The sequence below is a fragment of the Sphingomonas sp. R-74633 genome, from assembly GCF_013416555.1.
Taxonomy (GTDB): Bacteria; Pseudomonadota; Alphaproteobacteria; order Sphingomonadales; family Sphingomonadaceae; genus Sphingomonas.
Window position 1 is genome coordinate 165537 of record NZ_JACCFG010000002.1, and the last position, 53697, is coordinate 219233.

The window sequence follows — 53697 nt, forward strand, 5'->3', positions numbered from 1 at the left end:
GCAGTCCGGTCATCGCTTGAGCCCCCTGGTTCCAGCCTCTTCCGCCAATAGACGCTGGCGGGGGGCGGCGCCATAAGACAGCGCATGGACCGACTGTTGCTTATCGATACAGCGATGCGGCTGATGGGGGTGGGACAGCTGGTGCTGATGGCGCTGGTCGTGGGCCGCAGCGGCGCGCCGGCGCGGATCCGCTGGACGACGATCCTGCTGCTGACGAGCGTGGCGGCCTATCTTTCGGTCGTCTCGCCGACGCTGCATCTGTGGCGCTCCGCGGCCTGGCCGGCGATCCTGATCCTCTCGCTCAATGCGCCGCTCGCGCTTTGGGTGTTCGCGCTCCTGATCTTCGAACGGCCGATCGACTGGCGCCTGTTCGGGCTGGCGCTCGGCGTAACGCTGATCGACTGGGCCTTTGCGCTCCACGCGCGCTATGTGACGCACGAGATGCCGCTGGTGGCGAGCGGGATGCAGCACGCGATCGCATTCCTGCTCGCAGCCCACGCCATCGCCATCGCCATCGCCAATCGCGGCGACGACCTGCTCGAAAAACGACGCGCGTTCCGGCTGGGCTTTGTCGTGGTGGTGGGCGTCGAGACGCTGGGCGTGGTGGTGGCGGAAAGCGCCTACGGCCTGATGCGCAGCGACATCTGGCTGATGCTGCTCCAGTCGAGCACCTCGCTGCTCGCGATCCTGGCGTTCGGCGCGGCGATGCTCTCGGCCAATGCCGAGCTGCTGTTCGATGCGGACGCCCGCCCGCCCGAACGCGCGCCGCTGTCGCCGGCCGAGCATGTGCTCAAGGGCAAGCTCGATGCGGCGATGGCGCGCCGTGTCTATCGCGAGAGCGGGCTGACGATCGGGGTGCTCGCGGACCGGCTGGGCACGCCCGAGCACCGGCTGCGCGCGCTGATCAACCAGCGGCTGGGCTATCGCAACTTCTCGGACTTCCTCAACTCGCACCGCATCGGCGATGCGCGCGCCTGGCTGGGCGACCCGGGCAAGGTCGACCTGCCGGTGCTCACCCTGGCGATGGACCTGGGCTATGACAGCCTCGCGCCGTTCAACCGCGCCTTCCGCGAGGCGACCGGCACCAACCCGAGCGACTATCGCCGCAGCGCCATTCTCGAAAAAAGCTGATCGATTCCGGAAATGCGCGGGATTTTCCGGGCGCGGCGGGACCGGGTCGGCGTGCTTCGCTAGCCAGCCGGCATGCCGCACTGGATCGTACCGCTCGCCGCGCATGGCGCACACAGCTTCGCAATAGAACTCGGCCGCTACCTCGTCGCAGCGGGGATCATGTCGCTTATCCTCTGGGCGGGTGCCCGCTGGACCGCAGCACGACGCATCCAGAAGCGCAGCCCGGCCAAGGGCGACCGCGCCCGCGAGTTCGGCCATTCGATGCTGTCGGTCGGCATCTTCGCGCTGTGGAGCATCGCCACGCTGGCGATGAACCAGGCGGGGATCATCCATGTCGCCTTCACTGCGCCACTCTGGTGGCAGGTGGCGCTCGAGTTCGTCGCGATCGTCCTCGCGCACGACGCCTATTTCTACTGGATGCACCGCGGGCTGCACACCAAGGCGATGTTCCGCCGGGCGCATCTGACGCATCACAAGTCGCGCACGCCCACGCCCTGGGCCGCCTACAGCTTCGCGCCGATCGAAGGCGTGTTCGAGGGGCTGTTCCTGCCGCTGTTCCTGCTCTTCGTGCCGATGCACGGGATCGTGGTGCTCGCCTTCCTGCTCCACCAGATCGGCCGCAACGTGCTCGGCCATTCGGGGCACGAGCTGATGCCGCCGGGGTTCACGCGCTTCCCCCTCACCGCCTGGCTGACCACGGCGACGCATCATGACCTGCACCATAGCGGCGGCGGACATAATTTCGGGCTCTACTTCACCTGGTGGGATCGCTGGCTGGGCACCGAGCACCCGCGCTACCACGAAAGCTTCGAGGCAGCGGCGGTGCCGTGGTTCGGTGCCCGTCCCAGGCTCACCCCATCGTCGGAATGACGAAGGCGTTGCCGCCGTCGGGCGAGCCATCGGGCCAGCGCTGGGTGATCGTCTTGACCTTCGTCCAGAACTTCACGCCTTCCATGCCGTGCTGGTTGGTGTCGCCGAACGCCGAGCGCTTCCAGCCGCCAAAGGTGTGATAGGCGACCGGCACCGGGATCGGCACGTTGATGCCGACCATGCCGACATTGACGCGCGCGGCGAACTCGCGGGCGGCGTGGCCGTTGCGCGTGAAGATGGCGACGCCATTGCCATACTGGTGATCGCTCGGCAGGCGGACCGCGGTCTCGAAATCGGGTGCGCGGACGATCTGGAGGACCGGGCCGAAAATCTCTTCCTTATACGCCTGCATGTCGGGCGTGACCCGGTCGAACAGGCTGGGCCCGATGAAGAAGCCCTGCTCATGGCCCTGGAGCTGGAAGCCGCGGCCGTCGACCACCAGCTCGGCGCCTTCATCGACGCCGGTCTGGATCCAGTTCTCGACGCGCTGCTTGTGCGCGGCATTCACGACCGGGCCGTAATGCGCCTCGGCATCGGTGGAGACGCCGACCCGCAGCGCCTCGATCGCGGGGATCAGCTTTTCGCGCAGCGCATCGGCGGTCTTGTCGCCGACGGGGACGACGACCGGGAGCGCCATGCAGCGCTCACCCGCCGAGCCGAAGGCGGCACCGGAGAGATCGGCGACGACCTGGTCGAGATCGGCATCGGGCATGACGATGCCGTGGTTCTTGGCGCCGCCCATCGCCTGGACGCGCTTCCCCGCCTCTACGCCGCGGCGATAGACATAATGCGCGATGTCGGACGAGCCGACGAAGCTCACCGCGCTGATCGCCGGGTGATCGAGGATCGCGTCGACCATTTCCTTGTCGCCGTGGACGACCTGGAGAATGCCCGCGGGCGCGCCGGCCTCGAGCATCAGCTCGGCGAGGCGCACCGGCACGCTGGGATCGCGCTCGGAGGGCTTGAGGATGAAGGCATTGCCGCAGGCGATGGCGACGCCGAACATCCACATCGGGATCATCGCCGGGAAGTTGAACGGGGTGATGCCCGCGCCGATGCCGAGCGGCTGGCGCATCGAATAGACGTCGATGCCGGGGCCGGCGCCCTGGGTGTACTCGCCCTTCAGCACATGCGGGATGCCGCAGGCGAACTCGATGACTTCGAGGCCGCGCTGGATGTCGCCCTTGGCGTCGGCGATGACCTTGCCGTGCTCGGACGAGAGCAGATGCGCCAGCTCGTCCATGTTCTTCTCGATCAGCGCCTTGAACGCGAACATCACGCGGGCGCGGCGCTGCGGGTTGGTCGCGGCCCAGCCGGGCTGCGCGGCCTGGGCGGCGGCGATCGCCTTGTCGAGATCGGCCTGGGTGCCGAGCTGGACCCGGGCCTGGACCTGGCCGGTGTTCGGGTTGAACACTTCACCCACGCGGGCACCTGCGCCGCCCGCATGGCCGACAATGACATGGTCGATGTTACGCATCTTGCTCTCCTGCCGCAGGCTCTTGCGGCCCGACTCGCTGTGTAATTTAATTACGCACTGGCACAAGAAACGGTCGCTGTCACGTGGAGGGCGACGGGGCGTGTCAGCCCCTGGTGCGGCCGATCGGCACCGGGAGCAGCCGGCCGGTTTCGTCACCGATCACCATCACCTCGACGCCGAACGCATCACGCAGCGGCTGGTGGGCAAGCGCCTCGCTGGCGGACCCGAAGGCGACGACCTTGCCGTCGCGCAGCAGCAGCACATCGTCGGCGGCGCGGGCAGCCTGGATCAGGTCGTGGAGGACGATGACCACGCCCATCCCCTGCCCCGCCAGATCGCGCAGGCTGTCGAGCAGGCCGAGCTGGTGCGCGGGGTCGAGCGCAGCGAGCGGCTCGTCGGCGAGCAGCCACCCCGGCTTCCCGGCAAGCACGCGGGCGAGGAGGACGCGGGCGCGCTCGCCGCCGGAAAGCTCGCCGACCAGGCGTCCTGCGAAATCGGTGGTGTCGGTGGCGGCCATCGCCTCGGCGACCGCTGCCTCGTCTGCCGCAGACATGCCGGCGAAGGGCGAGCGGTGCGGCATGCGGCCGAGCGCGACGAGGCTCTCGACCGGGACGTTCCAGTGGACGCTGGCTTCCTGCGGGAGATAGCCGATCGCGCGGGCGCGCTCGCGCGGCTCAAGACGGCCGATCAGCTTGCCGCCGAGACGGACGAAGCCGGCATCGGCATCGACGAGCCCGGCAAGCGCGCGGACGAGGGTCGATTTGCCCGAGCCGTTGGGGCCGAGGATCGCAGTGACCTTGCCTGGGCGGAACACCGCATCGATGCCCTGCAGCACGCGGCGGTTGCCGAGGCTGACCGCGAGATTGTCGATGCTCAGATCCATGCCGACCGCCGGAGCTTGAGGAGCAGGCCGAAGAAGAAGGGCGTTCCGATCAGCGCCATCGCGACGCCGAGGCGGATTTCCGACGCGCCGGGGGCAAGCCGGACGAGGCTGTCGGCGGCCAATACCAGTGCCGCGCCGCCGAGCGCGCTGGGGAGAAGAAGCGCCGAAGGCTTCGCGCCGACGACCGGGCGGAGCAGATGCGGGACAATCAGGCCGACAAAGCCGACCACGCCGGTCACTGCGACGCTGGCGCCGACCGCCAGGCCCGCGCCAAGCACGACCAGCGCCTGGGTGCGCTCGAGCGGCAGGCCGAGCGAGCGCGCGGCTTCCTCGCCCAAGGTCAGCGCATCGAGGGCGCGGCCGGTGAAGAGCAGGAGGACGCTGCCGACCAGGATGAACGGCACCGCCAGCTGCACCTCGGCAAAGCTGCGATCGGTGAGCGAGCCCATGATCCAGTCGATGATCTCGGCGGTGGCGTAAGGATTGGGCGCGATCGAGATCAGGAAGGCGGTGAGCGCCCCGCCGAGGCTGGCGAGCACGGTGCCGGCGAGCACGAAGGTGACGGCGCTTTGCGCGCGCCAGGCCAGCGCGGCGAGCAGCAGCATCGATCCGCCGGCGGCAAGCATCGCGGCGCCGAAGATGACCAAAGGCGCGCTGGCGGCGAACAGCACGATCGCCGCGACCGCACCCAGTGCGGCGCTCGACGAGACGCCGAGCACCGAGGGATCGGCGAGCGGATTGCGCAGATAGCCCTGCAGCACCGCGCCGGTGAGCCCGAGCCCTGCGCCGATGACGAGGCCGAGGATTGCGCGGGGCAGCCGCAACTCGGCGACGATCCACCAGCGCGGGTCGTCGGTGAACCAGGCGGAGAAGGGCACGAACACCTTGCCCGCCGCCAGCGAGGCGACGAACAGCAGCGCGACGAGGATCGCGAGCCCGGCGAGGAGGGGAAAGCGCTTCACCGGCCCACCTGCCGGCGGATCTCGGCAAGGCGGGTCATCGCCGTGGCGATCACCGGGCCGCCGCAATTGACGAGGTTGCGCGGGAAAGTCGCCTCGGTCACCCGGCCCTGGCTATGCGCGAGCGCGCGGCGGCGCAGCTCGGCGGCGCGGCTGGCCGAATCGCGACCCTGCCCATCCGGCACCAGCATCACGCGCGGCGGATCGGCGACGATCCGCTCGGCGGGCAGCGTGCCGGTGAACTGGAGCCCATAATGCGCCGCCTGATTGGCAAAGCCGGCACGGCGCAGCATCTCGTCGAGCAGATTGCCCTCCCCCGAAACCATATTGCCGCCGATCCACACCAAAGCCGGCACCGGCGGGCCACCTTTTGCGGCTGCGGCGACGGCGCGGTCGATCGTTTCGTTCATTGCCTTGCCCTTTTCGGGCACGCCCAGCGCGGCGGCAAGCTCGGTCACCTGCGCCTTGCTCGCCTCGATCGTCACCGGCGAATCGAGATAGAGCGTCCGGAGCCCGGCGCGGGCATAGGCGGCACGCGTGGCGGGCGAAGTGAAGGCACTGGCGATCACCAGGTCGGGCTGCATCGCCACCACTTCCTCCGCCGTGCCGCGCGTGCCGCGGAAGCTGTTGGCGAGATCGAGCGGAATTGAAGTCGCGCCCGGGTCCTGCGAATAATGGCTGATCGCCGTGATCCGGTCGTGCGGGACCAGTTCGACCAGCATCGCGTCGGCGCACGGATTGGTCGAGACGATGCCCCCGCCGCCGCGCGGTGCGGGCGCGCAGCCGGCAAGCGCCGCACAGGCAAACAGGAATGCGCTTGAGCCCCGCATGTGTCGCCGGATACACCGCGCAGGCTGTTTTGCGCGAAGAATCGTCCGTAACCCGCGAAAAAATGCGCTTTGTCTCGGTACTGTAACGCTCGGCTAAGTGCGCATTTACCAACGCACCCCTATCCGACGGGCGATGCTTCTCGCCGCCCCCTCCCCCGCCCCAGGCGCCACCTGGCTCACCGAGCGCGAGCTCGATCCGCCGATGCTGACGCTCACCGACACAATGTGGCGGGCCGCCGAGCTGTTCGGTACCGATCCCGAGCTGCGGCTGGTGGCGATCGTCGATGACAAGCAGCGGCCGCTCGGCGCGATCTTCGAGAAGGATGTGCGGCGGCTGCTGCTCAACCCCTTCGGCCACGCGCTGATGCGCAACCCGAGCTACGGCGCGGCGGTGTCGCGCTACGTCCGCGCCTGCCCCACCGCCGAGATGACCGGCGATCTCGGCCTGCTGATGGAAGCCTATCGCGCCGCGGGCGGCAGTGAGGGCATGATCCTGACGCGCAACGGGCGGGTGCAGGCGACCGTGAATAACCGCCGGCTCGTCCACCTCGCCGCCGAGCGCGAAATCGCCTCGGCGCGCGCGCAGGTGGAGCGCGCCGCGCGGATCGAGGCGGCGAGCAGCCGGTTCGAGGCGCAGGTGGAAGCGCTGTCGCGCGACCTGGGCCAGCTTTCGAGCGAGCTGGAACATGGCGCGACGGCGACAGCGGACCGGGCGAGCGGCGTGGGCGACCGCGCCGTGGCGGTGGCTACCGCCGCCTCGCAGACCAGCGACAACATGGCCGAGATCGCAGCGCGCGGCCGCGAACTGGCAGGCGCGCTGGCGGGAATCGGCAACAACACAAGCGATGCGCGCCAGGCCGCCGGCGTGGTGCGCACGCTGGTCGAGGCCGGCAGCGAGCGCGCCCGTGAGCTGCTCCATTCGGCACACTCGATCGATTCGGTGATCGGCCTGATCGCCGACATCGCCCGCCAGGTGAATCTGCTCGCGCTCAACGCAACGATCGAAGCAGCACGCGCCGGCGAGGCGGGGCGCGGCTTCACCGTGGTGGCGAATGAAGTGAAGCAGCTCTCCACCCAGACCGGCATCGCCGCCGACCGGATCACCGCGCATGTCCGCGAGATCCGCAGCGGCATCGACGAAGTCGCCGCGGGCCATGGCCGGGTCGAGCAGGCGATCGGCGCGATGGCGACTTTGGCCGATGCGGTGGAAACCGCCGTCGCCGCGCAGGAGGAAGCGACGCGGATGATCGCGTGGAACGTCGACGAGGCGGTGCAGGCGAGCAACGGCATCCAGCGCGATGTCGAGCAGATCGGCGGCACGTCGCTCGATGCGTCGAACCAGGCGCAGGCGATGCAGCGGGTCGCGGTGCGGCTGCACAGCGGCGCCGATGCGCTGTCCGATCAGGTCCACGCCTTTCTGGGCGAATTGCGCCGCGCCTGAACTCGGCTAGGCTGGCCCCATGCTCCTATGTGGTACCCAAGTGGGCGGCGACCGGCCGCTGTTCCTGATCGCGGGCCCCTGCGCGCTCGAATCCGAATCGCTCTCGCTGCGCGTCGCCGAGGTGCTGGCCGGTATCGGGGAGCGCCTGGGGCTGCTGGTGATCTTCAAGGGGTCGTTCGACAAGGCCAACCGCACCTCGGGCACCGCATATCGCGGGCCGGGGATGGACGAGGGTCTGGCGATCCTCGCCAAGGTCCGCGCCGAGACCGGGCTGCCCGTGCTCACCGACGTGCATGAGGTGGCGCAGGTGCCCGCAGTGGCGCAGGTGGTGGACGTGCTGCAGACCCCCGCCTTTCTCGCCCGCCAGTCCGACCTGATTGCCGCGGCGGCAGCATCGGGAAAGCCGGTCAACATCAAGAAGGCGCAGTTCATGGCGCCCTGGGACATGGCGCATGTGCTGGCCAAGGCGCGCACCGCCGCACAGGACGCGGGCGTGGAGCCGGACAATTTCCTGCTGTGCGAGCGGGGCACCAGCTTTGGCTATAACGCGCTCATCACCGATCTGCGCAGCCTGGCGGTGATGGCGGAGACGGGCGCGCCGGTGGTATTCGACGCGACGCACTCGGTGCAGGCGCCGGGCGGGCTAGGCGCAAGTTCGGGCGGCGCGCGCGAGCATGTGCCGCTGCTGTGCCGGGGCGCGGTCGCAGCAGGCGTGGCCGGGCTGTTCCTCGAGACGCACCCCGATCCCGATCGCGCACTTTCCGACGGGCCGAACAGCTGGCCGCTCGATCAACTGGAGGCCCTGGTCGAGAAGCTGGTGCGGCTCGATGCCTTTGTGAAAGCCGGAATGCCCGCCTAGCCGGTGGCGGTGACGATCTCGACGCGCACCGGCATCCACACCTGCCCGTCACGGATATGGCTGGCGCAGCTCGCGGTGAGGCTGGCCCGGGCGGCGTCGCGAAGCGCGGGCGACGCGTCGGCGAGCGGCGCCGCGCTCGAGGACGAGGCCAGCAGGAAATCGGCTGCCGCTTGCGCCGAACCGCCGGGCACCGGCAGGTCGCCGCGCCAGGTGCGGCTGGCGGCACCGTGGAAACCGGCGGCGTCGAGCAGCGCGACCAACCTGGCCGAATCGCCATAGCGGCACGGGCCCGGCGCATCGGGATCGGCAGGCGGCAGGTGCATCACCGCGGCGAGCGCCGCGCGGATCTGCGCCATGAAGCCCACCTCCCCCGGCGGTCCCCACACGGCGAAGGCCAGCCGCCCGCCCGGCGCGAGCCAGTGGCGCAGATTGGCGAAGGCGGCGGCGGGATCGTCGAAGAACATCACGCCGAAGCGCGAGGCGAGCCGGTCAAAGGGGCGTTCGGGCCGCCAGGTGGAGGCATCCGCTTCGACGAAGCGCGCCACGTCGCCCGCGCGCGCAGTGGCCGCGGCGACCAGGTCGGGCGAGATGTCGAAGCCGGTGACCTCGCTGCCCGCGGGCGCCGCAGCGGCGATCGCGCGCGTGGTCCCGCCCCCGCCACATGCGATCTCCGCGATGCGATACGGCGCGTCGAGCGCCAGCGCCTCGATGAAGGGCACGTCGACGGGCGAGAGCATCGCCTCCATCCCGTCCAGCTGGTCCCGCCACTGGGCGCCGCGACCGCCCGCCCAATCATAGTCCGAAGCCTTGCTTTGCATGCCCGCCTCATGCGCCAATGCGCGGCGCGACGCCAGCGGCTGGTGCGGGCAGGCGGATCGGCTATCACAGGCGCCATGGCCAGGAAGAAGCGCTACCTCACCGCCACGCTGCCGGACGGCTATGTGAAGACGATCGGGCCGACCAATGCGCCCTTCACCCATTATTGGCGCATCGTCGCCGATCTGGGCGGCGGCAAGACCGAAGTCTTCTGGGGGCACGCCAAGTCGCTGCAGGAAGCCACCGGCAAGAAGGCCGCGCTCGCCGATGCGGCGAAGCAGCGCGGCTGGGACGGCTATCGCTTCGAAGTGGTGGAACTGACCGAGGGCCAGCCCGACTGATCGCGGGCAAGAAAAAAGCCGCCAAGTCAGGGACCTGGCGGCTTTTCAATATGGTGGGCGCGGCAAGGATTGAACTTGCGACCCCTGCGATGTCAACACAGTGCTCTACCACTGAGCTACGCGCCCGTTGGCCTCTCGGCCGAAACGGGAAGCGGGCCTTTAGCGGGGCTTTTCGAGCCGCGCAACACCCAACCTTCAATTAAATCCGGCGTTCTCCGCCTCGAACAGCCGATCGACCTCCAGCACCAGGTCGCGCAGGTGGAACGGCTTGGAGAGCACGCGGGCCTGGGGCACCTGCTTGCCGGCCTTGAGCGTGACCGCCGCGAAGCCGGTGATGAACATCACCCGCATCTCCGGCGCGATCTCGCTCGCCTTCTGGGCCAGCTCGATGCCGTCCATCTCGGGCATCACGATATCGGTGAGCAGCAGGTCGAACTGCTCGGTCTCGAGCAGCGGAATCGCCGCGGTGCCGCGATCGACGGCACTGACCGCATAGCCCGAACGCTCGAGCGCGCGGGTGAGATATTCCCGCATCACGCGGTCATCCTCGGCCAGCAAAATCCGGATCATGTTCCCCCACTCGAAATCGACAGACGTCATCCTATACATCAAGCCCTTAAGATTTTCCGCCCTTTTCCTTGGGTCACGGCATTGCGGCGTGCGGAATCGGGGCATAGGCAGGGGCTGTGAGCGAGGCTTCCTTCGTCCGTCATGGTCCTGCAGAGCCGCTGAGCCCGGTGGTGCTTTCGGTGCCGCATGCCGGGCGCGACTATCCGGCAGCGCTCGTCGCGGCGCTGCGCGTGCCGGTGGAGGCGCTCCGGGGGCTCGAGGATCGTCATGCCGATGCGATCGCCCTCGCCGCCCGACGCGACGAGACCTTGTTCGTGGCAACGCGGCCGCGCGCCTGGATCGACCTCAACCGCGCCGAGCATGACCGCGACCCCCGCCTCGACGACGGTGCCTGGACGCATGGCGCGCCGCTTTCCGCCAAGATCCGATCGGGGCTGGGACTGGTGCCGCGGCGGGTGGGCACGGTAGGCGACATCTGGCAGCGCCGGCTGAGCGCCGACGAAGTCCAGCAGCGCATCCTTGCCGATCATCGTCCCTGGCACGCGGCGATCGCGGCGGCACTCGCGGCAGCGCGAGCCCGGTTCGGGGTGGCGGTGCTGCTCGACGTGCATTCGATGCCGCCGCTCGGCAATCCGGCGACTGCCGCGCGACTCGTGCCGGGCGACCGGTTCGGCAAATCGGCGGCGGCGCGCTTCCTCGGGCGGATCGAAGGGGTGGCGCGCGGACACGGCGTGCGGACCGCCGCGAACACCCCCTATTCGGGCGGGCATATATTGGAGCGCCACGGCGAGCCCCGCCGCAGCGTGCACGCGATCCAGCTCGAGTTCGACCGGTCGCTCTATCTCGATTCGGCGCTCGATCAGCCGGGGCCCGGGCTGACGGCGGCCGTACGATTGCTGCGGGACGTGATCGATGCGGTGGCGGACGAGGCGCTGCCGGGAGCGATCGCGGCGGAGTGAGGGCGATCAGTCGCGCGCAGCTATCGCGCTTTCGAGCCAGTGGATGCGCTTGTGGAACAGCTTGGTCATTTTGGCCGAGGTCGGGATGGTCAGACGCAGGCGCGCACGCGCGAGTTCAGCCTGCAATTCCTCCAGACTGAGCGCAGCCAGTTCGTCGTCACGATGGGGAACCCCGGAACGCTTGCCCATGCCGGCAATCTGCCGCGCTGACCGCCCTCCGCAAAGCCCAATAAAAAACCACCTCGTGGTTACCCACGAGGTGGCCAAGGTTCAGGGAGGAGACACGCCCGAGGGCGTGCCGTACAGCCTCACGAAAGGGGGGACATGAAGCCGTACAAGACCAAATATAATTGGGAGGCGAATTAGTTCAAGAGGCTGCGGGCGGCCGTTCTTGTAGAAAGATCAACCGTTTCGGCGGAGCCCCGGCGCCATGCGCGCGAGCACATTATCGCGCAGCAGGAAATGGTGGCGCAGCGCCGCGGCGATATGGATCACCACCAGGGCGGCCATCAGATAGCCGAGCAGTTCATGCGCATCATGCGCGGTATGCGCGATGTCCGGGGTCGCCGGCAGGACGGGGATCTTGAACAGCCCGAACCAGTCGATCGGGCGCGGCTTTTCCGGATTGGAGGAAAGCAGCCAGCCGGTGAGCGGCATGATCAGCAGCAGCGCATAGAGGAGGAAGTGCACCGCCTTCGCAGCGGCCTTCTCCCAGCCCGGCATGCGATCGGGCAGATGCGGGGGCTTATGCGCCAGCCGCCAGCCGATTCGGCCGAGGGTGAGCAGCAGCACGGCCATGCCCACCGATTTGTGGATCGGCATCAGGCCCCACGAACGCGGTATCGAGTCGTGGAACAGGCCGACCAGGATATTGAAGAGAACGAGCGCGGCGATCACCCAGTGGAAGGCAATCGCCCCCCGGCTGTAGCTATCGCCGCGCTCGATCACGTTAGGCGGTCGGCTGGACGAGCTGCGGCTCGGGCATCTTGCCCTGGCGCACCTGGCGGCCGAAAATGTCGCGCATCAGGCCCAGCGAGAAGAGATGGGCGTAGATGAGCGGCAGCATGCCGTTCTGCACGATCTTGCGCAGCTGATCGCCGCGCATCTCGTTCAGCTTGTTCTCGTCGATCATCATGAAGCCGCGATAGACGAAGGGCTGGCCCGAGCCTTCCGGCTGGATCGTGACTTCGCCGTCGATCAGCAGGTCGAGATCCTTGAGCTCCTTCATGAACTGGGCGGTGCGGGCACCGGCCTGTTCGAACTGCTCATTGAACTGCAGGATGCTCTTGGTGGTCTCGCTCGGCTCGCCATTCTCGAACAGCGGCTGGCCGTCCTCGAACGCGCCGACCGTATCGGTCGTCGGATCGAAGCACAGCGACAGCTCGTCGCTGTCCGGGCGCAGGCGCGCCAGCAGGTACGGATAGCGGCGGATATAGGCCGGCACGTAGAAGTTGGTCTCGTTGAGCGAGCCATCTTCGTCGAAGAAGGTGTTGATGCCTTCGTTCAGGCCCATCAGCGCCAGCGGAACCGGCTCTTCGCCCTGCGAAAAGACGATCGGCATGAAACGCTGCACCAGCGGGAATTCCTCCACGGTGACAGGAACCGCATGCTGCTTGGCAAGAAACGGTGCCTTGTCGGCCGAGCGCACCTTGAAATCGGCGTGCTGCTGGCTCGAGAGCGGCTGGATATCGTTGTAGAACAGAGGCAGCGACTGCTGCGGCGCGGAAGCCATCCTAAATCTCCTGGGAACTAAAATGTAATGTCTGGAATCCCGGGGGGCGGGTCTATGGCGTGCCAGCCTCCGGCGCAAGGCTTACGAGTTTGCCGGGATTTAGGATTCCGCGTGGATCCAGTGCCATTTTGATCGCTTTCAGCGCTGCGATGCGTGACGGCGGGCTCAAACGCTCCAATTCGGCACGCTTCATCTGTCCGATTCCATGCTCAGCCGAAATCGATCCGCCCTCGGCCACGACCAGGTCATAGACCAGGCTGGAGATCGCCGGACCGTCTCCCGCATACCAGCTGTCACGGTCTGCCCCCTTGGGCGCGCGCACGTGGAAATGAACATTGCCATCCCCCAGATGGCCGAAAGCCGTGGCGGTGGTGCCGGGGAAGCGGCGCTCGGCCTCGGCGGCGGCCGAGAGCATGAAGCCCGGCATCTTGTCGACCGGCACCGAAATGTCGTGCTGCATCGCCGGACCCAAAGCGCGCTCGGCCTCCGAGATCGAATCGCGGATATGCCAGAAGGCCTCGACCTGCGATTCGCTGGTCGAGATCACGGCATCTTCGGCGAGCCCGGCTTCGAACACCGGCTCAAGCAGGCGGCCGAGCAGCTCGGCCGGAGCTTCGGCGCCGGCTTCGGTGGCGACCGATTCGATCAGCACATGCCAGGCATGCCCGCCGGCGAGCGGCGAGCGCGTGCCGGGGATGTGGTGGAGCACATGGCCGAGAATCTCGCCCGGGATGATCTCGAAGCTCTCGATCGTCGTCGTGCGCGTTTCCATCATCCGCAGGATCTTCAGCGCGTCCTGGGGGCTGGCGACGCCCACCCAGGCGGCGGCGCGCTCGAGAATCGCGGGATAGAGGCGCAGCGTCGCAGCGGTGACGATGCCGATCGTCCCCTCAGCGCCGATCAGCAGCTGGGTAAGATCATAGCCGCGATTGTCCTTCTTGAGCGGGGCAAGCGCTTCGTACATCGATCCGTCGGGCAGCACTGCCTCCACTCCGGCGACGAGGTGGCGCATATTGCCGAAGCGCAGCACCTGGGTGCCGCCGGCATTGGTCGAGACCAGCCCGCCGATCGTCGCGCTGCCCTTGGCGCCCAAAGTCAGCGGGAAGCGGCGGTCCTGCTCGAGCACGGCATTGTGGAAGTTCGTCAGGATGACGCCGGCCTCGACCACCGCGAGATTGCTCACCGGATCGATCGAGCGGATCTTGTTCATCCGCCGGGTGGAAAGGAGCAGCGCCGAGCCGTCGCCGGGCGGAGTCGCGCCGCCGACCATGCCGGTATTGCCGCCCTGGGGCACGATCTTCACGCCGAGTTCGCCGGCGAGCTTGAGGATCTCGGCCACTTCCGCGGCCGACCCCGGCGAGAGCAGGGCCGGCGCGCTGCCGTGGTAGCGGCCGCGCCAGTCCGACTCCCAGGGCTCGATCTCATGCGGATCGGTGGTGACTGCCTTGGGGCCGAAGCGCTCCAAAACGGCGGCGACGAGCTGCTGTTGTGCTGGTGTCATGGCATTTTTGGGCTAGCACGATGGCAGGCAGTTCATCCACTGTTCAAACCTAGGTCGTACATAACCAACGCGAAATGCCGAATCCGCTTATTGCAACCTCCAGCTTGCTGCTCCTCGCCGTCGCGCCCGCCGCGCTGCCGGTTGGCGCACCCGACTGGTATGCAGTGACGGCGCGCCTTCAACAGCAGCAGGCACCCCAGCAGCAGGAGCGCGTGACGATCACCGTTCCGCGCGTCACCATCACCAGCAGCGCCACGATCGTGGTGCGCACTCGCAACCCGCGCATCGTCGAGAAGAAGACCAAGGACTGCGTGAAGATCCAGGACATCTCCGGCTTTGCGGGAGTCAACACGCCGGACAGCGTCGACCTGGTGCTGCGCGACGGCACGCTGCTGCGCGCCAAGCTGGGCCGCAATTGCCAGGCGCTGGGCTTCTATTCGGGCTTCTATGTGAAGACCAACAAAGACCAGAAGATCTGTGCGGGGCGCGATGCCTTTCGAGTCCGCTCCGGCCGTTCGTGCGACGTAGAGGGCTTCCGCACGCTCGAACTGGCCCGCTGAAACACCTCAACGCTTGACTTTCCCCGGCAAATCCGCAAGCGCGTGAAGGCTTCGCACGTGGGTTTTACCACGTCGATTTTCCGGAAAATTGCATGAGCTTTGCCGATCTCGGCCTTTCAGACGAACTTCTGCGCGCAGTGACCGACGCGGGCTATACCGAGCCCACGCCCATTCAGCGCCAGTCGATCCCCCCGGTCCTCATGGGGAAGGACCTTGTCGGCATCGCCCAGACGGGCACGGGCAAGACCGCTGCCTTCGTGCTCCCGATGATCGACATTCTCGGCGAAGGGCGCACCCGTGCGCTGATGCCGCGCTCGCTCATCCTTGAGCCGACGCGCGAGCTTGCTGCCCAGGTGGCGGAGAATTTCGAGAAATACGGCACCCACCACAAGCTCTCCATGGCCCTGCTGATCGGCGGCGTGCAGATGGGCGACCAGGTGAAGGCGCTCGAAAAGGGCGTCGACGTGCTGATCGCCACGCCGGGCCGGCTGATGGACCTGTTCGGCCGCGGCAAGATCCTGCTCAACGGCTGCTCGCTGCTGGTGATCGACGAGGCGGACCGGATGCTCGACATGGGGTTCATCCCCGACATCGAGGAAATCTGCACCAAGCTGCCAAAGGAACGGCAGACGCTGCTCTTCTCGGCGACGATGCCGCCGGTGATCAAGAAGCTGGCCGACAAGTTCCTCAACGATCCCAAGCGCGTGGAAGTCGCCCGCCCGGCATCGACCAACACCAACATCACGCAGTTCCTCATCGAGACCACGACGATGAAGAAGCGCGAGGTGCTGCGTGCGCTGATCGAGGCCGAGAACGTCCAGACCGGCATCATTTTCTGCAACCGCAAGACCACAGTGCGCGAGCTCAACAAGAGCCTGCAGCGCCACGGCATCCGCTCGGCCGAGATCCATGGCGACATGGACCAGCCGGCGCGGATCGCTGAGCTCGAGCGGTTCAAGCGGGGCGACGTCAACATCCTCGTCGCCTCTGACGTCGCCGCCCGCGGGCTCGACATCAAGGGCGTCAGCCACGTCTATAATTTCGACGCACCCTGGCATCCGGACGATTATGTCCACCGCATCGGCCGCACCGGTCGCGCCGGCGCGAAGGGCATCGCCTATACGCTGGTGACCAAGGAAGACGCCGAGAACGTCGCGAACATCGAGAAGCTCACCGGTCACAAGATCAACCGGGTCAAGCTGAAGGGTGCCCCTGCCCCGTCTGCCGACGAGGAGCAGGAGGAAGCGCCGCGCGGCCGTGGCCGTGGTCGCAAGACCGAGGAAGACAAGGCGCCGCGCGCCCGTTCGCGCGGCAAGAAGGAAGAGCCGGGCAGCGAAGCGCCGCAGGCCGAGGAAGAAGTACGGCGCGAAGAGCCCCGTCGCGAGCCGGCACGGCGCGAGGAGTCGCGACGCGACGAACCGCGGCGCGAGCGGCGTCCCCGTGAGGACCGTCCGCGCGACGAACAGCCGCGCCGCGACAATCGCCGCCGCGACGAGCGCGACCCCAATCGCGACCTGGGACCGGACGAGGGCTGGAACGGCCCGATCCCCGACTTCCTGAACTACACGCTCGCCGCCGAATGATCCGCCGCGCAGGGCTGGTCCTTGCGCTGGCGGGGCTGGCGCTGCCCGGTGCGGCGCTGGCCCAGCCGGCCGCGCCGCGGCTGAAGGCGCGCTCGATCGCGGCGCTGCCGCTGCCCCTGCCCGCGCCCTATGACGACAGCCGGGATGCGCGAAAGGACGTCGACGCCGCGATCGCCCGGGCGAAGAAGTCGGGCAAGCCGGTCCTCATCGATTTCGGCGCCAATTGGTGCGTCGATTGCCGCGTGCTGGCAGGCATCTTCGAACTGCCCGACATGCAGGGCTGGATGACGCGCAACTTCGAGCTGGTCCAGGTCGATATCGGTGAGTTCGACCATAATCTCGACCTGCCCCGCCGCTTCGGCAGCACCCGGCTCGATGCCGTGCCGGCGATCCTGATCGTCGATCCGCGCACCGGCAAGCTGCGCAACCCGAAGGACGTGATGGGCCTGAGCGACGCGCGGATCATGCAGCCGCAAGCCGTAGCCGACTGGCTCGCGCGCTGGACGAAATGATCGAATATGTGCCGATCGTGGAGAGCCCCTGCGTCAGCATCTGCGTGATGGACGCGGGCACCGGCTGGTGCATCGGCTGCGGCCGCACGATCGACGAGATCGGCCGCTGGGGCGAGACCGACCAGGCAGACCGCGACGCGGTGATGGACCAGCTGCAGGCACGGATGGAGCAGCTCGAGCGCTAGACCCGTGGGGCGCGGCAGGTTCTAGATCGCGCTTCGCACCGACTCGGCAAATGCCCGAACCCCCTGTTTGGATCAGGCCGGCGTCTTCGCCGCTTCCAGCTCTGCCGCCAACGCATCGTCCTTGGCCGCGGCGCGCTGGAAGGCTTCGCGGCTGGTCAGCCGCTCAAAATAGGCCGTGAAGGCATCGCGCTTGGGGAGCGTGCCGAACATCGTGCCCCAACCCACTGCCGAACCGACATAGATATCTGCCGCGGTGAAGCGGTCGCCGGCGATGTACGGGTGCGCCGACACTGCCTTTTCGAGCACATCGACCGTGAGATCGTAATTGCCATAGCCGAACATGCGGCCCTGCTCGGGCTTGGGCACGAACTGGGCGGCGTGGTTGGTCACCGCCTGCTCGACCGGGCCGGCGGCGAAGAACAGCCAGCGATAATAATCGGCGCGCTCCCTGGCATTGGGGGCAATGCCCGCTTCCGGAAAGGCCTCGGCCAGATAGGCGCAGATCGCGGCGCATTCGGTGACGATATGGCCGTTATGGACGATCGCCGGCACCTTCCCCATCGGGTTGATGCCGAGATAATCCCCGCCCTTCATCGTCGTGCCATATTCGACGACCTGCGTCTCATAGGCGGCCCCCGCCTCCTCCAGCGCCCAGCGGGCAATGCGCCCGCGCGATTGGGGATGGGTGTAGAGGATCAGATCGTCGGCCATGGCTTCCTCCGATGTCAGTGATGGATCAGAGCGTCTTGAAGGTCTCGAGCAGACGATCCCACGCCCTGTTCGCCTGATCTGCATTGTAGACCTGGCTGTCCGGCGGGCACCAACCGTGCATCGTGCCCTTGTAGACTTCGATCTCGGCCGGCTGGTTGCTGGCGGCGAAGGCGGCCTTGAGCTTGTCCTTGTCGGTCGGCGACCGCGTATCGTCATTCTCGGCGATCGCGATCAGCCAGCGCGCCTTCATGCCGGGGACCAGCGCGATCAGCCCGTCGGCGGCGAGCCCGCCGCCATGGAAGGTCGCGCCGCCATGGACGCGCGCGGGTGCTGCCGCGGCAGTGTACATGACCATCGGGCCGCCCATGCAATAGCCGGTGCTGCCCACGCCGCGCTTCTTGTCGACTTCCTTCTGCCCGTCGACCCAGGCGACGAACGCCTTGGCATCGCGCATGGTGGCGTCGGGGGTGAGCAGCGTTCGCCACGGGCCGACCTGCGCCTTGAGCGCATCGTCAAAGCCCTGCCCTTCCTTGACGAAGGGGGTCCTGGTCGAGCGGTAGAACTGGTTGACGGTAAGCACCGCATAGCCCGACTGGGCGAGCCGGTCGGCCATCTGGCGGAAGGCGGGGCGCAGGCCGAAGATATCGGGCCAGACGATCACGGCAGGGTGCTTGCCGGTGGCGGGCGCGACAAAATAGGCGTCGCAGCTGCCATCGGGCGTGACGATGGTGACGTCGCGGCCCTTGATCTCGGCAGCGTTGGCCGGGATCGGCAGCAGCGCAACCATGCCCGCTGCGGCGGCGCCGGCGCTGAATTCACGGCGAGTCAGGAAGCGCTCGTTATCGGCGGCGGTCAGCTCGTCACACATGGGATCCCTCGCATTATCCTCGCGACCCGAGTCGCGGGGGCGAGGCTACACCGCCCGCCCGCCCCCGTCATGCCGCGAGGCGTTGGGCCCGGGCATGCGGCGCGAACGGGCTCAGCCCCAGCCAGCGCTGCATGTTCGCCGCAATGCCGGGGTCACCGGTAAGCAGCAGCGCCTCGCTATCGATTGCCGCGCGCACCGTTTCATAGCCCATCCAGATCGCCGTCATCGTCCTGAGGTCCGACGAGACGAACAGGTCGACGTCGAAGCCGGGATCGACCGTGCACAGATCGACTTCGCCATCAGGCTCGACCACCAGCCAGGCACGGCGCTTGGCCTCGGGCTGGTCGGTGAAGCACAGCAGGATGACGCAGCGCCGCGGCGGCAGCGGCGTGGGATCGAGGTGGCGGCGCATGTCCCATACCAGCAGCTGGGCATCGAGCTGCTCGAGCGACAGGTCGTGCGACACCCAGCGCTGGCCCCAGATGCCGAACGCCTCGACCACGGGAGTCAGCTCGCGCCCCGCCTCGGTCAGGTGATATTCCGCCCCGCCTTGCCCGCGCTCGACGATGCCGGCGCATTCGAGCTCCTTCAGCCGCTGCGAGAGCAGGGCCGGCGACATGCGCGGCACGCCGCGGCGCAGGTCGTTGAAGCGCGTCGATCCGGCAACCAGCTCGCGCAGCAGCACCACCGTCCAGCGCGTGCACAAGATCTCCGCCGCCATCGCGACCGGGCAGAATTGCTTGTAGCTCCCTTGCGTCATTCCCAATCCTTCACGAACGTGCAGTGAAACTAGTTCAGACTCTGTACCGGGCAAGTTCAGTTTCTGAACTGGAGCATGCCCGGAATGATAGGCGATCGGGGTGCCGACCAATCGACCAAAGAGGGAATGACGATGGAAAGCAAAGCAGGCGTGCGCGACTGGATCGCCGAGGCCAAGGTTATCGCAGCAGAGATCGAAGGCCATGCCGATCGTCACGATGCCGAGGAAAGCTTCGTGACCGAAGGCTATGCGCGACTGAAGGACGCAGGATTCTTCAAGGCGCTGGTGCCGGTGGAACTGGGCGGCGGCGGGGCGGACTTTGCCGAGATCTTCGGCGCGATCCGCGTGCTGGGTGCCGCATGCGGATCGACCGCGCTGGCCTTTTCGATGCACACGCATCTGGTCGCCGCCGCGGTATGGCGGCGCGAGCATCAGGCCGCACCGACCGAGGGGCTGTTGCGCCGCGTGGCGGGCGAAGACCTGATCCTCGTCTCGAGCGGCGGCTCCGACTGGCTGGACAGCGCCGGCACTGCAGAGAGGGTCGAAGGCGGCTTCCGGATCACCGCGCGCAAGGCGTTTTCCAGCGGATGCCAGATGGGCGATCTGCTGATGACCAGCGCCGTCTATGACGATCCCGAGGCCGGGCCGACGGTGCTCCATTTCGGCGTGCCGCTGAATGCCGAGGGCGTGACGATCGCGGATGCCTGGCACGTGCTCGGCATGCGCGGCACCGGCTCGCACGACCTGGTGCTCGACAAGGTGTTCGTCGCGGATGCCGCGGTGGCCGGACGGCGGGCGCAGGGCAAGTGGCACATGCTGTTCCATGTCATCAGCATGATCGCCTTCGGGTCGATCTATTCGGCCTATATGGGCGTGGCCGATGGCGCCCGGCGGCGCGCGCTCGAGATCGCCCGCACCCGCAAGCCCGATCCCTATCTGCTTGCCCGGGTGGGCGAGATGGAGAATGCGCATGTCGCAGCGGACCTGGCGCTGCGCGAGATGATCGACATCGCCTGTGCCGGCACGCCGAGCCAGGAGACGACCAATCGGCTGATGATCTGCCGCACGCTGCTTGGCGAGGCGGCGATCGATACGGTGACGCGCGCGATGGAGGTCGCCGGCGGCGCCGCCTTTTACCGCAAGGCCGGGCTGGAACGCGCCTTTCGCGACGTGCAGGGCGCGCGCTTCCACCCGCTGCAGCGCGAGCCGCAGCTGGCCTTGGCCGGGCGCGTGGCGCTGGGGCTCGACATCGACGGCTGAGCCCGCCATGCGCCGCTGTCAGGGGAGAGCGGCGCATGGATCTTCAGGCCTATTTCGCGCGGACCGGGGGCGAGCGCCCCACCGCGCCCGACCACGCCGCGCTGGCCGTGCTGATCCGCACGCATCTGGCGAGCTTCCCCTTCGAGAATCTCGACGTGCAGCTCGGCCGGCCGGTGTCGATCGACCCGGACGCGATCTTCGACAAGCTGGTGACGCGTGGGCGCGGCGGCTGGTGCTTCGAGCAGAACGGGCTGTTCGGCCGGGTGCTCGAAGCGCTGGGCTATGAGGTACGGCGCATTTCGGCAGGGGTGATGCGGCAGGTGCAGGGCGAGATGGCGATGGGCAACCATCTCGCGCTCCTGGTGACGCTGGAGGAACAGCCCTGGCTGGTCGATGTCGGCTTTGGCGGCATCCTGACCGGGCCGCTGCCGCTGGCGGTGGGCGACGAAGCGCATGCGCCCTATCGCTGCGGCTTGCGCGAAGTCGAAGGCTATTGGCGTTTCGAGGAGCGCTACGCCGACGGTGATCCGTTCAGCTACGACTTCACCACCGGCCCCGCCGACGAGGCGCTGTTCGCCCAGCGCTGCGGCGATCTGCAGACCCGGCCCGAATCGCCCTTCGTCCAGAATCTCGTCGTCCAGCAGCGCCGCGGCGATCGCCACATCAATTTGCGCGGGCGCGTGCTCGTCGAGCGCGGGCCCGAGGGCGAGACGCGTGAGCTGCTCCAGAACGCAGAAGCGCTGGTCGAGCGGCTCGACCAGCGCTTCGGTTTGGCGGTGCCGGAAGCAGCAGGCCTATGGGACGCGATCTGCGCCCGCCACGTCCTGCTGTTCCCCGACGCTTAGCCGTTATTGGTACGGAACAGCGTCTCGGCGGTGTGCTCGACCGGGGCCGCAGGAGCGTCCTCGCCAGTAGCATCGGCTTCGCGTGCCGCGGCGGTGCGCTCGGCGCGGAGCTGTTCGATCAGCGCCTCGCGGTCGCCTTCCAGGCGGGTGTCGGTCGGTGCCTCGATGCCGGCGGCCTTGGCGGCCTTGGCGACAAGCGCATCGAGCTCGCGCTGGCTGGTGAGGCCGAGCGTCACCGGATCCTTCGGCGTGATGTTCGCGATGTTCCAGTGGCTGCGGTCACGAATCGCGGCGATCGTGGTGCGGGTGGTGCCGATCAGCTTGCCGATCGCGCCGTCCGAAATCTCCGGATGGTTGCGCAGGATCCAGGCGATGCCGTCCGGCTTGTCCTGGCGCTTCGAGACCGGCGTGTAGCGCGGGCCCTTGGTGCGGCGGACCTGCTCCGGGCCCTTGAGCATCTTGAGGACGTAGTTCGAGTCCTTCTGGCCCTTCTCGATCTCGTCCATCGTCAGTTCGTGCGCGCGCACCGGATCGCGGCCGGTGAGCTTGGTCGCGGCGGTGTCGTCGGCGATCGCCTGGACCTCGAGGATGTGCAGACCACAGAACTCGGCGATCTGCTCGAAGGTGAGCGAAGTTTGCTCGACCAGCCAGGAAGCGGTCGCATGCGGCATCAGCGGCTGGGCCACTTACAGTCTCCAGAAATAGAAAGGGCCGCCCATCACGGGCGGCCTGTAACGGCGCTGACTTAATGCCAGAAAGCGGCGGGGGCAAGGAAGAAGCGCGCGTTATGCCGCAGCGCGATCTCCATATAGCGGATAGAGCGCGTTGAGGAACTGGCGCGCGCTGGCTTCCCAGGTGAAGGTGCGGCCATAAGCGGCGCAGGCGGCGCGGTCCCTGGTCAGCGCCATGCCGATGGCCTGGGTCAGGTCCTCGCTCATCGCGCCGGTCTCGGGCGTCAGCACGTCGATCGGGCCGGTGACCGGATAGCCCGCCACGGGCACGCCGCAGGCCAGCGCCTCGATCATCACCAGCCCGAACGTGTCGGTCTTGCTCGGGAAGACGAACACGTCCGCCGCAGCATAAGCGGAGGCGAGTTCGGCGCCGAACATCGGGCCGAGGAACTTCGCCTCAGGGAAGCGCGCCTGGAGCGACGTGCGCGCCGGACCGTCACCCACCACCACCTTGGTGCCCGGATGCGTCGTCTTGAGGAACGCCTCGATATTCTTCTCGACCGCAACACGGCCGACATAGAGCTGCACAGGGCCGGGCAGGTCCTTCATCGCGGGATGCGGCGCCAGGCCCGGGTGGAAATTGGCCAGGTCCACGCCGCGGCCCCAATGCTTCACATGGGCAAGCCCGTGGTCGGTCAGCGACTGGCGGATCGACGGGGTCGAAGCGAGGATCGCCTGGCTCGGCGCATGGAACCACTTGATGTACCGCCAGATCCACTCGGCCGGCACGCCCGAGCGCGCCGAGACATAGTCGGGGAACTGGGTGTGATAGGCAGTGGTGAAGGGCATTTCGTGCCGGATGCACCAGCGCCGCGCGGCGACACAGAGCGGCCCCTCGGTCGCCAGGTGGATCGCGGTCGGGTTGAACGCCTCGAGCATCGCGCCGACGCTGGCCACTCGGGCGAGCGCCAGGCGGATCTCCGGATAGGTCGGGCATGGCAGCGAATAGAAGAGATCGGGCGAGATCACGATGACCTTGTGCCCCTGCTTTTCCAGTACGTCGCGCACCGACTGCAGCGTGCGCACGACTCCGTTCACCTGGGGCTCCCAGGCGTCTGTCACTATGGCTATCCGCACGGGTCCGACCTCCGTTGCCGCCGTCACGCAGCCGCCAGTCTGACCCCGGACGCTGTGTCGCTTTCGCGCTTCGCCATCTCTTCGGCCCAATGGAGAATTTCCATCGTACCGTCGTAGTGCTCAACGAGCGCGGTGCAACCCTCCACCCAATCGCCGTCATTGTAATAGGCGATGCCTTCGATGTCCCGCATCTCGGCCGTGTGGATATGTCCGGCGATCACGCCGTCGACTCCCCGCGCACCGGCTTCGTGCGCGACGATCTCTTCGAACTTGGAGATGAACTCCACAGCATTCTTGACCTTGGCCTTGGCGTATTTGCTCAGCGACCAATAGGGCATGTCCATCCAGCGGCGGACCCGGTTCACCATGCGGTTGAGGCCCATCATCATCTCGTAGGCGGCGTCGCCCAGATGCGCGAGCCAGCGGTGCGACATGGTGATCGCGTCGAACTCGTCGCCGTGCAGCACCAGCAGGCGGCGGCCATCGGCGGTGGTGTGGATCGCCTGGCGGCGGATATGCACGCCGCCGAAGTTCAGGCCCGAGAACTGGCGGAACATCTCGTCGTGATTGCCCGGGATATAGATGATCTCGGTGCCGCGCTTGGCGCGCTTGAGGAAGCGCCAGACGATGTCGTTGTGCGAATCGGGCCAGTAGAAGCGCTTCTTGAGCGCCCAGCCGTCGAGGATGTCGCCGACCAGGTACATCAGGTCGCAATCGACATGGTCGAGAAAGTCGATCAGCATCTCGGCATTGCAGCCGCGCGTGCCGAGATGGACGTCGGAGATCCAGACGGTGCGGTAGCGCTTGCGCTCGGTGATCGCCTTTTCCGGAATCGACGGTGTCGATGCGTGAAAATCCGCGATGTGCTGCGCGTCAAACGGAAGCCTGGTGATCGTCGCCATGTTGCCCAGCCCTGCAACTGCCCTTGCCTGGGGGGCTAAATGGCTGGGAAATATGACATTTAGAATCGTTCGCAGTTCATGCAGATGTCACACGAATCTGCATAATGGGCAGCTTACCCCTGAGACTCACGCTGTGATCGGAATGTGCCGCGGCAGCGCCGCCACCCGGTCAAGCCAGGCGCGGACATTGGGATAGGGCTGGAGGTTAAACCCACCTTCCTCCGCGACATGGGTATAGGCGTAGAGCGCGATGTCGGCGAGCGTCAGGCGGTCGATCACGAACCAGTCGCGCTTCTCCAGATGCTCGTCCATCAACGCCAGCGCCGCCTCGCCCGCTGCCTGCTTGCCAGGCAGATTCGCGCGCTGGACGTCGTTCAGGTTGTCGAACCCGAACCAGCCCTTCCAGAAGCGCACGGTCGCGACATTGGGCTCGTGGTTATATTGCTCCCAGAACAGCCAGCGCAGCATGTCTGCGCGCTCGAACCGGTCGTGCGGGATCAGGTCGCTGCCGTCCGCCAGATAGAAGCAGGCGGCGTTGCTCTCGGGCAGGAAATCGTCCGGTCCGACCTGGAGCACCGGGATGCGGCCATTGGCGTTGACCTGGCCGAGAAACTCGGATGTCCGCGTCTCGCCCTTCACGATGTCATAGTCGCGCCGCGCGAGCGGAATGCCGAGATGCGCAGCGGTGAGCCGGATCTTGTAGCAATTGCCCGACGGGGCATATTCGTGAAGCACCAGCGCCGACATAATCCCTCCCTTTGAAGGGGTCCTTTCAGACCCGAAGGCGCGCTTCGTCAAACAAATAGCAGCAACGCATACATAAGCATGGCTTATGATTACAGAAGCTTAACCCTCAGGTTAGCGCCATGCAGTAACGCTTCGACCTATAAGAGAGTACGAAATATATGCGTTTTTGAAGGGAATGGGAGACGTGCAAGGCCTCGAGTTGATCCAACACGAGCATCGTGAGCTGGTGCGGCTTACCGATGCGGTGCTCGAGGTGGTGGGCGATCCGGCGTCAGCCATCGAGCAGATCGCCGCAGCACGCCACGCGCTGGGCCAGTCGGTCATCCGTCACGTCACCAACAAGCAGAAGATCATCACCGCGACGCTGCAGGCCAGTGCCGATCCCGCGCACCAGCAGCTCGCCTGGCGCTTCACCGAAGACCTGATGAAGCTGCGCCAGAGCACCAGCGAACATTATGGCGTTTGGACAATGTCGCGCATCGGCGAAGACCGGCAGGGCTTCGCTGTCGCGGTGCGCTACCAGCGCCGGCTGCTCCGCGCGCGGATCGCTTGGGAGGAAAGTTCGGTGTTCCCGATCGTCGCCGAGCTGCTTTCGCCCGCCGCGCAGACGCCGAGGCGCGCCGCCGGGATCAGATGATCCCGTTCTCCGCACGCCAGCGCACCACGCGGCGATGCCAGAGCCAGATCGCCAGCGCCAGCCCGGCAAGGAACAGCCATCCCCACAGATGCTGCCACCACGGGATCATGCTTGTCGCGCGCAGGTCGCGGCCATTGGCCTTGTTGAGCGCGGCATGGCCGATCTCGTTGAGCGGTGCCGCGACGACGCCCCAGTCCGAGCTGAAGAACAGCACATGGCCATATTCAGCCGAATACCAGAAGGGCATGCCGAGAAAGGTCGTCTCGCGCACTGAATAACCCAGCTTGGGATCGCTCATATGAGCATAGGAGGGCACGGGCTGCTCCAGCCCCAATTGGCTGCGCTTGATCGCGATATATTGCTCGACCTTGCTGGGCCGGCGCTGGATGTGCACGCCGTAATCGTCGATCGCCATGATCATGTCGCCCAGTTCGGGCGGCACTTTCACCGCGGCGAGCTCGTCGACGACCGGACGATCGGTCAGGAACCAGTAGCGATCCGATAACAACAGCGACCCGACCAGCACGATCGCTAGCAGGCCGACGACCAGCTTAAACGGCAGATCCTTTTTCAGATTCATCGAGACCCTCCCCCAAGGTGAGGACGATCTTACCGATATGCTCGCCCGATTCCATACGGGTGTGCGCCTCCGCGGCCCGGGCGAGCGGGAACACCGCGTCGATCACGGGCTTGAGCTTCCCCTCGGCGACGAACGGCCAGACATTGCGGTGGAGCTCGTCGGCGAGCAGCGTCTTGAACTCCACCGAGCGCGGGCGGAGCGTCGAGCCGGTAAGCGTCAGCCGCTTGCGCATGATCTCGAAGATCGGGATCGTCGCCTGCATCCCGCCCTGCACCGCGATCGAGACATGGCGGCCGTCCTCGGCCAGGCACTGAAGGTTGCGCGGCACATAGTCGCCGCCGACCATGTCGAGCACAATGTTGACGCCCTTGCCGCCGGTGATCTCCCTGACCCGGGCGACGAAATCCTCGCTCTTGTAGTTGATCGCGTGATCGGCGCCGATTTTCCGCGCGGCTTCGCACTTCGCGTCCGATCCGGCGGTGACGATGATCGTCAGCCCGAACAGATTGGCGAGATGGATTGCCATCGTGCCGATGCCGCTGGTACCGCCATGGACGAGGATCCAGTCGCCATCCACCGCCCAAGCGCGCTCGAACACATTGCTCCACACGGTGAACAGCGTCTCGGGGATCGCCGCCGCCTCGATCATCGTGATCGCGGGCGGCACCGGCAGGCACTGGCCATAGGGCGCCACAGCATATTCGGCATAGGCACCGCCGGCGATCAGCGCGCAGACCGGCTGGCCGAGCACCTCACGCGGGACGTCCGCACCGACCGCGACGATCCTGCCCGAAATCTCCATGCCCAGGATCGACGGCGCGCCGGGCGGCGGCGGGTACATCCCCTTGCGCTGCATCACCTCGGGCCGGTTCACCCCGGCAGCGGCGACCTTGACCAGCACTTCGCCCTGCCCCGGCGTCGGCACCGGACGCTCGACCGGCACCAGCACCTCGGGTCCGCCGGGCGCCTCGGGGTCGATTGCCAGCATCGTTTCCGGAAGACCCATCGGCTCGTCGCTTTCGCACACAGAAGAAACCCGGGGTCTTATTGACATCGCCCCTGCCCCGGTCAACGCTGCCCCGATGGACGCCGACGAAAATCTTCCGCGTCGTAAGGACGATCTTGTCGCCCAGCTGGGACGGCAGGACCTCGACCCCTATTCGGTTGAGGAACTTGAGGAGCGCATTGCTCTCCTCCAGGCCGAGATCGATCGATGTCGGAGCAAAATATCCTTCTCCATTAATCACCGCGCAAGCGCGGACGCTCTATTTAAGAAATGAGCGTGACGGCACCGGAGATGGGGCCCCAGCCCATAGAAAACTCCGGTGCGGGGCCGCTGCGCTTGATGCGAGGCCCAACGATCCCGACATTGGGGATCAACGGGTCGTGTATCCTTTCCGGCCCACAGGAGTTGTACCTGAATGCCTAGTTTCGCCTCCGCCCTGGAATCGACGCTGCACAAGGCACTGGAGGCTGCGTCCTCCCGTCGCCATGAATATGCCACCCTCGAACATCTGCTGCTCGCGCTCGTCGATGACGAGCACGCCAGCAAGGTAATGAGCGCGTGCGGCGTGGACCTGGGTGAACTCAAGAATACCGTAGCCCATTATCTCGACACCGAGCTCGAAGCGCTGAAGGTCGAGCAGGCGACCGATCCGTCGCCGACCAGCGGCTTCCAGCGCGTCGTTCAGCGCGCGATCCTCCACGTCCAGTCCTCGGGCCGTGACGAAGTGACCGGCGCGAACGTGCTCGTCGCCTTGTTCAGCGAGCGCGAGAGCTATGCCGTCTACTTCCTGCAGCAGCAGGACATGAGCCGCCTCGATGCCGTGAGCTTCATCTCGCACGGCGTCGGCAAGGGCGGCACCGGCAGCACCGAATCGACCACGCCGAAGGGCGCAGACGAGGACAAGGCCGCCAAGCAGGAAACCAAGCCCGGCGGCAAGGGCGAGAGCGCGCTCAAGCAGTTCACCGTCGATCTCAACGAGAAGGCGAAGGCCGGCAAGGTCGATCCGCTGATCGGCCGCGGCCCCGAAGTGGACCGCACGATCCAGATCCTGTGCCGCCGCTCGAAGAACAACCCGCTCTATGTGGGCGATCCGGGCGTGGGCAAGACCGCGATCGCGGAAGGCCTGGCGCGCAAGATCGTCGAGGGCGAAGTGCCCGACGTGCTCAAGGAAGCGGTGATCTACTCGCTCGACATGGGCGCGCTGCTCGCCGGCACGCGCTATCGCGGTGACTTCGAGGAGCGGCTGAAGCAGGTCGTCAACGAGCTCGAGAAGCTGCCGCATGCAGTGCTGTTCATCGACGAGATCCACACGGTGATCGGTGCCGGCGCGACCAGCGGCGGCGCGATGGACGCGTCTAACCTGCTCAAGCCGGCACTGTCGGGCGGCTCGATCCGGTGCATCGGCTCGACCACCTACAAGGAGTTCCGCAACCACTTCGAGAAGGACCGGGCGCTGCTCCGTCGCTTCCAGAAGATCGATGTCAACGAGCCGACGGTGGAGGACACGATCAAGATCCTCGCCGGCCTGCGTACGGCGTTCGAGGAGCACCACCACGTCAAATACACTCCCGACGCGATCAAGTCGGCGGTGGAGCTAAGCGCGCGCTACATCAACGACCGCAAGCTGCCGGACAAGGCGATCGACGTGATCGACGAAGTCGGCGCGATGCAGATGCTGGTGCCGCCGTCGAAGCGGAAGAAGACGATCACGCCCAAGGAGATCGAGCAGGTCATCGCGACCATGGCGCGCATCCCCGCCAAGAGCGTGTCGACCGACGATACCAAGACGCTGGCCAACCTCGAGCTCGACCTGAAGCGGGTGGTGTTCGGGCAGGACAAGGCGATCGAAGTGCTGGCCTCCGCGATCAAGCTCAGCCGTGCTGGCCTGCGCGATCCGGACAAGCCGATCGGCAACTATCTGTTCTCGGGCCCGACCGGTGTCGGCAAGACCGAGGTGGCGAAGCAGCTCGCCGAGCTGCTCGGCATCCCGCTCCAGCGCTTCGACATGTCGGAATATATGGAGCGCCACAGCGTCTCGCGCCTGATCGGTGCCCCTCCGGGCTATGTCGGCTATGATCAGGGCGGCCTGCTCACCGATGCGGTCGACCAGCAGCCCCATTCGGTGCTCCTGCTCGACGAGATCGAGAAGGCGCATCCGGACCTGTTCAACATCCTGTTGCAGGTCATGGATCACGGGCGCCTGACCGATCAGCACGGCAAGTCGGTCGACTTCCGCAACGTCATCCTGATCATGACCACCAATGCCGGCGCGTCGGACATGGCCAAGGAGTCGATCGGCTTCGGCGAGATGACTCGCGACGACGTGCAGGAAGAGGCGGTGAAGAAGCTCTTCACTCCCGAATTCCGCAACCGTCTCGATGCGATCGTGCCGTTCGATTATCTGCCGACGCAGGTGGTCAGCCGGGTGGTGGACAAGTTTATCCTCCAGCTCGAACTGCAGCTGGCGGATCGCGGCGTCCATATCCAGCTCGACGAGCCGGCCAAGGCGTGGCTCACCGAGAAGGGCTATGACAAGCTGTACGGCGCCCGCCCGATGGGCCGCCTGATCCAGGAGAAGATCAAGCAGCCGCTGGCCGAGGAGCTGCTGTTCGGCAAGCTCGTCCATGGCGGCGAAGTGAATGTGAAGCTGAAGGACAATGCCCTGAGCTTCGCGATCACGCCGGCGGCGCCGAAGCCCAAAAAGGCCAAGAAGACCGAGGCTGCCAAGGCGACCAAATAAGGTTCAGCCCAGAGTTGAGAGCGGGCCGGGAGGAAACTCCCGGCCCGTTTTCGTTGTCAGGCCTCGGCCGCTTTCGCGGCCATCGTCGCCTTGGCCCACCAGACCAGCTCGTCGAGCGCAGTCTTCGCCGAGGGCAGCAGGCTCGCCTCGACATCCTCGATCGGCTTGTTGCCGAACGCCGGATGCACCGCCATGAAATCGCCGCCGCCGATATGCACCGCGGCATGGGTCGACACCATCTGCAGCTCGACGCCGATCATCCGCAGATGCTCGACCGCGCGCACCGCGCCGGTGCCGCCATAGCCGATCGCGGTGAACGGCTTGCGGGTCCATTCCTTATAGGCCTGGTCGAGTGCGTTCTTCAGGACGCCGGTGATCGAGTGGTTATATTCGGCGACGACGAAGATATAGCCGTCGAACCCGGCGATCCGCTCCTGCCAGCGTACCGCTTCGGGGTTCTGGCTGGGCATCCAGAGATTGGACGCCATCTCGTCGAAGAACGGCAGCGGGTGATCGCGCAGATCGACCAGCTCCACCTCCATGTCGCCGCGCGCCTGCGCCTGCTTCAGCATCCATTGCGCCGGGGCGTCGGCATAGCGAGTGGGACGGGTCGAGCCGATGATGAGCGCGATGCGGGGTTTGGCGACCATGGTAACCTCATGTATGTTGGTTTCTTGGAGAAACCTGATTACAAAAGGTCGCCGTCAGCCAACAAGGAGGCACTTTGGCGTTACCAGATAACCATGCGGATACCGCCCGCTGCGAGCATATCAGCCGGCTGCTCGCGCGGATCAGCGACAAATGGTCGCTGCTGGTGGTGCGCGTGCTCGGCCGGGGGCCGCTGCGCTTCAACGCGCTGCGCCGCGAGGTGGGCGAGATCAGCCAGAAGGTGCTGGCATCGACGCTGCGCGACCTCGAGGAAAATGGCTTTGTCTCGCGCACGGTCACGCCGGTCACCCCGCCCCAAGTCGAATATGCGCTGACCGATCTGGGCCGCGACTTCCTCCAGCCGGTGCAGGGCTTCGCCGAATGGGTGCTCGCTAATTCGTCGCGCATGGACGCCGCGCGGGAGGAATATGCGGAGCGCCGGGCCCAGGACTGAGCGACGCGTGTATTACTAAACCACCACACATAGCCGCGAGGCATGGCCCGCGCCCGCGTTTATACTGTTCTGAACCGTTTCCGTCGCGTAATGCTCGCACCCATAAAGAGGGTCGCGCATGCCAATAACGCAGCGCGGAGCATTTCTAGATGAACAGCATGAAGCAGCGGCTCCTGGTAGCCGCCGGAACGATGGCGGCTCTGCTCGCCGGTACCGCGGTGATCGCACAGAGCGCCGATTCCTCACCCGAGGCCCGCTATGAAATGGATGTCGGCACCAGTGCCGGCATGATGGGCCAGAGCGACACGCGCGAGATGACCCTACGCCTCGGCTCACGCCTGGCCGCAACCGGCGGCGCGCCCAAGGCCGATCACTTCCTGCCCGACGGCATGCGCATGGGCGCGTCGGTGCCGCTCGCCTCGCCCGAGCCGGGCAAGCCTGAGGAAAAATACGAGAAGGAACAGCGCGAGAAGTTCCAGCGGCCCAAGGGCCGGCTGCTGATCTTCTGGGGCTGCGGCGCGCATGCCGGCCCCGGCCAGCCGGTGATCCTCGACTTCGCCAAGATGGCCGCGGGCCAGGTCCCGCCCGACCTGTTCAGCGCGAGCATTCCAAGCGAGATCGGCCCCCGCCCGAGCAACAGCCGCACCTATGGCGACTGGCCGAACGGCAAGTCGCGCGCGCAGGTGAGCCGGCAGTCCTCGCTGATCGGCCAGCACCGCATCGCCGGCAACTACAGCCCCGAGATCGCCTTCGCGCTCAACCAGGACTTCATGGCGCCGCCCAAGGTGAAATCGAGCTCGGCACCCGACGGCTCGACTCCGCTCAACTGGGGCGCGGTGCCTGCCGCGACCGGTTATTATGCCTGGGCGATGAGCGCCAAGGACAATGGCAAGGACTCGAGCGACATGGTCTGGTGGGCCTCCTCGGCCAGCCGCCAGTTCGGCGGCGACCTGTGGAGCTGGCTCTCGCCCGCCACCGTGAACAAGCTGATCGGGCAGAAGGTCGTGATGCCGCCCAGCCAGACGAGTTGCACCATCCCGGCCGAAGTAAAGGCCGCGGGCGGCGAGATGATGATGGGCTTCCTCAATGCCTTCGGCCCCGAGGCGAACTTCGCCTTCCCCGAGCGGCCCAAGGATCCCAAGATCGCCTGGCACCCGAAATGGACCGCCAAGGTGCGCTATCGCTCGACGGGCAACTTCATGCCCGGAATGCCGAGCGTGGGCGAGATGATGATGGGCCAGCGCGGCGACGACCAGGACGGCAAGAAGCCCGACGACAAGCCCAAGGCCTGCAAGCCCAAGCTGGGCAGCTTCCTGAAAAAGGCCGCCGGCCTGGGCAACGGCTGCTGATGCGGAACGGGGAGCGGGCGCGCACCGCTCCCCACCTCCGGCGGTAAGTGACTGGCGCGCCTCAACAAGACGTTCCGGTTCTTATGTATATTTACGGGTTGTTCGTCATGTCCGGGGTAGTGCCGGGGCATGTTGGTATTGCGTTTCCTGCGGCTCTTCGCGCTGATCGGCGCGAGCATTGCGCTTTGCGGCGCGATTGTGCCTGCACAGGCGCAGCCTAGCGCGGGTCGCGCGCTCACCACCTGCGTGCTGCGCGACAGTGGCGAGATGAACCCGGCAGAGCTGATCCGCCACCCTGAACGCTTCGACTGCAAGACTCCGCAATATAAGCTGGGCGCCGGCGACTTCTGGGCGATCACCGGTCCGCTCGACGCCGTGTCGACGATCGAAAAGCCGCTGCGGATCAACTTCGCAAGCCTGTGGCAGCGCCAGCTTTCCGCGCAGCTGCTCTATGCGGACGGCAGCATCCACACCTATCGCACCGATGCGCGGGGCATCACCCCGTTGATCCAGCTCGGCGCCCTCGCGGCGCTGCCGGCGCCGCCTTCCGACGCCAAGCTGGTCCGCGTCCTCTGGCATATCGAGGGGGCCGCCAATGTCCGCGGCATCCTGCTCGGGGCGGCATTGAGCGACGCGCCGCGCAACGACGCGACCAACCTCGCCATGGCCGTGCTCTATGCCGCGTTCGGCGGCATGTGCCTGGCGCTGATCGTCTATAATTTCGCGCTGTGGTGCGCGATGCGCTACCGCTTTCAGCTGCATTATTGCGTGCTGCTCGCGGTGCTGATCGGTTATGCGCTTTCCTCTTCGGGGGCGATGGCCTGGCTCTATCCCGATATCGTCAACAACGACCGGCTGCGCTTCAACTATCTGTTCCTCGGCCTGGCCGGCGGCGCCACGGCGCTGTTCACGCTCAGCTTCTTCGAAATGAAGATCCGCTCGCGCCGGCTCGATCTGTACACCCGAGTGATCGCGACGACGGTGCCGGTTTCCGGCCTGATCGTTTTCCTGTTCGGCGCGATCAACCTGCGCCTGGCCGACATGATCTACACGCTGGCGATCCTGGGGTTGATCTCGATCGTGGTCCCGACCCTGTGGCAGGCCTGGAAGCAGCGTTCGCACTTCCTGTGGCTGTTCAGTATCGCGTGGAGTGCCCCGATCGCACTCGCACTGATGCGCATTCTGGCCAATCTGCACGTGCTGCCGTGGAGCTTCTGGCTCGACAATTCCACCGTCATCTCGATGATGTTCGAGGCGCTCGTTTCCGCCCTCGCGGTTGCCTATCGCATCAAGTTCCTGCGCGAAGAGCGCGATGAGGCGATCACCCGCGAAGTGCTTGCGCGCCGCCTTGCCGATACCGATCCGCTCACCGGGTTGCTCAATCGCCGCGCCTTCCTCGCCCAGGCGCTGGGCCGTCCGGGCGAGCAGCAACTGCTCATCGCCGACATCGACCATTTCAAGCGCGTCAACGAAACGCTGGGGCATGATGGCGGCGACGAGGTGCTGCGCCTGTTCGCCCGCACGCTGCGCACCGCCGCGCCGGCGGACGCACTGGTGGCCCGGATCGGCGGCGAGGAATTCGCATTGCTCGCCAATGCTGCCGTGCCGATCGAACTCGACCCGTTGCTCAACAAGCTTCGGCAGACGCGGATGCCGTTCGACCTCAAGGTGACCGCGAGCATCGGCGCCTGCACCGGGCCGCTGGCCGATGACCGCGACTGGAAGGCGCTCTACCGCGCCGCCGACATCGCGCTGTTCGAAGCCAAGTCGGCCGGCCGCGACCGGGCCAGGGCGCGCCGCGAAGCAGCCTGATCGCTTGCCCGGCACGTCCTTGAGGCGTATGCCGTTCACCATGTCGGGTCGGGCCAGAAAGATCGCCTTCGGGGCGCTTGCCGCGCTCGCGCTGATCCCTCTCGCCGCTCCCGATCACCACGCCAATCTCCAGATCAGTCTGGAGCGCGCCGGCGATGTCGCGCCGCAACGGCTGGAGGCCGCGTTCCACCTTGGCCTCGTCGCGGTCTCGGTACTCGTCACCTGGAGCAAGCGACTTACGACTTGACCCCCAAAAAGGCTTGCTTACAGCAGTGTCAATGACTGACCCCGAACAGATCTGGCGTACCGCGTATAACCACCCCGGCGCCTGGGACATCGAGTTCCCGCCCCAGACCATGGTCGAACTGTTCGAGGACAGCGCCCGCGCGCATCCCCAGGCGCCGCTGCTCGATTTCATGGGCCGGCATTACAGCTATGGCGAGACGCTGGACGGTGCCAACCGCGTTGCCTGTGGTCTCAAGGCGCTGGGCTATGGCCAGGGCGACCGGATCGGGCTCTTCCTGCCCAACGTGCCGCATTATGTCGCCGCCTATTACGGCATCCTCAAACTGGGTGCGACGGTGGTCAATTTCTCGCCGCTCTATTCGGTCGAGGAGCTGAGCCACCAGGTCGAGGATTCGGGGACAAGGGCGCTCTTCACCATCTCGGCCTCGGCACTGCTGCCGACTGCGCTCAAGGTGCTGGACGGCAGCGGGCTCGAGCGGTTGGTGGTCGGTTCAGTGGCAGGCGCGCTGCCCGCGGCCAAGTCGCTCTTCTATCGGCTGTTTCGCGGTGCCGAAGTGGCGCAGCGCCCGCATGACGATCGCATCCTGTCCTTCTCGAAGCTGATCGCGAACGACGGCATCTGCGACGCGCCCAAGCTCGACCCCGAGAATGACGTGGCGCTGATCCAATATACCGGCGGCACCACCGGCACGCCCAAGGGTGCGGTGCTGACGCACCAGAATCTTTCCGCCAATGCCCGCCAGGTTGCCCGGCTCGATCCCGAAGTGGCGACGGCCAAGGACAAGGTGCTGGGCGTCCTCCCCTTCTTCCACGTCTTCGCCAATACCTGCGTGCTCAACCGCACCGTGGTGACCGGCGGCGAGATCGCGATGCTGCCGCGCTTCAACGCCAAGCAGGCGCTGGCCGAACTGCGCCGCACCCAGCCGCGCGCGCTGCCCGGCGTGCCGACCATGTACCAGGCGCTGCTCGACGCGCCCGGGATGAAGCCCACCGATTTCGCCTCGCTGCGCTTCTGCATCTCCGGCGGCGCGCCGCTGCCCGCCCAGCTCAAGGACGAGTGGGAGAAGGTGACCGGCGCGCGCGTGATCGAAGGCTATGGCTTGTCCGAAAGCTCGGGCGTGGTCTGCACCAACCCCTATGTCGGCCTGAACAAGCCCGGCACGATCGGCCAGCCGCTTGCCGGCACCCGCGTCCGCCTGGTCGACAAGGAAGACCCCACGCGCCCGCCGCCCGAAGGCGAGCCCGGCGAGATCGTCGTCCATGGCCCGCAGATCATGAAGGGCTATTGGAACCGGCCGGACGCCGATGCCGAAGTGTTCGTCGATGGCCATTGGCTGCGCACCGGCGATGTCGGGCTGATCGACGAGGACGGCTATATCAAGATCGTCGACCGGCTGAAGGACATGATCGCGGTCGGCGGCTTCAAGGTGTTTCCGAGCCAGATCGAGGCGGTGCTCTACCAGCATCCGGCCGTGAAGGAGGCGCTCGTGATTGGCCTGCCCGATGCCTATCATGGCGAGCTGCCCCACGCCTATGTCACGCTGGACGACGACGCCACCGCGACCGGTCCCGAGATCTGCGCCTGGCTCAACGGCAAGCTCGGCAAGCATGAGCGGGTGAGCGAAGTCGTGGTGCGCGAGAGCCTGCCCAAGACGATGATCGGCAAGCTGAGCCGCAAGGACCTGATCAACGAAGTGATGGCGGAGCGTAAGGCATGAAGGCGCTGCTGGCCCTCGCACTGCTCGCGGCGGCCCCGGCATCCGAGCAACGGATCGACGTTGCGCTTTCCAACTTCAAGTTCACGCCGAGCAGGATCGCGCTGGTCCATGGCCAGAGCTATGTGCTGCACCTGACCAGCAGCGGCGGACACAGCTTCGCGGCGAAGGAATTCTTCGCGGCGGCGGCGATGCCGGCGGCGGACCGGGCGAAGGTGAAGGACGGCAAGATCGAGCTCGACAGCGAGAGCGCGGTCGACCTGCACTTCACGGCGCCCAAGGCGGGGACCTACCCGATCAAATGCACCCATCTGCTCCATGCGAGCTTCGGGATGACGGGGAATTTCGTGGTTTCCTAGTTCCTCCCCGAGCTTGTCTCGGGGAGGGGGACCATTCGCGCAGCGATGGGGGAGGGGCCAGCGCGGGAGCGACGGCAAACCGCCGCGCCCCTCCACCACGCCCTGCGGGCGCGGTCCCCCTCTCCCAGCGAGCTGGGGGAGGAATTACTAGTCCCCCGCCTTCACATCCTTGCCGTACATCACGGCCTTCAGGTTCATGAACTCGTGCATTCCCCACGGCCCGAGCTCGCGGCCATGGCCGGACAGCTTGACGCCGCCGAACGGCGCCTCGGGCGTCGAGGCGAGCAGCGAATTGACTGCGGTCATGCCCGACTGGATGTCCTTGGCGAAGCGCTCGATCTCGGCTTCGTCCTGCGTCCACACCGCGGAGCCGAGGCCATAGGGCACGTCATTGGCAAGCGTGATCGCCGCGTCGATGTCCTTGACCTTGTAGACCGCCGCGACAGGCCCGAAGATCTCTTCCTTGGCGACGTCGCACTCCGGATCCATGTCGGTCAGCACGCCCGCCGTCATCCAGGCGCCATCCCTGTCGATCTTCTCCGCGCCGAAGCGCAGCGTCGCGCCTTCGGCCACGGCGCGCTTCACCTGCTCGAGCACCGTATCGCGCTGGCCGACGCTGGAGAGCGGACCCATGCCCGTGTCCTTCTCCATCGGGTCGCCGATCTTGAGCGCCTTCATGCCGACCTCGAACTTGTCGAGGAACGCGTCATAGACATCGGCATGGACGATCATCCGCTTGGCGCAGATGCAGCTCTGCCCGGCATTCTGAACGCGTGCGGTCACCGCGGTCTTGGCGGCGAGGTCGAGATCGGCCGAGGGCATCACGATCAGCGGATCGGAGCCGCCGAGCTCGAGCACCACCTTCTTGAGCGCCCGCCCGGCAGCCTGCGCCACCTGTGCGCCAGCGCCTTCGCTGCCGGTGAGCGTCACCGCCACCACGCGCTTGTCGGCGATGATCGCCGAGACCTTGTCGGACTTGATCGGAAGGTTCTGGAACAGCCCGTCGGGCGCGCCCGCCGCGCTCACCATCTGCTGGATCAGCGCCGCGCAGCCCTGGACGTTCGAGGCGTGCTTCAGCAGCCCGACATTGCCCGCCATGATCGTCGGCGCGAGGAAGCGGACGACCTGCCAATAGGGGAAGTTCCACGGCATCACCGCCAGCACCGGCCCCATCGGCAGCCAGCGCGCTACGGCATGGCCGCCGCCGGCGGTCTGTACGGTGGTCGGCTCCAGATAGGCCGGGCCGTTCTTGGCATAATGCCGGAAGCCGGTGATGCACTTCTCCACCTCGGCCACGGCAGAGGCGAGCGTCTTGCCCATCTCGCGCGTCGCGGTTTCGGCTAGGTGCTGCTTGTTGGCTTCCCAGGCATCGGCGATCTTGCCCAGCAGCTCGGTCCGCTGCTCCAGCGTCGAATCGCGCCACGAGCGAAAACAGGCATCGGCGCGCGCCAGCGCCATCTCGATCCCGTCGGCGTCGAGCTCGTGATAGGTCTCGACCGTTTCGCCGGTGGCGGGATTGATGCTGGTGAACATGCGCGCGTCTCCTGGGGACTGGTCAGCGATAACGCGGAGTTGGGGAGCAAGGTGCCCGGTTGCAATCGCAGGGCGCCCCGGCGCATAGCAAAACCATGGTAGAAGAAGCGGACGTCACTGCGCTCTCGTTCGAGGAAGCGCTCAAGGAACTGGAGCGCATCGTCGCCCGGCTGGAGAGCGGCGAGGCCCAGCTCCAGGAGGCGATCGACCTGTACGAGCGCGGCGACCAGCTGCGCCGGCAATGCGCCGCGCGGCTCGACGCCGCCCAGGCGCGCATCGAAGCGATCCGCACCGACGCCGAGGGTCGCGCGGCGGGCACCGCGCCCTTCAACGCCGGCTGAGCCAGCCCGTGGCGCATGCCTCCCTCGCGCTGCAGTCGGCGCTCAAGCAGGTCTCGGCGGAGATGGACCGCCAGTTCGACCTGTTGCTCGAGATTCCGTCCGATCCGCGCGAGGGCCTGTACCGGGCGATGCGCCATGCCGCGATCGGCGGCGGCAAGCGGCTGCGGCCGCTGCTCGTCTCCGCCACCGCCCAGCTGTTCGGGGTCGACAAGACCTGCATCGCCCGCACCGGCCTCGCGCTCGAATGCATCCATGTCTATTCGCTGATCCATGACGACCTGCCGGCGATGGACGATGACGACATGCGCCGCGGCAAGCCGACCGTGCACCGCGAATTCGACGAGGCGACCGCAATCTTGGCGGGCGACTGCCTCCACGCGCTCGCCTTCGAAGTGATCGCCGACGAGCGCACGCATCCCGATCCCTTTGTCCGCATCGAACTGTCGGGCACGCTCGCCATAGCCGCCGGCCCGGCGGGCATGGCGGGTGGGCAGATGATGGACCTGGAGGCCGAGAAATCGAGCTTCGACCTGGCCACCGTCACCCGCCTTCAGGCGATGAAGACCGGCGCGCTGATCAGCTGCGCGGTGGAGAGCGGCGCGATCCTCGGCCGCGCCCAGGCAGAGGCGCGCACGGGGCTGCGCGGCTATGCCCGCGACATCGGCCTCGCCTTCCAGATCGCCGACGACATCCTCGATGCCGAGGGCGACGAGGCGCTGGTGGGCAAGAAGCTCCACAAGGATGGCGAGGCGGGCAAGGAGACCTTCCTCTCGCTGCTCGGCATGGACCGCGCCAAGGAACAGGCCCGCATGCTCGTCGACCAGGCGATCGCGCATTTGAAGCCCTATGGCGCCGAAGCCGATCTGCTGCGCGACATCGCCCGCTACACGCTCGAACGCGACCGCTGACTTAATCTTGCCGTCATCCCGGGGGAGGAAGGCTTATGACTACGCGCACCGGCGTCTATCCCGGCACCTTCGATCCGATCACGCTCGGCCATATGGACATCATCCGCCGCGGCGCGAAGCTGTGCGACCGGCTGGTGATCGGCGTGACCACCAATCCTTCCAAGAACCCGATGTTCACCATCGAGGAACGCATGGAGATGGTGAAGCGCGAGGTCGCCGACATCGCGGGCGAGATCCATGTCGTCAGCTTCGATTCGCTGCTGATGGACTTTGCCGAGCGCGAGGGCGCCAGCATGATCGTCCGCGGCCTGCGCGCCGTCGCCGATTTCGAATATGAGTATCAGATGGCGGGGATGAACCAGCAGCTGAACAGCCGGATCGAGACGGTCTTCCTGATGGCCGATGTCTCGCTCCAGCCGATCGCCAGCCGCCTGGTCAAGGAGATCGCGCTCTATGGCGGCGATATCCGCAAGTTCGTGCCCTCTGCAGTCAACGCCGAAGTGGCGGCGCGCGTCGCCGCGATCGGTCGCAAAGGGAGTGGTTGAGCCCGCGCGATTGGGCTAGAGCCGCTGGTTGAGGGTGTATTCCGAGTGGGGAAATTGATGCGTTTGTTTGCCGCGATGGCCACTACGGCCGTGATGATGTTCGCCACGCCCGCCCTTGCCCAGGGCGGCGGAAAGGCGCCCAAGCCGGTCGCCGAGCCGCTCAAGGGCGTCAGCGCCGAGGATGTGAACAGCATCTATCCCGCCGTCGTGCCCGCCGATCCGGCCGAGACCTGGGTGCTCGACCTGTCGACCGGCGGCCGCGTGCTGATCCGCCTGCGCCCCGATGCCGCGCCCAAGATGGTCGAGCGCGTCAAGGAACTCACCCGCCGCCATTTCTATGACGGCCTGACCTTCCATCGCGTCGTCGACGATCCCTACAACATGGCGCAGGGCGGCGACCCCAAGGGCGACGGCACCGGCGATTCGGACCTGCCCAACGTGCCGGCCGAGTTCAACAACCTGCCGCACGTGCGCGGCACCGTCGCCGCCGCGCGCCGGGGTTCGCCGGACAACGCCACGCCCGAGCAGATCAAGGATGCCGAGAACAGCGCGAACAGCCAGTTCTACATCATGATGGCGCCGAAGCTGGCCTTCGATCACGACTATACCGTGTTCGGCCGCGTCGTCGCGGGCATGACCTGGGTCGACAAGATCGAGCGCGGCGAGCCGCCGGCGAACCCGACCAAGATCGTCCACGCCTATATCCAGTCGGACAACCCGCCGCCTTATTCGAACCTGCCGGCCGATGCGCCCAAGGCGCTGCCTGCAGGCGAAGTGAAGGCGACGCTGCCGCAATAACCTGCGCGCCAGCCGACGTACCGAAGTGAATGTAGACCTTTTCGATTTCGAGCTTCCGAACGACCGGATCGCGCTGCGCCCCGCGGCACCGCGCGATTCGGCGCGTCTGCTCGTGCTCGACGGCGCCGAGACGCGCGACCTTCACGTCAGTGACCTGCCCGGCCAGCTGCGCGCCGGCGATTGCCTGGTATTCAACGACACCCGCGTGATCCCCGCCCAGCTTGAGGGCATTCGCGGAGAGGCGAAGATCGGCGCGACGCTCCACAAGCGCGAAGGAACGCGCCGCTGGCGCGCCTTCATCCGCAACGCCAAGCGGCTGCGCGACGGTGACGTAGTGGATTTCGGCGCGGGCGTTCTCGCCACCGCCGGCGACCGCGCCGAAGACGGCAGCTTCGCGCTCGACTTCCATGGCGACGAGCCGGTCGAGCTGCTGCTCGAACGCTGCGGCCGCATGCCGCTGCCGCCGTACATCGCCTCCAAGCGCCCGACCGACGCGCGCGATGCCGACGACTATCAGACGATGTTCGCCTCCGAGCCCGGCGCCGTCGCCGCCCCCACCGCGGCGCTCCACTTCACCCCCGAGCTGCTCGCGGCGCTCGACGCGGCCGGCGTCGGCCACACGACACTGACCCTCCATGTCGGCGCCGGCACCTTCCTGCCGGTCAAGGCCGAGGACACCGAAGACCACAAGATGCACGCCGAATGGGGCCGCATCGACCAGGCGACGGCGGACCGCCTCAACGCCGTCCGCGCCGCCGGCGGCCGAGTGATCGCGGTCGGCACCACCAGCCTGCGCCTGATCGAAAGCGCCGCGGGCGACGACAACGTCATCCGCCCCTTCGAAGGGGACACCGCGATCTTCATCACCCCCGGCACGCGCTTCAAGGGTGTCGACGGGTTGGTCACCAACTTCCATCTGCCGCGCTCGACGCTGTTCATGCTGGTGTCGGCGATGATGGGGCTGGAGCGGATGCAGGGCGCCTATGCCCATGCCATCGCCAACGGGTACCGTTTCTACTCCTACGGGGATGCGTCGCTGCTGCTCCCCTGAGCCCGCGGCCCCATCTACGCCACAGATTGCGGCTTGGGTGCGTGCGCGGCACTGTCTGGTCTTCGCCGCGAATCGGGAAGGATTCTCATGCGTTTGTTGTTCGCCCTCGCGGCTCTGATCGCGACGCCCGCCTTTGCGCAGGACCGCGTCGCGATACCGGCGCCTCCGGCGAACGACGCCGTGGCGATCGGCACCAGCACGCGCGAGCAGCCCGCGTTCACCGTGATTGTCGAGCCGGTGGCGATGATGATCGCCGGCTTCGATGCGAATGGCGACGGCAAGGTGACGCGCGCCGAATTCGATGCCGGCCTCAAGCACGCCTTCGACGACGCCGACCCCCGCCACCAGGGCTGGCTCGGCTATATCGCCTATTCGGACTGGCAGGAGCGCTGGATGGGCGACCGCAACACCGTGCCCAGCCCCTTCGAGATGGACCGCGACGGCGACAACAAGATCAGCTTCGCCGAGATCGCCGAGCGCTTCGACCTACTCTTCTCCCGCTTCGATGCCGACAAGAACGGCGTGATCGAGCGCAAGGAGCTGGTGACGATCCGCCCGCAGCTCGGCCCCGGCCCGGGACGCGGCAAGAAGGGCGAGCGTCGCCCGAATTGATGCGATTCATGTCCTAGCATCTCATGCCGGGACGCGGCTAAGAATGGCGAACATGGCCGCGCATCACGACCACAATCACGCCCATCACGGTCATGGCCATCACGGCCATAGCCACGCGCCTGCGGACTTCGGGCGCGCCTTTGCCATTGGGACGGCGCTGAATCTCGCTTTTGTCGCGGTCGAAGGCGCGGCCGGGTTCCTCACCCATTCGATGGCGCTGCTGGCCGATGCCGGACACAATCTGTCCGACGTGCTCGGGCTGCTGATCGCCTGGGGCGGCGCCGAGCTTGCCAAGCGCCCGGCCTCGCGCCGCTTCACCTATGGGCTGCGCGGCTCCTCGATCCTCGCGGCGCTGACCAATGCGGTGCTGCTGTTCGTCGCCGTCGGCGCGATCCTGCTCGAGGCGATCCAGCGCCTTCAAGAGCCGCGCGACGTACCCGGGCTTACGGTGATGCTGGTCGCGGGGGTCGGCATCGTCATCAACCTCTCCACCGCATTGCTGTTCGCGCGCGGACGCGACGGCGACGTCAATATCCGCGGCGCCTATCTCCACATGGCGGCGGATGCGGCGGTCTCGGCAGGCGTGGTGATCGGCGGCGGGCTGATCCTGTTCACCGGCGCCGAATGGATCGACCCGGTGATCAGCCTGGCCATCGTCGCGGTGATCCTGTGGAGCAGCTGGGGGCTGTTCACCGAATCGCTGACCATGGCGCTGCAGGCGGTGCCCAAGGGGATCGACCCCGAGGCGGTGGAACGCGCGCTGGCCGCGCTGCCCGGCGTCGCGCGCGTCCATGATCTCCATATCTGGCCGATGAGCACCACCGAGGCGGCACTTACCGCGCATCTGGTGATGCCAGGCGGGCACCCGGGCGATGCTTTCCTCATCGCACTGCAACATCGGCTGGCGCACGACTTCAGGATCGATCATACGACGGTTCAGATCGAATTGGGGGACGGCGCGGAATGTCGGCTGCACGGGAATGGACACGCGCATGAGTGATGCCGCGCCCATCCGGCTCGTGATCTTCGATTTCGACGGCACGCTTTCCGACAGCGGGGACTGGTTCCTCTCGGTCGTCGACGAGCTCGCCCGCAAATACAAGTTCCGCACCGTCCAGCCCGACCAGGTCGACATGCTGCGCCACAAGAGCTCGCGCGAAGTGATCGAGTTTCTGGGCATCTCAAAGTGGAAGCTGCCGCTGATCGCGCGCCATCTGCGCCGGCTGGTCGGCCAGAATGCGCATCAGATCGAGCTGTTTCCCGGCACGCCGGACCTGCTCGAGCAGATCGCCGCGACGGGCGTGCGAATCGCACTGGTCACCTCCAATGCCGAGGCGAATGCGCGCAAGATCCTGGGGCCCGAGCATGCCGCACGGATCGACCTGTTCGCCTGCGGCTCCTCGCTGTTCGGCAAGGCGCCCAAGTTCCGCCGGGTGCTCAAGAAGATGGGCATGAAGCCGCACGAGGTGCTGGCGATCGGCGACGAGACGCGCGACGTCGATTCGGCGCGCGAGGTCGGGATGCGCGTCGGGTCGGTGCTGTGGGGCTATGCAGCCGAGGAGCTGCTGATCGCGATGCAGCCCGACGTGCTGTTCCGCGCGCCGCAGGACATCATCGACTACGTCGCCGCGAATCGTTGAGCGCAGGCCCGGCCCACCGCCATCGTTGAACTGCGCCCCCCGGCCTGTAGAGTGCCGGGCATGAACCGTTTGCGTTGGACCTGGATCTGGCTGCCCCCGTTCGCGGGCGCGGCGAGCGTGCTGCTTGGCGCCTCAATCCCCTCCTTGCTGCTCGGCGTGGTGCTGATCGTCACCGTGCTCGCCGCGGTCCATCATGCCGAGCTGATCGCCCACAAGGTGGGCGAGCCGTTCGGCACCTTCCTCCTCGCGCTCGCGGTCACGGTGATCGAGGTCGGCCTGATCCTGACGCTGATGCTGCAGGGCAAGGCGGGCGCCGAGACGCTGGCGCGCGACACGGTGTTCTCGGCGGTGATGATCATCCTCAACGGGCTGCTCGGCGCGTTCATCCTGCTCGGCGCGCTGCGCCACCGCGAGCAGAGCTTCCAGCAGGTCGGCGTCAGCGCCTCGTTGGCGACGCTGTGCACGCTGACCGTGCTGACGCTCGTCCTGCCCAATTTCTCGTCCTCGGCCGGCCCCTATTATGCGCCATCGCAGCTCGCCTTTGTCGCGATCGTCTCGCTGCTGCTCTACCTCACCTTCGTCACGGTGCAGACCGTGCGCCACCGCGACTATTTCCTGCCCCCCGAGGAAGCGGCCGCCGACCTCGAGGCGCATGCGCCGCCGCCCGGCAATGGCGAGACGCTGCTCTCGGGCGCGATCCTGATCGCCTGCCTCGTCGAAGTCGTGCTGCTCGCCAAGGCGCTGGCCCCGGCGATCGAGGACGGTGTCGCCTCGGCCGGCTTGCCGCATGCCGTGGTCGGCGTGGTGATCGCGGCCTTGGTGCTGCTGCCCGAGAGCGTCGCGGCGGTGCGCGCGGCGATGGCCAACCGGCTCCAGACCAGCCTGAACCTCGCGCTGGGATCGGCGCTGGCGACGATCGGGCTCACCATCCCGGCAGTGGCAGTGCTGTCGCTGTTTCAGGGTCTGCCGCTGGCGCTGGGGCTCGATTCGCGGGGGATCGTGCTGCTCTCGCTGACGCTGCTGGTGACCACCCAGTCGCTCGCCACGGCGCGGACGACGGTCCTTCAGGGCGTGGTCCACCTCGTCATCTTCGGCGTCTTCGTCTTTACCACTCTGGTCCCCTAAGTTCGCCAAAGTGAGGGGGTAACGCGGTTTCTGCCTGTGTCGATATACTTGACTCAATCAACTATCTTGGGGCAACGTCCGGCCATGGACCAGGCCATCGAACAATTCCGCGCCTTCAACCGGGCGCATACCCGCTTCGCCGCGGTGCTCGCTCCGCACTATATGGACACCGAAATGGGCGTCGCCGAAGCGCGGCTGCTCTACGAGATCGCCAGGCGCGAGCCGGTGCTGGCCAGCACGCTGCAGGACGTGCTGGGTCTCGACGCCGGCTATGCCAGCCGCGCAGTGAAGCGATTCGAGGCGCGCGGCTGGATCGCGCGCGACCGCGGCGCCGAGGATGCGCGTCAGCGTCCGATCCTTCTGCTGCCAGCCGGGCGCGCGGCGTTCGACGCGCTCGACGCCGCCACCCGCGCGCACAGCCGCCGCCAGCTCGAGTCGCTCGGCCCCGGCGGCGGCGCGCTGCTCGGCCATCATCTCGCGGCGGCGCGTGCGCTGATCGAAGGCGGCGCCAGCGACTGGACGATCCGCACGCTCGCCCCCGGCGACATGGGCGCGATCGCAAGCCGCCAGGCGGTCTTCTATGCCGAGCACTATGGCTGGGGCCGGCCGATGGAATTGCTGCTCAACGACGTCACCACCGGCTTCCTGCGCGACTTCCAGCCCGGCCGCGAGCAATGCTGGGTGGCCGAGCGCGGCGGCGCGATGCTCGGATCGGTGATGCTCGCCGATGGCAGCGACGGCGTCGCCAAGCTGCGGCTGCTGTTTGTCGAGGGCCATGCGCGCGGGCTCGGCATCGGCGATGCGCTGGTCCGCCGCTGCGTCGAGTTTGCGCGCGACGCCGGCTACACCCGGCTCGAGCTATGGACGCACACGATCCTGGCGAGCGCGCGGCGCATCTACGCCGCGCAGGGCTTCGAACTGGTCGACAGCGCCGAGCACGGCATGTTCGGCGAGCCGGTTATGGGCGAGACCTGGTCGCTCGACCTCAGCCGAGATGCACTGCCAGCCACACCGTAGCGCGGTCCTTCGCGGTCCAGGCGACCCAGTGCTTCCGGCCCTTCTCGATCAGCAGATGATCGCCGGGCGCCAGCTCGACCACTGCTGAATCCTCGACACGGATTCCCGCCGCGCCTTCGAGCAGCAGCACCCATTCGTCCCAGTCCTGCTCCATCGGCTCGGCCTCGGGCGTTGCCTGGCCGCGCGAGACGATGCGTTCGATGCGGATACCCGGGCGCTTGAGCAGGTCGGTGAACGCCTCCATACGCTTCGCCGCCGGAAGCTTGCGCAGCAGGTTTTCGACCCTGGGCTTGAAGCGCGGCTTTGGCCTGGGTTTCGGCGCGGGCGCCGGCTTGGGCCTGGGCTGCGCCTTTAGCGAGCCCGCCGACTTGCTCCACGCATTGCTCGTCGCGCCGCGCAGATAGTCCTCGATCTCGTCGGCGCTGGCAGTGAGCGCATCCTTGTCGATCCCGAACACCGGCGCGTCGTCGCCGTCCTTCAGCCCGTACTTACCGAAGTCGCCGCCGGGCTTGCGCCGCCGCGAGGCGACGAGCTTCAGGCCGCGATGCCCGGCCATCTCGCGCAGCTTGTCGGTGATCTCGTTTGCCATGTTCCCTCGACTCGCGCGCCGGATCGCGCCAATGGCAACTCCCATGCCCCGTTTCGAGTTCACCATCCACGCCACCGACGGCAAGGCGCGCCTCGGCACGATCGCGATGCAGCGCGGCGAGATCCGCACGCCCGCCTTCATGCCGGTCGGCACCGCCGCCACGGTCAAGGCGATGAAGCCCGGCGACGTCCGCGCCGCCGGCGCCGACATCCTCCTCGGCAACACCTATCACCTGATGCTGCGTCCCGGCGCCGAGCGCGTCGCGCGGCTTGGCGGACTGCACAAGTTCATGGGCTGGGACCGGCCGATCCTGACCGATTCGGGTGGCTATCAGGTGATGAGCCTCGCGGATCTCACCACGCGCAGCGAGGAAGGCGTCGCCTTCAAGTCGCACCTCGACGGTTCGCGCCACATGCTCAGCCCCGAGCGCTCGATCGAGATCCAGCGGCTGCTCGGCAGCTCGATCACCATGGCGTTCGACGAGCTCGTCCCCACCACCTCGACCCGCGAGGTCCAGGCCGCGGCGATGGAGCGATCGATGCGCTGGGCCAGGCGCAGCCGCGACGCCTTCTTCGCCGACGCGCATTCGGAGCAGAATGCGATCTTCGGCATCCAGCAGGGCGCGCTCGACGAGGGGCTGCGCAAGGCTTCGGCGGATGCGCTGCTCGATGTCGGGTTCGACGGCTATGCCGTGGGCGGCCTTGCGGTCGGCGAGGGCCAGGAAGCGATGTTCGGCGTGCTCGACTTCGCGCCGGGGCAGCTCGACGCGGCCAAGCCGCGTTACCTGATGGGCGTCGGCAAGCCCGACGACATTGTCGGCGCGGTCGAGCGCGGGATCGACATGTTCGATTGCGTGCTGCCCACCCGCTCCGGCCGCACCGGCCAGGCGTTCACCCGCACCGGCCCGATCAACATCCGCAACGCCAAGTTTGCCGAAGACCAAGGGCCGCTCGACCCCGCATGCCCCTGCCCGGTCTGCGCCACCTGGAGCCGCGCCTATCTTCACCACCTCGTCCGCGCCGGCGAGATCCTCGGCGCGATGCTGATGACCGAGCATAATATCTGGTTCTACCAGGTGCTGATGCAGGACCTGCGCGACGCGATCGGCGAGGGGCGGTTGACCGAGGTCGCGAATAACTTCCGCGCTTCGTATCAGGTGGCGAAGGGCTAAGCCGGGATCGGCCTCAATCCTTATTTCCCCGGCGAAGGCCGGGGCCCAGTCTTGAAAGTCACGCGCCTTGGCGCGTCTTCGCCGCGCACGCTTAGTCTGGGCCCCGGCCTTCGCCGGGGAAAGCGGGCTGGTCTCGGCTAAGGTTAAAATTACCTTTACCATCAAGTGTTTCGCCTTGGCACACGGGCAAAACCGGGGGCGAAAACACCCCTGAAATCGGCTATTGCCGCGCATGGGCACGGGGCCCGGGTGGGGTTTGCACAGCTTGTTCTGGCGGCGTTTCTCGAAGATGCAGGCGCGCGGGATCGCAGCGGCGGTCCTCGTCTCGCTGGTCGGCGCCGGCTTCTCCGCCCAGGCGCTCGCCCCTGCGACGCCGCCCAAGCCCGATCCCAGGGCGATCGCGGTCGGCTATGAGGCCGAGGATCATTTCCCCGGTGCCGCCTTTTACTACGCCGTCGACGACGATGCCGCGGTGAGCGCGGGCACGACCGGCACTACCGCGCTGCCCGACATGCCGATCCCCGCCGATGCGGTGGATGCGCCGGTCGACGGATCGATCCAGCCCGCCCTTCCCTTCCACCTCGCCGGCAGCGGCGTGGACAAGGCGCGGGCGCTCCAGTGCCTGACCACGGCGATCTATTATGAAGCGGCGAACGAGCCGACCGACGGCCAGCGCGCGGTGGCGCAGGTGATCCTCAACCGCGTGCGCCATCCCGCCTTCCCCGCCACGGTGTGCGGCGTGGTGTTCCAGGGATCGGAGAAGCGCGGCTGCCAGTTCAGCTTCGCCTGTGACGGTGCGATGGCGCGGGTGCCGATGCGCTCGGCCTGGGAGCGCGCGGGCAAGGTCGCTGCCGCTGCACTGGCGGGGCAGGTGTTCGGCGCGGTCGGCGAGGCGACGCATTACCATACTTATGCGGTCACTCCGGCGTGGAACCGCAGCCTGGTGATGACCGGCGTGTTCGGTGCGCATTTCTTCCATCGCTGGAAAGGCTGGTGGGGAACCGCCAATGCCTTCCGCCAGGTCTATCGCGGCAGCGAGCCGCTGCCCGAGCCGCATGCCCGGGTCGACCTGGCCGTGGCGGCACCGCTGGTTCCGGTGCCTGCCGCCCTCGGCGAGCCGGCCCCTGCGGTCGCCACGCCGCGCGAAAACATCCAGCCGGCCTATGCCCAGAGCGGCGCGCTGCTCGGCGGCGCGGTCCTGCCCAGGCCGGTGCCGAGCGCCAGCCCGGCAAGCGACGATTCGCAGATCCTCGACAAGTGGAAGGACAGCGGCAAGCCGCTGCGCTGAGGGGTTGCCCCCAAACGGCAACGGGCCCCGCCTTGCGGCGGAGCCCGTCCTTGAGGTTCCCCCCAGGGGGGTCGGGAAAGGGGAACCCTAGCTTTTACCAGCGATGTTCGCGGTCATGCTTCTGGTAGTTGATCCGCGACGACAGCGCGTTGAAGCGGCGATCGAGGTCGCGGCGCTCGGCCATCGTGATGCCGGGGCGCGAGCGGCGATACTGGGCCTCGAGCCGGTTCAGGCTGGCGAACTCGCTGCGCAGGCGGGCAGCCTCGGTACGGCTCAGCTGTCCCGAGCGGATGCCCTGGTTGATGCGCATCTCGAGGTTCGCCTGGCGCGAATTGATCGACTGCCACGTCTGATAGGCGGGCGCGGGCGCGGCCATCGCGGCGGTCATCGGAACGGCCGAAGCGGCGATGCCAAGGCCTGCGAGCATCAGGGTAAACTTCTTCATCTCGTCTCTCCTCTTTACGAAACCGGGCCACCGGAGCGGCCTGAACACATTTATGGGGATGGGCTGTCGCAGCCTTGTCCCGGCACCTGTAGTTTTGTGTCGCAAACCGTCCCGACCGCGTCGGGTTCGTTCAGGTTCGGGGAAGCGAGTCCCTGGCGCGACAGGCCGTGGCGGGACGGCGGAATCGATTGATCGCGCCCGCGCCGTGCCCTAGATTCCGGTACGAAGAGGAGCGGGGAAGAGATGGCATTGTCGACTGCAGAACTGACGCTGGTCGAACAGCGCGTGACCAATGACGGGCCCAATATCGCGGTGGCCTATCTGCTCTGGCTGTTCCTGTGGTTCGTCAGTGGACACCGCTTCTATCTGGGCAGGCCGGTGTCGGCGATCTGCCAGATCCTGTCCTATTTCATCCTGATCGGCTTTGTCTGGCTGCTGGTCGACGCCGTGCTGATCCCCGGCATGATCCGCGAGAAGCAGGACGAGATCCGCCACGGCATGATGCGCGCGCTCGTCAGGGCCTGACGCGCCGCGTTGACGGCGGCATTATCTGCGATAGGCTGAAGGCTTCGGGGGGGAGCCACTGCATGCCGTATCGTCACGCCCAATGGGTATTGCTCGCGGTCTTTCCGCTGGCGGCGCTGGCCTTCTGGCCCGGCTATCTTTCCATCATCGGCACCGCACCGCTGAAGATGCACGCACACGGCGTGACGGCAACGCTGTGGCTGACGCTCCTCGTCGTGCAGAGCTGGAGCATCCATGCCGGGCGAAACGCGCTTCACCGCACGCTGGGCGCGGCGAGCCTGGTGCTGTTCCCGCTCTTCCTGGCCGGCGGCTCGCTGATCTTCCTCGGCATGGCGCAGCGTTATTCCGAGGGCAGCTCGCCCTTCTACACATTGTTCGCATCGCGGCTCGCGCTGATCGACCTGGTCTCGGTCGCTGCCTTTGCCGGCTGCTATTACGAGGCGCTGCGGCTGCGGCGGAAGACGCAGCTCCATGCGCGCTACATGCTGGCGACGGTGCTGTTCCTGCTCCCGCCGATCCTCGGCCGGCTGATGCCGATCCTGCCGCCGCTGGCGATCCACGGTCCGGCCGATTTCTGGAAGCTTGGCATCGGCTTCCAGCTTGCCAACGCGATCACCGCCGCGATCGCCTTCGCACTGGCGCTGCGCAGCGGGCGCCATCGCCGTCCCTTCTTCCTCGCCGGCGCGGCGACCTTGCTCGCGGCCTTGCTGTTCGAGTTCCTCGGCCCGCTGCCGGCGTGGAAATCGCTGTTCGTCCAGTTCGCGACGGTGCCGACATGGCCCTTTGCCTTCGCGGCGGGGCTGATCGGCGCGGGGATCGCCTATGCCGGGTGGACCGCCGGAAGGCGCCTCACGCCTCCCGAAGCCCCGGTCGCAGCCTGATCCCAAACCCCTGATTCTCAAAGCTTCCTGCCAAGGCCCCACAAGTGCGCCCGGCTCAGATCACGTCAACAAGTTTACATTGCAAACCTGTTGGCGTATTTCCCGAGTCGCGGGCGGAGTGTCGCCCCGGGAGATTCGCCATGACCACAAGCCAGATCGAGGCGCCCGATCGCCTCCATGCGCTCGATGCCGTGCGTGCCGGCGCATTGCTGCTGGGCGTTGCCTTTCACGCCTCGCTTTCCTTCCTCCCCGGCCCCCAGATCTGGATGGTGCGCGATGTCGAGAGCGCGGGCGTGCTCGACTTCTTCTTCGTCGCGCACATCTTCCGCATGACCGCCTTCTTCCTGATCGCCGGCTTCTTCGGGCGGATGCTGATCGAGCGCCGCGGTACCGGCGGCTTCATCCGTAACCGGCTGGGCCGGATCGCCCTGCCGCTGCTCGCCTTCTGGCCGGTCGCGATGAGCGGGATCATCGCCTCCTTCATCTGGGGCGCGGTGGTGATGAACGGCGGCACCCCGCCGGCCAATTCGCCCCCGCCGCCACCGATGACCGCGGCGACCTTCCCGCTCACGCATCTGTGGTTCCTCTATATGCTGCTCTGGCTCTACGCCGGCGCGCTGGCGCTGCGAACGCTGGGCAGGCTGATCGACCGCGACGGCAAGATCGTCGACGCCGCGATGCGGCTGCTCACCGCCACGCCGTTCGGCGCCGTGATCCTCGCCGCGCCGCTCGCGCTTGCGCTTGCCTGGCAGCCGATGTGGTTCGCCTGGGGCGGCATTCCGACCCCGGACAAGGGCTTCATCCCGAACGCCACCGCGCTGATCGGCTTCGGCACGGCGTTCGGCTTTGGCTGGCTGCTCCATCGCCAGCAGGACCTGCTCGGCAATCTGCGCCGCTGGTTTCCGGTCCATCTCGTCGCCGCGGTTGCGCTGACCGCTGCCTGCCTCTGGCAGCTCGGCGGCACCAGCTTCGTCACGCCGATGGCCGAGGGCGCCGCCAAGACCGCCCTGGCCGCCACTTATGCCCTGGCGGCGTGGAGCTGGACCTTGGGCCTCACTGGCGCGGCGCTGCGCTACCTCACCCGCGAGCGTCCGGCGGTGCGGTATGTCGCCGATGCCAGCTACTGGATCTACCTGGTCCATCTGCCGGTGGTGGCGGCGCTGCAGATACTGGTCTATCCGGTGCAGGCGCCTGCGCCGGTAAAGATGGCCATCGTTATCGGCGGCGCTTTCCTTATCCTGCTCGCCAGCTATCACCTGCTGGTCCGCCACAGCTGGCTGGGCAAGTGGCTCAACGGCCGCAAGCTTCCCTGGCGTTCGGCCAGGCCCGAGATGGAGATGCAGGCCGCATGACCGATCCGACCGAGAGCGCACGCGACGACCTGGCCTTTGTCCGCGCGCTGATGAGCGAGAGCGGACAGGTCCAGGACTCGCTCGGGCAAGCGCTGCTCGCCGCCGGCCTCAGCTACGGCGTGCAGTGCCTGATCCAGGCCTTCCTCGCGACGGGCATCGAGGTGCCCGTCGCCGTGCATCTGACAGTGGGGATCCTGCCAACGGTGATCTTCCTCGTCGCGATCATTCGGATCACCGTGCGCGAGCGCGGATCGAGCAAGCACAGCGTCGGCACCCGCGCGATCAACGCCGCGTTCGGCGGCGGCGGGCTCGCGGCGATGACGACCGCGCTGATCTTCGGCTTCCTCGCCTTCCGCACGCAGAATATGGGCACCTGGCTGCTCCACCCGATCATGATCTGCGTGGTGCAGGGCACGATCTGGTACATCGCCCACGCAGTGCGCCGGCGCGGGCTGTACGGGCTGGTCTCGGCGGGGTGGTTCGCCACGGCGCTGGTGCTGGCAGCGCTGCTCGGCATGGGCGGCCCGATCCCGGTCTTCCTGCTGGTGCTCGCGGCCGCGCTGCTCGGCCTGATGGCGCTGCCCGGCTATATCCTGATGCGCACCGCCCAGCGCCAGGCCTGATCTTCATGGCGCAGTTCGACATCGGCAAGATCGACGACGTGATTCACGGGCGCGTGCGCCTGGGGATCATGGCGTATCTCGTCGATGCCGAGGCGGCGGAGTTCAACGAATTGAAGGCGCTGCTCCAGGTGACGCAGGGCAATCTCTCGGTCCACCTCCGCAAGCTCGAGGATGCCGGCTATATCGAGATCGAGAAGAGCTTCATGGGCCGCAAGCCGCTCACCCGCGCGCGGATCACGCCGGCGGGACGCAAGGCGTTCGCGAGCTATCTGGAAGCATTGGGCAAGCTGATCGGCTAGGCCGCGATCAGCCGCTCGGCCTGCGCCCGCGCTTCGTCGGTGATCTCGGCGCCCGAGAGCATCCGCGCGATTTCCTCGCGGCGCTGGGCGGGATCGAGCGGCGTCACGCCGGTGCGGGTGACGGTTCCGTCATGGCTCTTGGCGATGAGGAGATGCTGGGCGCCGCGCGCGGCTACCTGCGGGCTGTGCGTCACCACCAGCACTTGGGCGCTGTCCGCCAGCCGCGCCAGGCGCTCGCCGATCGCGCTCGCCACCGCGCCGCCGACGCCGCGATCGATCTCGTCGAAGATCAGCGTGC

Annotated in this window: 63 protein-coding genes and 1 tRNA gene (2 of these 64 running past the window's edge); 38 read left to right on the top strand and 26 right to left on the bottom strand. The window is 67.0% G+C overall.

The features are described from left to right. Window positions 1–13, bottom strand: the 5' portion of a protein-coding gene (locus tag HZY97_RS06950) for a polysaccharide deacetylase family protein (protein ID WP_180142025.1). It extends 974 nt beyond the left edge of the window; only the first 13 of its 987 coding nucleotides appear in the window; it begins with the start codon at window positions 11–13; its stop codon lies beyond the left edge, outside the window. Between the two features lie 71 nt (window positions 14–84). On the opposite strand from HZY97_RS06950, the gene HZY97_RS06955 reads away from it, so the two are divergent. Beyond that, complete coding sequence (locus HZY97_RS06955) at window positions 85–1131, top strand: helix-turn-helix domain-containing protein (RefSeq protein WP_180142026.1); 1047 nt, start codon at window positions 85–87, stop codon at window positions 1129–1131. 72 nt (window positions 1132–1203) lie between these two features. After that, window positions 1204–2001 carry a sterol desaturase family protein gene (locus HZY97_RS06960; RefSeq protein ID WP_257214943.1) on the top strand — a complete coding sequence of 266 codons (798 nt, stop codon included), beginning with the start codon at window positions 1204–1206 and terminating at the stop codon, window positions 1999–2001. Here the strand turns inward: HZY97_RS06960 and HZY97_RS06965 are convergent. From HZY97_RS06965 to HZY97_RS06980, 4 genes are all read right to left on the bottom strand, one after another. Next, window positions 1982–3478: a CoA-acylating methylmalonate-semialdehyde dehydrogenase gene (locus tag HZY97_RS06965; protein ID WP_180142027.1), complete on the bottom strand. Its 1497-nt coding sequence runs from the start codon at window positions 3476–3478 to the stop codon at window positions 1982–1984. The two genes, HZY97_RS06960 and HZY97_RS06965, sit on opposite strands and share 20 nt — an antisense overlap. 103 nt (window positions 3479–3581) lie before the next feature. Continuing rightward, window positions 3582–4361, bottom strand: coding sequence for an ABC transporter ATP-binding protein (locus tag HZY97_RS06970; RefSeq protein WP_180142028.1), 780 nt, complete (start codon window positions 4359–4361; stop codon window positions 3582–3584). Further along, window positions 4352–5323 (bottom strand): iron ABC transporter permease, encoded by a 972-nt coding sequence (locus HZY97_RS06975; RefSeq protein ID WP_180142029.1) that lies wholly within the window; start codon window positions 5321–5323, stop codon window positions 4352–4354. The genes HZY97_RS06970 and HZY97_RS06975 overlap by 10 nt, the downstream gene beginning before the upstream one ends. Continuing rightward, a complete protein-coding gene (locus HZY97_RS06980) occupies window positions 5320–6150 on the bottom strand; it encodes an ABC transporter substrate-binding protein (RefSeq protein WP_180142030.1) in 831 nt (276 codons plus the stop codon). The genes HZY97_RS06975 and HZY97_RS06980 overlap by 4 nt, the downstream gene beginning before the upstream one ends. A 133-nt stretch (window positions 6151–6283) precedes the next feature. Here HZY97_RS06980 and HZY97_RS06985 point away from each other — a divergent pair, with 133 nt between their 5' ends. Together HZY97_RS06985 and kdsA are read left to right on the top strand one after the other, a co-directional pair. Beyond that, window positions 6284–7591, top strand: a complete 1308-nt coding sequence (locus HZY97_RS06985) for a methyl-accepting chemotaxis protein (RefSeq protein ID WP_180142031.1) — start codon at window positions 6284–6286, stop codon at window positions 7589–7591. Window positions 7592–7610: 19 nt separating this feature from the next. Then, entirely contained in the window at window positions 7611–8450 is an 840-nt protein-coding gene (gene kdsA, locus HZY97_RS06990) for a 3-deoxy-8-phosphooctulonate synthase (RefSeq protein ID WP_180142032.1), read from the top strand. Here the strand turns inward: kdsA and HZY97_RS06995 are convergent. Then, window positions 8447–9268: a trans-aconitate 2-methyltransferase gene (locus tag HZY97_RS06995; protein WP_180142033.1), complete on the bottom strand. Its 822-nt coding sequence runs from the start codon at window positions 9266–9268 to the stop codon at window positions 8447–8449. The two genes, kdsA and HZY97_RS06995, sit on opposite strands and share 4 nt — an antisense overlap. Before the next feature lie 75 nt (window positions 9269–9343). Here HZY97_RS06995 and HZY97_RS07000 point away from each other — a divergent pair, with 75 nt between their 5' ends. Then, entirely contained in the window at window positions 9344–9607 is a 264-nt protein-coding gene (locus HZY97_RS07000; protein ID WP_180142034.1) for a hypothetical protein, read from the top strand. A 51-nt stretch (window positions 9608–9658) separates the two neighbouring features. Here HZY97_RS07000 and HZY97_RS07005 read toward each other — a convergent pair. Together HZY97_RS07005 and cpdR are read right to left on the bottom strand one after the other, a co-directional pair. Continuing rightward, window positions 9659–9733, bottom strand: a tRNA-Val gene (locus HZY97_RS07005). Between the two features lie 69 nt (window positions 9734–9802). Then, window positions 9803–10177, bottom strand: a complete 375-nt coding sequence (cpdR, locus tag HZY97_RS07010; RefSeq protein WP_180142035.1) for a cell cycle two-component system response regulator CpdR — start codon at window positions 10175–10177, stop codon at window positions 9803–9805. Window positions 10178–10293: 116 nt separating this feature from the next. On the opposite strand from cpdR, the gene HZY97_RS07015 reads away from it, so the two are divergent. Then, the gene (locus HZY97_RS07015) at window positions 10294–11136 is read left to right on the top strand and encodes an N-formylglutamate amidohydrolase (protein ID WP_373684312.1); all 843 of its coding nucleotides are present in this window, start codon (window positions 10294–10296) and stop codon (window positions 11134–11136) included. A gap of 6 nt (window positions 11137–11142) precedes the next feature. Here the strand turns inward: HZY97_RS07015 and HZY97_RS07020 are convergent, their stop codons facing one another. From HZY97_RS07020 to HZY97_RS07035, 4 genes are all read right to left on the bottom strand, one after another. Next, window positions 11143–11325 (bottom strand): hypothetical protein, encoded by a 183-nt coding sequence (locus HZY97_RS07020; protein ID WP_180142036.1) that lies wholly within the window; start codon window positions 11323–11325, stop codon window positions 11143–11145. A 213-nt stretch (window positions 11326–11538) separates the two neighbouring features. Then, complete coding sequence (locus tag HZY97_RS07025) at window positions 11539–12084, bottom strand: cytochrome b (RefSeq protein WP_373684313.1); 546 nt, start codon at window positions 12082–12084, stop codon at window positions 11539–11541. A gap of 1 nt (window position 12085) precedes the next feature. Continuing rightward, on the bottom strand, window positions 12086–12868 hold the full coding sequence (locus HZY97_RS07030; RefSeq protein WP_180142037.1) for a SapC family protein: 783 nt from the start codon (window positions 12866–12868) through the stop codon (window positions 12086–12088). Window positions 12869–12920: 52 nt separating this feature from the next. Next, a complete protein-coding gene (locus HZY97_RS07035) occupies window positions 12921–14369 on the bottom strand; it encodes an FAD-binding oxidoreductase (RefSeq protein ID WP_180142038.1) in 1449 nt (482 codons plus the stop codon). Window positions 14370–14473: 104 nt separating this feature from the next. Between HZY97_RS07035 and HZY97_RS07040 the strand changes: the two genes are divergently transcribed. From HZY97_RS07040 to HZY97_RS07055, 4 genes are all read left to right on the top strand, one after another. Further along, on the top strand, window positions 14474–14929 hold the full coding sequence (locus HZY97_RS07040; RefSeq protein WP_257214944.1) for a hypothetical protein: 456 nt from the start codon (window positions 14474–14476) through the stop codon (window positions 14927–14929). Between the two features lie 92 nt (window positions 14930–15021). After that, a complete protein-coding gene (locus tag HZY97_RS07045) occupies window positions 15022–16512 on the top strand; it encodes a DEAD/DEAH box helicase (RefSeq protein ID WP_180142040.1) in 1491 nt (496 codons plus the stop codon). Continuing rightward, on the top strand, window positions 16509–17024 hold the full coding sequence (locus HZY97_RS07050) for a thioredoxin family protein (protein ID WP_180142041.1): 516 nt from the start codon (window positions 16509–16511) through the stop codon (window positions 17022–17024). The genes HZY97_RS07045 and HZY97_RS07050 overlap by 4 nt, the downstream gene beginning before the upstream one ends. Beyond that, on the top strand, window positions 17021–17209 hold the full coding sequence (locus HZY97_RS07055) for a DUF1289 domain-containing protein (protein WP_180142042.1): 189 nt from the start codon (window positions 17021–17023) through the stop codon (window positions 17207–17209). Before HZY97_RS07050 ends, HZY97_RS07055 begins: the two co-directional genes overlap by 4 nt. A gap of 72 nt (window positions 17210–17281) precedes the next feature. On the opposite strand, the gene HZY97_RS07060 is transcribed toward HZY97_RS07055, so the two are convergent. The 3 genes from HZY97_RS07060 to HZY97_RS07070 all read right to left on the bottom strand — a co-directional run bounded on the left by HZY97_RS07060 (window position 17282) and on the right by HZY97_RS07070 (window position 19548). After that, window positions 17282–17920, bottom strand: a complete 639-nt coding sequence (locus tag HZY97_RS07060) for a glutathione S-transferase family protein (RefSeq protein ID WP_180142043.1) — start codon at window positions 17918–17920, stop codon at window positions 17282–17284. Between the two features lie 25 nt (window positions 17921–17945). Then, complete coding sequence (locus HZY97_RS07065; RefSeq protein ID WP_180142044.1) at window positions 17946–18788, bottom strand: dienelactone hydrolase family protein; 843 nt, start codon at window positions 18786–18788, stop codon at window positions 17946–17948. A 67-nt stretch (window positions 18789–18855) separates the two neighbouring features. Next, the gene (locus HZY97_RS07070) at window positions 18856–19548 is read right to left on the bottom strand and encodes a helix-turn-helix domain-containing protein (protein WP_180142045.1); all 693 of its coding nucleotides are present in this window, start codon (window positions 19546–19548) and stop codon (window positions 18856–18858) included. Window positions 19549–19680: 132 nt separating this feature from the next. On the opposite strand from HZY97_RS07070, the gene HZY97_RS07075 reads away from it, so the two are divergent. Both HZY97_RS07075 and HZY97_RS07080 read left to right on the top strand, forming a co-directional pair. Further along, window positions 19681–20808, top strand: a complete 1128-nt coding sequence (locus HZY97_RS07075) for an acyl-CoA dehydrogenase family protein (RefSeq protein ID WP_180142046.1) — start codon at window positions 19681–19683, stop codon at window positions 20806–20808. Between the two features lie 35 nt (window positions 20809–20843). Continuing rightward, window positions 20844–21653, top strand: coding sequence for an arylamine N-acetyltransferase (locus tag HZY97_RS07080; RefSeq protein WP_180142047.1), 810 nt, complete (start codon window positions 20844–20846; stop codon window positions 21651–21653). On the opposite strand, the gene HZY97_RS07085 is transcribed toward HZY97_RS07080, so the two are convergent. The 4 genes from HZY97_RS07085 to HZY97_RS07100 all read right to left on the bottom strand — a co-directional run bounded on the left by HZY97_RS07085 (window position 21650) and on the right by HZY97_RS07100 (window position 25110). Then, window positions 21650–22339 carry a DUF1013 domain-containing protein gene (locus tag HZY97_RS07085; protein WP_180142048.1) on the bottom strand — a complete coding sequence of 230 codons (690 nt, stop codon included), beginning with the start codon at window positions 22337–22339 and terminating at the stop codon, window positions 21650–21652. The two genes, HZY97_RS07080 and HZY97_RS07085, sit on opposite strands and share 4 nt — an antisense overlap. A gap of 99 nt (window positions 22340–22438) precedes the next feature. Beyond that, a complete protein-coding gene (locus tag HZY97_RS07090) occupies window positions 22439–23461 on the bottom strand; it encodes a glycosyltransferase family 1 protein (protein WP_180142049.1) in 1023 nt (340 codons plus the stop codon). 23 nt (window positions 23462–23484) lie between these two features. After that, entirely contained in the window at window positions 23485–24363 is an 879-nt protein-coding gene (locus tag HZY97_RS07095; protein WP_180142050.1) for a UDP-2,3-diacylglucosamine diphosphatase, read from the bottom strand. 126 nt (window positions 24364–24489) lie between these two features. After that, window positions 24490–25110 (bottom strand): glutathione S-transferase family protein, encoded by a 621-nt coding sequence (locus HZY97_RS07100; protein ID WP_180142051.1) that lies wholly within the window; start codon window positions 25108–25110, stop codon window positions 24490–24492. 199 nt (window positions 25111–25309) lie between these two features. On the opposite strand from HZY97_RS07100, the gene HZY97_RS07105 reads away from it, so the two are divergent. Further along, complete coding sequence (locus HZY97_RS07105; protein WP_180142052.1) at window positions 25310–25747, top strand: hypothetical protein; 438 nt, start codon at window positions 25310–25312, stop codon at window positions 25745–25747. Here the strand turns inward: HZY97_RS07105 and HZY97_RS07110 are convergent. Continuing rightward, on the bottom strand, window positions 25740–26327 hold the full coding sequence (locus HZY97_RS07110) for a hypothetical protein (protein ID WP_180142053.1): 588 nt from the start codon (window positions 26325–26327) through the stop codon (window positions 25740–25742). The two genes, HZY97_RS07105 and HZY97_RS07110, sit on opposite strands and share 8 nt — an antisense overlap. After that, window positions 26299–27333: an NAD(P)H-quinone oxidoreductase gene (locus HZY97_RS07115; RefSeq protein WP_257214945.1), complete on the bottom strand. Its 1035-nt coding sequence runs from the start codon at window positions 27331–27333 to the stop codon at window positions 26299–26301. The genes HZY97_RS07110 and HZY97_RS07115 overlap by 29 nt, the downstream gene beginning before the upstream one ends. A 76-nt stretch (window positions 27334–27409) precedes the next feature. Here HZY97_RS07115 and HZY97_RS07120 point away from each other — a divergent pair, with 76 nt between their 5' ends. Both HZY97_RS07120 and clpA read left to right on the top strand, forming a co-directional pair. Next, window positions 27410–27607 (top strand): DUF1192 domain-containing protein, encoded by a 198-nt coding sequence (locus HZY97_RS07120; protein ID WP_180142054.1) that lies wholly within the window; start codon window positions 27410–27412, stop codon window positions 27605–27607. Between the two features lie 141 nt (window positions 27608–27748). Then, window positions 27749–30073 carry an ATP-dependent Clp protease ATP-binding subunit ClpA gene (clpA, locus tag HZY97_RS07125; RefSeq protein ID WP_180142056.1) on the top strand — a complete coding sequence of 775 codons (2325 nt, stop codon included), beginning with the start codon at window positions 27749–27751 and terminating at the stop codon, window positions 30071–30073. 56 nt (window positions 30074–30129) lie between these two features. Here the strand turns inward: clpA and HZY97_RS07130 are convergent, their stop codons facing one another. Beyond that, a complete protein-coding gene (locus HZY97_RS07130; RefSeq protein WP_180142058.1) occupies window positions 30130–30723 on the bottom strand; it encodes an NADPH-dependent FMN reductase in 594 nt (197 codons plus the stop codon). A gap of 74 nt (window positions 30724–30797) precedes the next feature. Here HZY97_RS07130 and HZY97_RS07135 point away from each other — a divergent pair, with 74 nt between their 5' ends. From HZY97_RS07135 to HZY97_RS07160, 6 genes are all read left to right on the top strand, one after another. Next, entirely contained in the window at window positions 30798–31175 is a 378-nt protein-coding gene (locus HZY97_RS07135; RefSeq protein WP_180142060.1) for a helix-turn-helix domain-containing protein, read from the top strand. Window positions 31176–31333: 158 nt separating this feature from the next. After that, window positions 31334–32524: a hypothetical protein gene (locus tag HZY97_RS07140; protein WP_180142062.1), complete on the top strand. Its 1191-nt coding sequence runs from the start codon at window positions 31334–31336 to the stop codon at window positions 32522–32524. A gap of 129 nt (window positions 32525–32653) precedes the next feature. Then, a complete protein-coding gene (locus tag HZY97_RS07145; protein WP_180142065.1) occupies window positions 32654–34336 on the top strand; it encodes a diguanylate cyclase in 1683 nt (560 codons plus the stop codon). Between the two features lie 40 nt (window positions 34337–34376). Continuing rightward, complete coding sequence (locus HZY97_RS07150) at window positions 34377–34583, top strand: hypothetical protein (protein ID WP_180142067.1); 207 nt, start codon at window positions 34377–34379, stop codon at window positions 34581–34583. Between the two features lie 31 nt (window positions 34584–34614). Beyond that, a complete protein-coding gene (locus HZY97_RS07155; RefSeq protein WP_180142069.1) occupies window positions 34615–36300 on the top strand; it encodes a long-chain fatty acid--CoA ligase in 1686 nt (561 codons plus the stop codon). Next, window positions 36297–36656 carry a plastocyanin/azurin family copper-binding protein gene (locus HZY97_RS07160; protein ID WP_180142071.1) on the top strand — a complete coding sequence of 120 codons (360 nt, stop codon included), beginning with the start codon at window positions 36297–36299 and terminating at the stop codon, window positions 36654–36656. The genes HZY97_RS07155 and HZY97_RS07160 overlap by 4 nt, the downstream gene beginning before the upstream one ends. Before the next feature lie 147 nt (window positions 36657–36803). Here the strand turns inward: HZY97_RS07160 and HZY97_RS07165 are convergent, their stop codons facing one another. After that, window positions 36804–38189, bottom strand: a complete 1386-nt coding sequence (locus HZY97_RS07165) for an NAD-dependent succinate-semialdehyde dehydrogenase (RefSeq protein WP_180142073.1) — start codon at window positions 38187–38189, stop codon at window positions 36804–36806. 95 nt (window positions 38190–38284) lie between these two features. On the opposite strand from HZY97_RS07165, the gene HZY97_RS07170 reads away from it, so the two are divergent. The 10 genes from HZY97_RS07170 to HZY97_RS07215 all read left to right on the top strand — a co-directional run bounded on the left by HZY97_RS07170 (window position 38285) and on the right by HZY97_RS07215 (window position 46226). Next, window positions 38285–38530, top strand: a complete 246-nt coding sequence (locus tag HZY97_RS07170; protein ID WP_180142075.1) for an exodeoxyribonuclease VII small subunit — start codon at window positions 38285–38287, stop codon at window positions 38528–38530. Window positions 38531–38592: 62 nt separating this feature from the next. Further along, window positions 38593–39438, top strand: coding sequence for a polyprenyl synthetase family protein (locus HZY97_RS07175; protein ID WP_257214977.1), 846 nt, complete (start codon window positions 38593–38595; stop codon window positions 39436–39438). A 35-nt stretch (window positions 39439–39473) separates the two neighbouring features. Further along, on the top strand, window positions 39474–39983 hold the full coding sequence (gene coaD, locus HZY97_RS07180) for a pantetheine-phosphate adenylyltransferase (protein WP_180142079.1): 510 nt from the start codon (window positions 39474–39476) through the stop codon (window positions 39981–39983). A 57-nt stretch (window positions 39984–40040) separates the two neighbouring features. Further along, window positions 40041–40781, top strand: a complete 741-nt coding sequence (locus tag HZY97_RS07185; RefSeq protein ID WP_180142081.1) for a peptidylprolyl isomerase — start codon at window positions 40041–40043, stop codon at window positions 40779–40781. Window positions 40782–40806: 25 nt separating this feature from the next. Then, window positions 40807–41832 carry a tRNA preQ1(34) S-adenosylmethionine ribosyltransferase-isomerase QueA gene (queA, locus tag HZY97_RS07190; RefSeq protein ID WP_180142083.1) on the top strand — a complete coding sequence of 342 codons (1026 nt, stop codon included), beginning with the start codon at window positions 40807–40809 and terminating at the stop codon, window positions 41830–41832. Between the two features lie 87 nt (window positions 41833–41919). Then, window positions 41920–42444 (top strand): EF-hand domain-containing protein, encoded by a 525-nt coding sequence (locus tag HZY97_RS07195; RefSeq protein WP_180142085.1) that lies wholly within the window; start codon window positions 41920–41922, stop codon window positions 42442–42444. Window positions 42445–42496: 52 nt separating this feature from the next. Next, window positions 42497–43444: a cation diffusion facilitator family transporter gene (locus HZY97_RS07200; protein WP_180143129.1), complete on the top strand. Its 948-nt coding sequence runs from the start codon at window positions 42497–42499 to the stop codon at window positions 43442–43444. Beyond that, window positions 43437–44084 (top strand): HAD hydrolase-like protein, encoded by a 648-nt coding sequence (locus tag HZY97_RS07205; RefSeq protein WP_257214947.1) that lies wholly within the window; start codon window positions 43437–43439, stop codon window positions 44082–44084. Before HZY97_RS07200 ends, HZY97_RS07205 begins: the two co-directional genes overlap by 8 nt. 60 nt (window positions 44085–44144) lie before the next feature. Then, a complete protein-coding gene (locus HZY97_RS07210; RefSeq protein WP_180142088.1) occupies window positions 44145–45209 on the top strand; it encodes a calcium:proton antiporter in 1065 nt (354 codons plus the stop codon). An 84-nt stretch (window positions 45210–45293) separates the two neighbouring features. Further along, window positions 45294–46226 (top strand): helix-turn-helix domain-containing GNAT family N-acetyltransferase, encoded by a 933-nt coding sequence (locus HZY97_RS07215; RefSeq protein ID WP_180142090.1) that lies wholly within the window; start codon window positions 45294–45296, stop codon window positions 46224–46226. Here the strand turns inward: HZY97_RS07215 and HZY97_RS20915 are convergent. Continuing rightward, window positions 46195–46815, bottom strand: coding sequence for a cupin domain-containing protein (locus tag HZY97_RS20915; RefSeq protein ID WP_257214948.1), 621 nt, complete (start codon window positions 46813–46815; stop codon window positions 46195–46197). The genes HZY97_RS07215 and HZY97_RS20915 overlap by 32 nt on opposite strands. A gap of 43 nt (window positions 46816–46858) precedes the next feature. Here HZY97_RS20915 and tgt point away from each other — a divergent pair, with 43 nt between their 5' ends. Continuing rightward, window positions 46859–47986 (top strand): tRNA guanosine(34) transglycosylase Tgt, encoded by a 1128-nt coding sequence (gene tgt, locus HZY97_RS07225; protein ID WP_180142092.1) that lies wholly within the window; start codon window positions 46859–46861, stop codon window positions 47984–47986. A gap of 256 nt (window positions 47987–48242) precedes the next feature. Further along, window positions 48243–49274, top strand: a complete 1032-nt coding sequence (locus tag HZY97_RS07230; protein WP_257214949.1) for a cell wall hydrolase — start codon at window positions 48243–48245, stop codon at window positions 49272–49274. Between the two features lie 94 nt (window positions 49275–49368). On the opposite strand, the gene HZY97_RS07235 is transcribed toward HZY97_RS07230, so the two are convergent. Next, the gene (locus HZY97_RS07235) at window positions 49369–49719 is read right to left on the bottom strand and encodes a hypothetical protein (protein ID WP_180142094.1); all 351 of its coding nucleotides are present in this window, start codon (window positions 49717–49719) and stop codon (window positions 49369–49371) included. 243 nt (window positions 49720–49962) lie between these two features. Here HZY97_RS07235 and HZY97_RS07240 point away from each other — a divergent pair, with 243 nt between their 5' ends. From HZY97_RS07240 to HZY97_RS07260, 5 genes are all read left to right on the top strand, one after another. Beyond that, window positions 49963–50244 (top strand): TM2 domain-containing protein, encoded by a 282-nt coding sequence (locus tag HZY97_RS07240; RefSeq protein ID WP_180142096.1) that lies wholly within the window; start codon window positions 49963–49965, stop codon window positions 50242–50244. A gap of 62 nt (window positions 50245–50306) precedes the next feature. Beyond that, window positions 50307–51125 carry a hypothetical protein gene (locus tag HZY97_RS07245; protein ID WP_180142098.1) on the top strand — a complete coding sequence of 273 codons (819 nt, stop codon included), beginning with the start codon at window positions 50307–50309 and terminating at the stop codon, window positions 51123–51125. 140 nt (window positions 51126–51265) lie between these two features. Further along, entirely contained in the window at window positions 51266–52477 is a 1212-nt protein-coding gene (locus HZY97_RS07250) for an acyltransferase family protein (protein ID WP_180142100.1), read from the top strand. Beyond that, complete coding sequence (locus HZY97_RS07255) at window positions 52474–53100, top strand: hypothetical protein (protein ID WP_180142102.1); 627 nt, start codon at window positions 52474–52476, stop codon at window positions 53098–53100. Before HZY97_RS07250 ends, HZY97_RS07255 begins: the two co-directional genes overlap by 4 nt. A 5-nt stretch (window positions 53101–53105) precedes the next feature. After that, window positions 53106–53399 carry a transcriptional regulator gene (locus HZY97_RS07260; protein WP_180142104.1) on the top strand — a complete coding sequence of 98 codons (294 nt, stop codon included), beginning with the start codon at window positions 53106–53108 and terminating at the stop codon, window positions 53397–53399. Here HZY97_RS07260 and recN read toward each other — a convergent pair. Next, on the bottom strand, window positions 53396–53697 hold the end of the coding sequence (gene recN, locus HZY97_RS07265) for a DNA repair protein RecN (protein ID WP_180142106.1). It continues 1360 nt past the right edge of the window; only the last 302 of its 1662 coding nucleotides appear in the window; its start codon lies off the right edge, out of view; it ends in the stop codon at window positions 53396–53398. The two genes, HZY97_RS07260 and recN, sit on opposite strands and share 4 nt — an antisense overlap.

Bases quoted from the DNA above. Each gene is read 5' to 3' on its own strand.
- HZY97_RS06955 (WP_180142026.1), top strand. From the start codon at position 85: ATGGACCGACTGTTGCTTATCGATACAGCGATGCGGCTGATGGGGGTG.
- HZY97_RS06960 (WP_257214943.1), top strand. From the start codon at position 1,204: ATGCCGCACTGGATCGTACCGCTCGCCGCGCATGGCGCACACAGCTTC.
- HZY97_RS06965 (WP_180142027.1), bottom strand. From the start codon at position 3,478: ATGCGTAACATCGACCATGTCATTGTCGGCCATGCGGGCGGCGCAGGT.
- HZY97_RS06970 (WP_180142028.1), bottom strand. From the start codon at position 4,361: ATGGATCTGAGCATCGACAATCTCGCGGTCAGCCTCGGCAACCGCCGC.
- HZY97_RS06980 (WP_180142030.1), bottom strand. From the start codon at position 6,150: ATGCGGGGCTCAAGCGCATTCCTGTTTGCCTGTGCGGCGCTTGCCGGC.
- HZY97_RS06985 (WP_180142031.1), top strand. From the start codon at position 6,284: ATGCTTCTCGCCGCCCCCTCCCCCGCCCCAGGCGCCACCTGGCTCACC.
- kdsA (WP_180142032.1), top strand. From the start codon at position 7,611: ATGCTCCTATGTGGTACCCAAGTGGGCGGCGACCGGCCGCTGTTCCTG.
- HZY97_RS06995 (WP_180142033.1), bottom strand. From the start codon at position 9,268: ATGCAAAGCAAGGCTTCGGACTATGATTGGGCGGGCGGTCGCGGCGCC.
- HZY97_RS07000 (WP_180142034.1), top strand. From the start codon at position 9,344: ATGGCCAGGAAGAAGCGCTACCTCACCGCCACGCTGCCGGACGGCTAT.
- cpdR (WP_180142035.1), bottom strand. From the start codon at position 10,177: ATGATCCGGATTTTGCTGGCCGAGGATGACCGCGTGATGCGGGAATAT.
- HZY97_RS07020 (WP_180142036.1), bottom strand. From the start codon at position 11,325: ATGGGCAAGCGTTCCGGGGTTCCCCATCGTGACGACGAACTGGCTGCG.
- HZY97_RS07030 (WP_180142037.1), bottom strand. From the start codon at position 12,868: ATGGCTTCCGCGCCGCAGCAGTCGCTGCCTCTGTTCTACAACGATATC.
- HZY97_RS07035 (WP_180142038.1), bottom strand. From the start codon at position 14,369: ATGACACCAGCACAACAGCAGCTCGTCGCCGCCGTTTTGGAGCGCTTC.
- HZY97_RS07045 (WP_180142040.1), top strand. From the start codon at position 15,022: ATGAGCTTTGCCGATCTCGGCCTTTCAGACGAACTTCTGCGCGCAGTG.
- HZY97_RS07050 (WP_180142041.1), top strand. From the start codon at position 16,509: ATGATCCGCCGCGCAGGGCTGGTCCTTGCGCTGGCGGGGCTGGCGCTG.
- HZY97_RS07055 (WP_180142042.1), top strand. From the start codon at position 17,021: ATGATCGAATATGTGCCGATCGTGGAGAGCCCCTGCGTCAGCATCTGC.
- HZY97_RS07060 (WP_180142043.1), bottom strand. From the start codon at position 17,920: ATGGCCGACGATCTGATCCTCTACACCCATCCCCAATCGCGCGGGCGC.
- HZY97_RS07065 (WP_180142044.1), bottom strand. From the start codon at position 18,788: ATGTGTGACGAGCTGACCGCCGCCGATAACGAGCGCTTCCTGACTCGC.
- HZY97_RS07070 (WP_180142045.1), bottom strand. From the start codon at position 19,548: ATGACGCAAGGGAGCTACAAGCAATTCTGCCCGGTCGCGATGGCGGCG.
- HZY97_RS07075 (WP_180142046.1), top strand. From the start codon at position 19,681: ATGGAAAGCAAAGCAGGCGTGCGCGACTGGATCGCCGAGGCCAAGGTT.
- HZY97_RS07080 (WP_180142047.1), top strand. From the start codon at position 20,844: ATGGATCTTCAGGCCTATTTCGCGCGGACCGGGGGCGAGCGCCCCACC.
- HZY97_RS07095 (WP_180142050.1), bottom strand. From the start codon at position 24,363: ATGGCGACGATCACCAGGCTTCCGTTTGACGCGCAGCACATCGCGGAT.
- HZY97_RS07100 (WP_180142051.1), bottom strand. From the start codon at position 25,110: ATGTCGGCGCTGGTGCTTCACGAATATGCCCCGTCGGGCAATTGCTAC.
- HZY97_RS07110 (WP_180142053.1), bottom strand. From the start codon at position 26,327: ATGAATCTGAAAAAGGATCTGCCGTTTAAGCTGGTCGTCGGCCTGCTA.
- HZY97_RS07115 (WP_257214945.1), bottom strand. From the start codon at position 27,333: ATGGGTCTTCCGGAAACGATGCTGGCAATCGACCCCGAGGCGCCCGGC.
- HZY97_RS07120 (WP_180142054.1), top strand. From the start codon at position 27,410: ATGGACGCCGACGAAAATCTTCCGCGTCGTAAGGACGATCTTGTCGCC.
- clpA (WP_180142056.1), top strand. From the start codon at position 27,749: ATGCCTAGTTTCGCCTCCGCCCTGGAATCGACGCTGCACAAGGCACTG.
- HZY97_RS07130 (WP_180142058.1), bottom strand. From the start codon at position 30,723: ATGGTCGCCAAACCCCGCATCGCGCTCATCATCGGCTCGACCCGTCCC.
- HZY97_RS07140 (WP_180142062.1), top strand. From the start codon at position 31,334: ATGAAGCAGCGGCTCCTGGTAGCCGCCGGAACGATGGCGGCTCTGCTC.
- HZY97_RS07145 (WP_180142065.1), top strand. From the start codon at position 32,654: ATGTTGGTATTGCGTTTCCTGCGGCTCTTCGCGCTGATCGGCGCGAGC.
- HZY97_RS07150 (WP_180142067.1), top strand. From the start codon at position 34,377: ATGTCGGGTCGGGCCAGAAAGATCGCCTTCGGGGCGCTTGCCGCGCTC.
- HZY97_RS07155 (WP_180142069.1), top strand. From the start codon at position 34,615: ATGACTGACCCCGAACAGATCTGGCGTACCGCGTATAACCACCCCGGC.
- HZY97_RS07160 (WP_180142071.1), top strand. From the start codon at position 36,297: ATGAAGGCGCTGCTGGCCCTCGCACTGCTCGCGGCGGCCCCGGCATCC.
- HZY97_RS07165 (WP_180142073.1), bottom strand. From the start codon at position 38,189: ATGTTCACCAGCATCAATCCCGCCACCGGCGAAACGGTCGAGACCTAT.
- HZY97_RS07170 (WP_180142075.1), top strand. From the start codon at position 38,285: ATGGTAGAAGAAGCGGACGTCACTGCGCTCTCGTTCGAGGAAGCGCTC.
- HZY97_RS07175 (WP_257214977.1), top strand. From the start codon at position 38,593: ATGGACCGCCAGTTCGACCTGTTGCTCGAGATTCCGTCCGATCCGCGC.
- coaD (WP_180142079.1), top strand. From the start codon at position 39,474: ATGACTACGCGCACCGGCGTCTATCCCGGCACCTTCGATCCGATCACG.
- HZY97_RS07185 (WP_180142081.1), top strand. From the start codon at position 40,041: ATGCGTTTGTTTGCCGCGATGGCCACTACGGCCGTGATGATGTTCGCC.
- HZY97_RS07195 (WP_180142085.1), top strand. From the start codon at position 41,920: ATGCGTTTGTTGTTCGCCCTCGCGGCTCTGATCGCGACGCCCGCCTTT.
- HZY97_RS07200 (WP_180143129.1), top strand. From the start codon at position 42,497: ATGGCCGCGCATCACGACCACAATCACGCCCATCACGGTCATGGCCAT.
- HZY97_RS07205 (WP_257214947.1), top strand. From the start codon at position 43,437: ATGAGTGATGCCGCGCCCATCCGGCTCGTGATCTTCGATTTCGACGGC.
- HZY97_RS07210 (WP_180142088.1), top strand. From the start codon at position 44,145: ATGAACCGTTTGCGTTGGACCTGGATCTGGCTGCCCCCGTTCGCGGGC.
- HZY97_RS07215 (WP_180142090.1), top strand. From the start codon at position 45,294: ATGGACCAGGCCATCGAACAATTCCGCGCCTTCAACCGGGCGCATACC.
- HZY97_RS20915 (WP_257214948.1), bottom strand. From the start codon at position 46,815: ATGGCAAACGAGATCACCGACAAGCTGCGCGAGATGGCCGGGCATCGC.
- tgt (WP_180142092.1), top strand. From the start codon at position 46,859: ATGCCCCGTTTCGAGTTCACCATCCACGCCACCGACGGCAAGGCGCGC.
- HZY97_RS07235 (WP_180142094.1), bottom strand. From the start codon at position 49,719: ATGAAGAAGTTTACCCTGATGCTCGCAGGCCTTGGCATCGCCGCTTCG.
- HZY97_RS07240 (WP_180142096.1), top strand. From the start codon at position 49,963: ATGGCATTGTCGACTGCAGAACTGACGCTGGTCGAACAGCGCGTGACC.
- HZY97_RS07245 (WP_180142098.1), top strand. From the start codon at position 50,307: ATGCCGTATCGTCACGCCCAATGGGTATTGCTCGCGGTCTTTCCGCTG.
- HZY97_RS07250 (WP_180142100.1), top strand. From the start codon at position 51,266: ATGACCACAAGCCAGATCGAGGCGCCCGATCGCCTCCATGCGCTCGAT.
- HZY97_RS07255 (WP_180142102.1), top strand. From the start codon at position 52,474: ATGACCGATCCGACCGAGAGCGCACGCGACGACCTGGCCTTTGTCCGC.
- HZY97_RS07260 (WP_180142104.1), top strand. From the start codon at position 53,106: ATGGCGCAGTTCGACATCGGCAAGATCGACGACGTGATTCACGGGCGC.